This window comes from Xanthomonas sp. PPL134 (assembly GCF_040595915.1).
GTDB lineage: Bacteria > Pseudomonadota > Gammaproteobacteria > Xanthomonadales > Xanthomonadaceae > Xanthomonas_A > Xanthomonas_A indica.
Genome location: NZ_JAMDLL010000003.1, coordinates 57,395 through 115,065, shown reverse-complemented (window position 1 = coordinate 115,065; position 57,671 = coordinate 57,395). Strand labels below are relative to the sequence as shown.

The window sequence follows — 57,671 nt, the reverse complement described above, 5'->3', positions numbered from 1 at the left end:
ACGACACCCTGACCCCGCTGGAACAGTTCTCGCTGGGCGGGCCGACCAGCGTGCGCGCCTTCCCGCTCGGCGCCGCGCTCGGCGACCGCGGCTTCGATTCCGGCCTGGAATACCAGGTGGACGCACCCGGCTTCGCCACCGCCGCCTCGCCGTTCGGCGGTCGCGCCTGGGGCCAGTTGCTGACCGCCAGCGTGTTCTACGACTACGGCCGGGTCTACCCCAACGGCGCCAACCGCGCCGTGTACGACAGCGTCACCACCTTCGAGGGTGCCGGTGTCGGCCTCAGCTTCCGGCTGCCCGACTGGCACGGGCTCTCGTTCGATCTGGCCGCGGCCAAGCCCACCGGCACCACCCAGCCGGGCGACGGCAAGGATGTGCGCTACTGGGCCCGCTTCGGCCTGACCTTCTGACCTGGGGATCCCCATGAACCGCATCTACCGCCTCGTCTTCAACCGCAGTCTCGGCGTGCTCCAGGTCGCCTCCGAAGTCGCCGCCGGCCATGCCGGCAGCGCTGGCGCCGGCGCGGCGCGCCTGGCCGCGCCGCTGCTGCCCTTCGCCCTGGCCTGCGCACTGGCCGCGCCGGCCTACGCCAGCGGCGTGCCGTCGCTGTCCAGCGCCACCGGCGCCACCGTGTCGCAGAACGGCGGCACGCTGCAGATCGACCAGAACGCCGCCAAGGCCGTGCTGAACTGGAACAGCTTCAACGTCGGCAAGGATGCCAGCGTGGTGTTCCTGCAGCCGTCCAGCTCGGCGGTGGCGCTCAACCTGATCGACGCCAGCCGCGGCGCCAGCGTCATCGACGGCAGCCTGCGCGCCAACGGCAACGTGTTCCTGATCAACTCCGCCGGCATCCTGTTCGGCAACCACGCGCAGGTGAACGTCGGCGGCCTGGTCGCCAGTTCGCTGGGCCTGGCCGGCGACGACGCGCACGGCTACCTGCTCGCGCGCGGCGACCATGGCGCTGCCAGCGTGGTCAACCAGGGCAGCATCAACGCCGGCAACGGCGGCTCGGTGAACCTGGTCGGCAACCATGTCGACAACCGCGGCAGCATCACCGCCGACGGCGGCGCCATCCGCCTGCTCTCGGCCGACCAGGTCAAGGTGACCATGGACGCGGCCGGCGCGATCGGCATGCAGATGGTCGCGGCCGCCAGCCAGTCGGTGGACGGCGCGGCGGCGGCTGTGGAGAACAGCGGCAGCCTGCGCGCAAACGGCGGGCAGATCCTGCTGCAGGCCGGCAGCACCGGGTTGTCGCAGTTGCTGGTCAACAATATCGGCACGCTCGAAGCCACCGGCATCGACACGTCCGGCGGCAGCGTGCGTCTGATCGGCAGCGGCGGCGACGTGGCCAGCAGCGGCCGCATCGATGTCTCCGGCACTGAGGGCGGCAGCGTGCAGTTGCTGTCCGATGGTGCGGTGAATGTCGATGGCCGCATCGATGCCCGCGGCAGCGTGGCCGGCGGCAGTATCCGCATCGGCGGCGGCTACCAGGGCGGCGAACAGTTGCAACATGCCAGCGCGGCCACCGTCGCCAGCGGCGCGACACTCGACGCCAGCGCGACCGGCCAGGGCAATGGCGGCTCGATCGTGGTCTGGTCCGATGGCCACACCGCGGTGCACGGCGCGCTGCATGCCGACGCGGCCGGCAGCGGCAACGGCGGCCTGCTCGAAACCAGCGGCCACACCGTCGACTTCTCCGGCATCGACGTCGGTGCCAAGGGCGCCGGACCTGGCAGCGCCGGCACCTGGCTGGTCGACCCGGAAGACCTGACCGTGGACAGCGCGGCGGCCAGCACCATCAGCGGCACGTTGAACGGCGGCACCAACGTCACCCTGCTCGCCAGCCTCACCAACGCCAGCGGTCCGGGCAACGTGAGCAGCGGCGCCGGCGACATCAACGTCAATGCGGCGATCGGCTGGAGCGGCAACTCCACGCTGACCCTGGACGCGTACCACAGCATCCACCTCAATGCCGCCGTCACCGCGACCGGCGACACGGGCGGCCTGGTGCTGAACTACGGCGGCTACACCGACAACGGCACCGTCGGCGGCACGGGCGACTACTACGTCAACACCCCCGTCTCGCTCGGTGGCGCGCATGCCAGCCTGAGCATCAACGGACAGGCGTACCGGCTGATCCACTCGCTGGCCGACGCGGCCACCTACTTCAACAGCCCCGGCTCCTACGCGCTGGCCCAGGACATCGACCTGAGCGGCGTCACCCGCAGCAGCGCCCTGGTGTCCTCCTTCCAGAGCAAGCTGGCCGGCCTGGGCCACAGCATCAACAACCTGACCATCTCCGGCGCCAGCGGCTACGTCGGCCTGTTCGGCACCACCAGCAGCAACAGCCTCATCCGCGACCTGCACCTGGGCAATGTGTCCATCTCCGGCGGCTATTACGTCGGCGGCCTGGTCGGCTACGGCCAGGGCGCGATCAAGAACGTCACCGTCGACGGCAGCGTGACCGGAACCTCGGGCGGCGTTGGCGGAGTGACCGGCTACAACCTGGGCTTGATCGACAACGGCGCGTTCGCCGGCAGCGTCAACGGACAGAGCGCGGTCGGCGGCGTGGCGGGCAACAACGTCAGCGGCACGATCCGCAACACCCACAGCACCGGCAGCGTGACCGGCAGTTCCTCCGACACCGGCGGCCTGGTCGGCTACAACGACGGCGGCAGCCTCAGCAACACGTATTCCACCAGCAACGTGAGCGGCACCAGCTATGTCGGCGGCCTGGCCGGATCGAACCAGAACAGCGGTACGATCAAGAACAGCTACGCCAGCGGCAGCGTCATCGGCACCAGCTACATTGTCGGCGGGCTGGTCGGCATGAACTACCAGAGCACCATCGCCAACGCCTACGCCACCGGCAGCGTCACCGCGCCGACCTCGGTCGGCGGACTGGTGGGCGTCAACAATCCAGGTAGCGCAGCCGTCACCTCCAGCAGCGTCAACAACAGTTACGCCACTGGCGCGGTCAGCGGCACCAACAATGTCGGTGGGCTGATCGGCGCCAATACGGGCAGCGTCAGCAATGCGTCCTGGGACGTCGGCAGCACCGGCCAGGCCAATGCCATCAGCAACGGCGGCAGCGGCAGCGTCACCAACCTGACCAGCTTCGGCAGCGGCAACCGCTACAACCACGCCACGTACGGCAATCTCGGCACCTGGTCGCTGCTCGCCGGCAGCAGCAATGTCTATGTCGCCAGCGACGGCAACGGCAACCCGGCCTGGATCATGATCGAGGGGCAGACGCGCCCGTTCCTGGCCAGCGAGTACAGCACCACCATCGGCAACACGCACCAGTTGCAGTTGATGGCGTACAACCTGGCGGCCAGCTACAGCCTGTCCGCCGACATCGACGCCAGCCAGACCGCCGGCAGCAATGCCAGCGGCATGTGGAGCAGCGCCGGTTTCAGCCCGGTCGGCGACAGCAGCAACGCCTTCACCGGCAGCCTCAACGGCGCAAACCACACCATCGCCGGGCTGACCATCGCACGCGGCGGCGCGTCCTACGTCGGCCTGTTCGGCAATACCGGCCTCGCCAGCCAGATCGGCAACCTGGCCCTGACCGGCGCCACCGTCGTGGGCACCGCCTACGTGGGCGGTGTCGCCGGCTTCAATGCCGGCAGCCTCAGCGACATCCGCGTCAACGGCACCATGAGCGGTACCGGCAACTTCGTCGGTGGCCTCACCGGCTACAACAACGCCGGGACGATCGCCGGCGTGCAGACCAGCGGCAGCGTGGTCGGCAGCGGCGGCGCCTACAGCGGCAACTACGTCGGCGGGCTGATCGGCAGCAACGCCAACGGCACGATCGGCACCTCGTCCTCGTCGAGCACGGTCTCCGGCGGCAGCAGCGTCGGCGGCCTGGTCGGCAACGACTACCAGGGCAGCTATGGCAACGCCTTCGCCACCGGCAACGTCAGCAGCACCAGCACCACCACCGGCAACAACGTGGGCGGACTGATCGGCAATGCCATCCAGAGCACCCTGCAGAACGTGCACGCCACCGGCAACGTCACCGCGACCACCTCGAGTGCCGGCGGCCTGGTCGGCATGGCCGGCGCCGGCAGCATCCAGAACGCGTACGCCAGCGGCAACGTGTCGGGAACCCGGAGCGTGGGCGGCTTGGTCGGACGCAGTTCCGCCGCGATCGACACGGCCTATGCGACCGGCGCGGTGAACGGCTCCTCGTCCGAAATCGGCGGGCTAATCGGGACCATGGACCACGGCAGCGTCACGTCGGTCCATGCCACCGGCACCGTGTCCGGCGGCCGCTTTGTCGGCGGACTGGTCGGCTACAGCAATACCGGAAGCGTCGGCGCGTCCTACGCCACCGGCAACGTGTCCGGGACCGACTATCTCGGCGGACTGGTGGGCTACAACGAGAGCGGCAGCATCGGCAACGCCTACGCCACCGGCAACGTCTCCGGCGGCATGTATGTCGCCGGACTGGCCGGCTACAACGACGAGGGCACCATCGCCAACACCTACGCCAGCGGCGATGCCACCGGCACGGCGTATGTCGGCGGACTGGTCGGCGTCAACTACAACAACACCGTGCGCAACTCCTACGCCACCGGCAACGTTTCCGGCACCGGCGCGGTCGGCGGCCTGGTCGGCTCCAATTCCAATGGCAGCATCGTCGCCAGTTTCTTCGCCACCGACATCGGCGGCAATCCGCGGAACGTGGGCCTGAACACGGTCGGCAACAGCGGCGGCAGCATCGATGCGATCAGCGGCGGCAGGTCCTGGAGTGCGCTGAACACGCTGTCCACCTTCACCGATGCCGGCTGGGCGATCGACGACCGTGGCGGCACCGGCCTGACCTGGCGCCTGTACGAACAGATGGGCACGCCGCTGCTGCGCAGCTTCCTGACCCCGTTGACGATCACCACCGGCGTCTCCGGCCTCGACAAGACCTACGACGGCAATGCCGTCAGCGGCACGCTTGCGTCGTATACGATCGGCGGCGCCTTCGACCCTGGCCTGCTGTTCGGCTCGTCGCTGCGGTACGCGACCACCGGCAATGGGGTCGGCCACTACACCACGGGCAACGGCACCCTGCAGCTCGGCGGCCTGGCGTCCTCGCAGCAGGGCTACGACATCGCCTACGTGGTCTCCGGCGGCATCAGCATCACCCCGGCGACGCTGACGGTGACGGCGACCTCGGGTTCCAAGACCTACGGCGGCACCGCCAACCTCGGCGGCTACAGCGTCTCCGGCCTGGTCGGCAACGACACGGTGTCCGGCGTCGCCCTGGGCAGCGCGGGCGCCGGCAGCGGCGCGACGGTGGGCACCTACGCGATCACCGCCTCCGGTGCCACTGGCGCGGGATTGTCCAACTACGTCGTCAGCTACGTCGATGGCAGCCTGCGCGTCGATCCGGCCACCCTGCGCATCGTCGCCACCGACGCCAACAAGACCTATGGCGGTACCGCCAATCTCAGCGGCTACAGCGTGTCCGGTCTGCTCAACGGCGACACCGTTTCCGGCGTCGCCCTGGGCAGCGCCGGTGCCGGTACCGGCGCCGCGGTGGGCAACTACGCGATCACCGCCTCCGGCGCCACCGGCGCCGGGCTGTCCAACTACGTCGTCAGCTACGTCGATGGCAGCCTGCGTGTCGACCCGGCCACCCTGCGCATCGTTGCCAGCGATGCCAGCAAGACCGTCGGCAGCACCGCCACCCTGAGCGGCTACCGTGTCTCCGGCCTGCTCAACGGCGACACCGTCGCCGGCGTCGCCCTGGACAGCGCCGGTGCCGGCGCCGACGCCGCGGTCGGCAACTACGCGATCACCGCGTCCGGTGCCACCGGCGCGGGGCTGTCCAACTACGCCATCACCTACGTCGACGGCCTGTTGAACGTGGTTCCCGGCAGCGGCGATGGCGGTGGTGCCGGTGCCCAGCTGACCACCACGACCGTGCAGGCGATCAACACCTCGGTCGCCGTCGCAACGACCAGCGATGCCGTCAGCACAGCACCGACGCAGCAGCAAAAGGCCGACGAAGCCGCCAAGGAACTGGCCGCCGCGGCCCAGGCCAGTGGCAGTGGCACCGTCACGGCCGCCACCGACTCGATCCTCATCGTCGATGGCGGCATCCGCGCCCCGAGCGTCGCCTGCACCCCGAGCGGCGCGTCCAACGCATCCGCGGACAGCTGCATCATCCGGCAGTGACCGGGATGGCCTGACGACACCGCGCGACGGTGTCGTCAGGCCATGGCAACGCCATCACGACGGCTCCCGGCGGCAAGCCGGGGCCGCAATGCCATCCAGGAACGCACGATCCGGCGCAACCCGGCGCCATCGCGTTTGCCGACAGCGCAGCCCATACATCGCACCGCGCGCGACCGCATACGATCAGGCATCCGCCGCCGGCGGCAACCGCGGCAAGGCACGCTGCAGCACCGGCCGACGCGGCAGCAGCAACACGAAGCAGACCGATTCGCCCGGTGGCTGCGTGGACAGCTCCACCGAGCCCCCCAGCCGTTCCGCGATCCGCCGCACCAGATACAGGCCCAGCCCCGCGCCCGGCGCATGCCGCGCGTTTTCGCCACGGTAGTACTTCTGGAACAGACGCTCCCGTTCGGCGGGCGCGATGCGTTCGCCCGGATTGGCGACCTCCAGCCACAGGCGTTCGTCACTGCCGCGCACGCGCACGCGGATGGCCATGCCCTCGGGGCAATGGCGGTCTGCGTTGGCGATCAGGTTGCGCAATGCCACGCGCAACAGTCCGAGATCGGTGAGTAGGCCATCGTCGTCGGTGAGGAACTCGCAGAGCACCCGCTGCGACGGAAAATCCAGGCACAGCTCGGCCAGCAGCGCGCGCAGCGCGCACGGCTGCAGCCGCAGTTCCGACGCCGTCTCGCCCATGCGGTCGTCGGCGAGATACTCGTCCACCAGCGCCAGCAGCCGTTGCGCCGCGTCGCGGATGTTGCCGCAACGCGCGCGATTGCGTTCCGCCGGCGCATCCAGCTTGCGCGCCAACTGTTGCGCCGAGGTCATGATCACGGCCAGTGGCGTGCGGAACTCGTGGGACACCATCGCCACGAAGTCGCGTTGTTCCTGCGCGACCTTGCGTTCGGTCTGCAACAAGGCGCGCAGGTCGTCCTCCAGCGCCTGCCGCCGGCCGATCTCGTTGCGCAGCTCGGCGGTACGCAGCGTCACTTCGCGCTCCAGCACCAGGCCGTGCCGGCGTGCCAGTTCCACCGCGGCATCGGCATGCCGCCGTTCGCGCAGCCGGCGCTGCCGCTCGTACCGGGCGATGAGGAAGACGCTCAGCAGCGTCATGTGCAGCATGGTGCCGAACGTGGTGGCGTACTGGGTCCAGGCGTTGACCGGGACGAAGCCGAGGTTGCGCAGGAAACCCAGCATCACCCCCAGGTAGAACGGGAAGAAGGCGAGCACGAAGAACAGCGCCGGCCGATAGCGGCGCCACAGCAGGTGCACCCCCAACCCCACCAGCAGCACGATTTCCAGCAGCCCCAGCGTCTGCACCGGCCGCATGCCCCAGGCGTAGTGGCCCGCGAGCACGGCCACCGCGCCGCCGAACGCGACCGCCCATAGAAAACGCGTGCCCCAACGCACCAGACGCGGATGGAAGGCGCGCAGGTTCAGCTGCCGGCTGGCGACCTGGAACCCCACCGGCAGGCTGCAGGCGATGCTGATGCCCAGCAGGCTGTCGCTCCAGGCCATCGGCATGCCGGTGACCTGCTGCACCAGGCCGATCGACATCGCTTCGTTGAACACGCAGCCGCCGAGGTAGGCCACGAACAGGCCGCTCATGCGCGCACGCGTGGCCAGCCAGAACAGCACATGCAGGCACAGCAGCAGCAGATAGAAGCCGAAGTACAGGCCGAACTGCAGGCCTTCGCGCCGCGACTGGTTGTCGAACGGCAACCGTTGCCACACGTCCAGGCGCGTGACCAGCGCGTTCTTGCTGCGCAACCGCAGCAGCACCTCGTAGTCGCCAGCCTGCGAGGGCGCGAACTGGAACACCGGACTGCGATAGTCCACCGGCCAGTCGCGCCGCGGCACGCGTTCGCCGCTGCGCCCCAGCGCGCGCCAGGCGCCGCCGTCGCTGCGCACGTAGGCCTGCACGTCGTCGAGCAGGGCATTGCTCAATCGCAACATCCAACCGCCGGGCGGTACACTTTCGACATGAACAGGCAGGCGCAGCCACACCGGACCGTCGACGAATCCTGCGTTGAGCCCGGCGGGCAGCCGCGTCCAGCCGCGCGCGGCCGCGGCCTGCGCGGCGTCCAGGCGGCCCTGCGGGTCGTCCAGGCGTTGCAGGTAGCCGCTGGCATCGTGATGCGCCGCGGTCAGCGGCAACGCCGCGACCGGATGCGGTGCCGGTGCCGGTGTCGCGGCCAGGCCGACGCTCATTCCCACCAGCAGCCATGCGCCCGCCAGCCAGCGCCACCATTGCGCCATCATTCGCCATACCGCTCCGTTGCCAGCCGATGACGTTACAGCAAACCGCCAGGCGCGAGGATCCGCCGCCATGTCCGAGGTGATCCTGCTCGAGGACGAGCCGGTGCTGTGCGAGGAACTCGGCGAGTTCCTGCAGGACCTGGGCTACGTCGCCACATGCGTGGACAGCCTCGCCGGCTTCCGGGCGCGGTTCGATCCGGCGCACCACAGCATGGCGGTGATCGACGTGGGCCTGCCCGACGGCAGCGGCCTGGAGCTGGTGCGCGAACTGCGCCGCGCCGGCCATCGGCTGGGCATCGTGGTGTTCAGCGCCCACAACACCCCCAGCGATCGTATTGCGGGGCTGGAATTCGGCGCGGACCACTACCTGGGCAAGGGCATCGATCTGGACGAGCTGGCCGCGACCCTGGCCGCGCTCGGCCGGCGCCTGGCGCTGCCGCCACCGGCCGCGCGCTGGGTGCTGGAGCTCGCCGCCGCACGCCTGAACGTTCCCAACGCACCGCCGGTTCCGCTGTCGCGCCAGGATCTGCTGGTGCTGACCTGCCTGATGCGCCATGCCGGCGAAAGCGTGGGCCACCGCGAGATCGCCGAGGCGCTGGGGGTGAACTTTCTCGAGTACGACCGGCGCCGGCTGGACACGCAGATGTACCGGTTACGGCGCCGCGTCGAAGAGATCAGCGGGCGCGCATTGCCGGTGAAGACCCTGCGCAACAGCGGCTATTGCTTCCACGCCCCGGCCACGTTGGCGCCCTGAGCGCGACGCGGCGCTGCGTGCGTCGCCCACGCTTGCCCTGGGCTTTGGCCTTGGCCACCGCTGCGGGCGCGCCTCCGGCGTCGCCGTCAAGGCACTGCACCACAAACGAAAAACGCCGGCGATGCCGGCGTTCTTCGTTGCGCATCGACAGCGAGGGACTGCTCAGCCCTGCCACTTGCCCAGCGCGGCCAGGCCATTTTCCTTGGCGCGCTCGTACACCACCTGCTGCGCCTTGGCGAAATTGCCCTTCATGTCCTGCGCCCACAGCTTCAGCGCGGCCTGCTGCATGGCGCGGCCGTAGGAGAAGCTCAGCGGCCACGGCAGGTTGCCGAGCTGGTTCATCGCGTTGAGGTGCGCGGTGGACTGCTCGTCGGTCTGGCCGCCGGAGAGGAACACGATGCCCGGCAGGATCGCCGGCACGGTGCTCTTGAGGCACATCACGGTGGACTCGGCCACTTCCTCGACGCTGGCCTGCTCGTCGCAGTCCTTGCCGGCGATGACCATCGACGCCTTGAGGATGGTGCCTTCCAGGACCACGTTCTGCTCGTACAGCGCGCCGAACAGCGAACGCAGCGTGGCTTCGGTGACCTCGTAGCAGGTCTCGATGTCGTGGTCGCCGTCCATCAGCACTTCCGGCTCCACCATCGGCACCAGGCCCTGCTCCTGGCACAGCGCGGCGTAGCGGGCCAGCGCATGCGCGTTGGTCTCGATGCACACGCCGGACGGGATGTCCTCGCCGATGGTGATGACCGCACGCCACTTGGCGAAGCGCGCGCCGAGCTTGTAGTACTCCTCCAGGCGCGCGCGCAGGCCGTCCAGGCCCTCGGTGATCAGTTCGCCCGGCATGCCGGCCAGCGGATGCGTGCCCTTGTCGACCTTGATACCGGGGATGATGCCGTGCTCGGCCATGTACTTGGCGAACGGCACGCCATCCTTGGTCTTCTGGCGGATGGTCTCGTCGTACAGGATCGCGCCGGAGATGTGGTCGCTCAGCTTTGGCGTGGTCAGCAGCAGCTCGCGGTAGGCACGGCGGTTCTCTTCGACATTCTCGATGCCCACGCCGGCGAAGCGCTTGGCGATGGTGCTGGTGGATTCGTCGATCGCGATGATGCCCTTGCCCGGGGCGACCATTGCCTGTGCGGTTTCGGCAAGCTGTTCGATGCTCATACGGTTCCTGATGGCTGCAACGGGGGAACCCCCAGTATACCGGGCCGGCCTGCATGCATTCCGTTACCGGCGGCGTTGCAAGCGGTTACAGGCGTAGACCGCGCGTCTTCCCGGCATGTCAGCCAAGCGCATCCGTCATCGCATCACACGGCGCTGCTGCATCGGCCTGCGCCGCCTGCAGCGGCGCAACGTCCGCGGCCGGCACCTGCACAGGCGCGGCGTACGCCGCCGACGGCAGGGCGATGTCGAGCGCATCGAGCAACGGCCGCCAGTCGTCGGCGCTGCGCGCGCGGCGGTGCGCCAGCAACGCCGCATGGCGGCGCAGCCCCGGCAACTGCCAGCGCAGCTCGCAACAGACGCGATCCACTTCCTCGGCCGCCTCCGGTGCGGCGATCAGCCACGGCAGTTGCTCGACCATCTTGCCGGCGCCGGAATCGTGGATGGCCATGATGTGGCCCACGATCAGCAGCAGCAGGTGCTGCAGGGCCGCGCGCTCGTCCTCGCGCAGGTCGCCGCCGCGCTGCAGGCGCAAGGCTTCGTCGCGCGCCCGCTCCAGGCCGTCGAGCAAGGCCGCCACCACTTCGCGCAGGTGCTGCGGGTCGTGCGCCGACGCCGGCTCCGGCACGCAGTCGCGCAACCGCGCGGTCACCAGATCGACCACGTCGCGTGGGAACTGCCCCGGCACCACGCGCAGCGCGATGCGCATCCGCGCCAGCGCGTGCGCCTGCCCCTGCTCGCGCTCGAACAACGCATCCAGCGCTTCGGCGCAGGAGATCAGCCGCCCCAGGGGCGACAGCACCGGCGTGCCGACCGGATAGCCGGAGCCGTCGATGCGTTCGTGATGCTCGCGCGCGGCGGCGGCCTGCTGCGCCGAATACACGCCGGATTCGCCCAGCAGCGCCGCGCTGATCACCGGGTGCACGCACTGCATGCGCCACTGCGCGAAATCCTGCTGCGCCTCCGGCAGTTCCAGCACCGCCGGATCCACGTACATCTCGCCTAGGTCGTGCAGCAGCCCGACTTCCGCGGCTTCGCGCATCGCCGCGTCCGAGCGCGACAGCAGCGCCGCCAGCCACGCCACCAGCATCGCCACCCGGACCGCATGCGAGAACGCCGCCGGCCGGGTCTGGCCGAGCGTGGTCAGCAAGGTGCCGGGCGCGCCCAGCGTGCGGGCGCGAGCCAGCGCGGTCATGACCGGCTGCACCTCCTCGCTCAGCAACAGGCGCAGATGCGGGTGTTCGTCCAGTTCGCGCTGCGCGGCCAGTTGCACTTCGCTCGGGCGCAGTTCTTCGCAGAACGCCAGCGAGGATTCCAGCGGGCGCAGCAGGCGCCGCGCAATCAGGCGCTCGCGCAGGCCGGCGTTGATGCGCTGGCCCTTGGCGACCAGCAGGATGCCGCGGCGGTCGCGGATGTCCTCCGTGACCACCAGCTCGCGCGTGGCCGAGGCCTGGATCAGGTGTTCAAGGCAGTGCGTGCCGGGGCGCTCGGGCAGTTCCAGCCCGAGCTCGGCGTGCGCGCTCGTGGATGTCATGGGGGGTATCGCGCGATCAGGGAACGGTGGATGACGCGCCGTTCCATGCGCGATCGAACAGGGACTGCCGACGGTGCGGCGGCCTGGGCCGCCGCACCGCGTCCTTCAGAGTTCGCCCAGGCCGCTGGCGCGGCCATCCGGGCCGACCTCGAGCAGGCGCAGGGTGTTGGTGGCGCCGTGGGTTTCCATGTGCTCGCCGCTGGTGAACACCACGCGGTCGCCCGGCGCCAGCAGGCCGGCCTCGACCAGCACGCGGATCGCGCCACGCGCGGCCTCGCGCGGGGTCAGGCCGCGGCTGTCGAAGTTGATCGGGAACACGTCGCGCATCATCGCCATGTGCCGGCGTGCGCCGTCGTGGCGGGTCACCGCGAAGATCGGCGCCTTGGCGCGGAAGCGCGACAGGTAGCGCGGGGTGCCGCCGGATTCGGTCATCGCCACGATCGCCCGCACGCCCACGTGCTGGGACAGGAACATGGTGGCCATGGCGATGGCCTGGTCGGCGCGCTCGAGGTTGCGCGGGGCCATGCCGAAGTCGGTCTCGGTCTCGAACTGGCGCTCGGCACCCAGGCAGATGCGCGCCATCGCCTCGACTGCGCGGATCGGATAGGCGCCGGCCGCGCTCTCGGCCGACAGCATTACCGCGTCGGTGCCGTCGATCACCGAGTTGGCCACGTCCAGCACTTCGGCGCGGGTCGGGATCGGGCTTTCCACCATCGACTGCAGCATCTGCGTGGCGGTGATCACCACTTTGTTCTGCGCCAGCGATTCCTTGATGATCTTCTTCTGCAGGCCGGGCAGCTCGGCGTCGCCGATTTCCACGCCCAGATCGCCGCGCGCGACCATCACCACGTCCGAGGCCTCGACGATCTCGCTCAGGTTCTCGATCGCCTCGGTGCGCTCGATCTTGGACACCAGCGCCGCGTCGCAGCCGTGCGCGCGGGCGATGCGCCGCGCCTCGTTCATGTCCTCGGCGTTGCGGCAGAACGACACCGCGATGAAGTCGACGCCGATCTTGGCGACGATGCCGATCAGTTCCTTGTCGCGCTCGGTCAGCGCGCCCAGCGACAGGCCGCCGCCCTGCTTGTTGAGCCCCTTGCGGTCGGACAGCACGCCGTCGTTGAGCACGCTGGTGACGATGCGCTCGCCCTGCACCTCGACCACCTTCAGCTGCATCAGGCCATCGTCCAGCAGCAGGACGTCGCCCGGGGCCACGTCCTGCGGCAGGCCCAGGTAGCTGACCCCGACCTGGCTGGCGTCGCCCGGCGCGGCATTGGCGTCGGCGATCAGGTCGAAGCGGTCGCCGAGCTTGAGCGACACCTTGCCCTGGGCGAAGCGCTCGATGCGGATCTTCGGACCCGGCAGGTCGGCGAGGATGCCGATCTCGGCGCCGACGCGGGCCGCGGCGGCGCGCACTTCGGCGGCGCGCTTGGCCTGGCCGGACGGATCGCCGTGGCTGAAGTTCAACCGCACCACGTTGACGCCGGCGCGGAACAGATCCTCGAGCACGCCGGGCGGGTCGGTGGCCGGACCGAGGGTGGCGAGAATCTTGGTGCGGCGCTGGCGTTCGATCATGACGGCATCCTTGGAAAAGCGCTCAAAGCTAGCACACGCGCCCATCACACGGCATGGCATTTCGGCATAGACGCGCGCGCGGCCGGGCATAGCGAGCGGACAATGCGGGACAGTATGTGGTCATGCCGGGACCGCAGGCGCCGGCCCGCGGGCGTTGCAAGGGCGCGATCGCGGCGTGCGCCCCCCATGCGTGGTGCCCTCGCGTGCGCCGGACGCGCCGGCGCATGCAGGCCTCAGGCTGCGACGAGTGTCGGCAACTGCGCCGGCGTCTGCGCCAGGACATCGGCGCCGGCCTGGCGCAGTTCCTCGGCATCGCCGAAGCCCCACAACACGCCGATGCTGCGCATGCCGTGGTGGCGGGCGCCGTCGATGTCCATGCGCCGGTCGCCGATCATGCGGCACTGGGCCGGGACGACCGCGAGCCGCCGCAGCGCCTCGGCGATCAGGTCCGGCTTGGCCCGGCGCGCGCCGTCGTCGCTGGCGCCGACGACCTCCTCGAAGCGAGCGCCGAACGGCAACTGCTCGACGATGCGGCGCGCGAAGCGCTCGTTCTTCGAGGTCACCACCGCCAGACGGTGGCCGGCCGCGGCCACCGCCTCCACCGCTTCGCCGATGTCCGGGAACACCGTGTGCTCGCGCCAGCCGTGGCTGTCGTAGCGGCTGCGGTACACGGTCAGCGCCTGTTCCACCAGCGCCGCATCGCCGGCGAAGTGCTGCTGGAAGCTGTCGCGCAGCGGCGGACCGATCCAGGCGCGCAACTGCGCCGGGGTCGGCAGCGGCTGGCCCAGTTCGGCGAAGGCGTGGCGTAGGCTGCCGACGATGCCGGCCTCCGAATCGACCAGGGTGCCGTCCAGGTCGAAGAACAGGACGTCGGCGGCGCTCACGCGCCGCGCGCCTGCAGTGCGGCCACCGCCGGCAGGGTCTTGCCTTCCAGGAACTCCAGGAACGCGCCGCCGCCGGTGGAGATGTAGCTGACCTGCTCGGCGATGCCGTACTTGTCGACCGCGGCCAGGGTGTCGCCGCCGCCGGCGATGGAGAACGCCGGCGACGCGGCGATCGCCCGCGCCAGGGTCTCGGTGCCCTTGCCGAAGGCGTCGAACTCGAACACGCCGACCGGGCCGTTCCAGACCACGGTGCCGGCCTTGGCGATCAGCTCGGCGTAGTGCGCGGCGGTCTGCGGGCCGATGTCCAGGATCAGGTCGTCGTCGGCGACGTCGGTGACCGCCTTCACCGTGGCCTCGGCGTCGGGCATGAACTGCTTGGCCACCACCACGTCGCTGGGCAGCGGGATCGCCGCACCGCGCGCATTGGCATCGGCGACGATCTTGCGCGCGGTCTCGAGCAGGTCCGGCTCGCACAACGACTTGCCCACCGCATGCCCGGCCGCGGCGATGAAGGTGTTGGCGATGCCGCCGCCGACGATCAGCTGGTCGACCTTGTCCACCAGGTTGGACAGCAGCTCCAGCTTGGTCGAGACCTTGCTGCCGGCGACGATCGCCAGCAACGGCTTGGCGGGTTGCTCCAGGGCCTTGGCCAGCGCGTCCAGCTCCGCCATCAGCAGCGGGCCGCCGGCGGCGACCGGGGCGAACTTGATCACGCCATGGGTGGAGGCCTGCGCGCGGTGGGCGGTGCCGAAGGCGTCCATCACGAACACGTCGCACAGCGCCGCGTACTTCTTCGCCAGCGCCTCGTCGTCCTTGCCCTCGCCCGCGTTCATGCGGCAGTTCTCCAGCAGCACGATCTGCCCCGGCTGCACGTCCACACCATCGACCCAATCGCGCAGCAGCGGCACGTCGACGCCGAGCAGCGCGGCCAGGCGGATCGCCACCGGCTCCAGCGAGTCCTCCTGGGTCCACACGCCTTCCTTGGGCCGGCCCAGGTGCGAGGTCACCATCACCGCCGCGCCCTGCGCCAGCGCGTGCTTGAGCGTCGGCACCGAGGCCAGGATGCGCTGTTCGGAGGTGATCAGGCCATTGTCGATCGGCACATTCAGGTCTTGCCGGATCAGCACGCGCTTGCCGGACAGGTCGAGATCGGTCATTCGCAGGATGGACATGTAAGTGCTCGCTTTCGTGGGGTTGCAAAGGGAAAACCGCGCCATCGGTGCAGTATCGGCGTCGGCATCGGAACGCAAGGTGCACGACCGTCGGCCGATCGCCGCGCAGCGGCGAAACCGCCATTGTCCGGCGTCGGCCGCACAGCGGCAAATCGGTGCGGTGCGCTCCCGCGCGCGCGGCACAGCCTGCGCACCGTCGCCGCGGGATCGATCAGCCCGTGCCGTCGGCGGCGCCGGGTGTGCGCAGCAGGCTGAGCGCGAAGCCGACCACCAGCAGCGCACCGCCGACCAGCAGTGCCCACAGCAGCCAGGTCTTCCAGTCGCGCGGCGGCGCCGGCGTCTGCAACGCCGCCGCGCCGGCCAGCGGTTGCGCCGCGCCGAGGCTGGCGGTGGCCGGCGTCCAGTGCGGCCCGCGCTGGGCGTGCAAGGCCTGCAGCGCGGCGGCCAGCGGCGCCGGCGCACGCTGGGTGCGCGCACTGCCGGCGGCCAGCGCATAGGGCGGCGCGCCCTGCACCAGGAACACCAGGGTCTCCGGCTGGTAGCCCAGGCGCAGCGCCGGCCGCTGCCGGCCGGGGTCCTGCGTCGCGAGCAGCTGCCAGTAGCGATCGCGCACCGGCGCGGTCAACGCCTGCGGCGACGAGCGGCTGCCGCCACCGACCTGGTAGGCCAGCCACGCACCGGCGCGGTCCTGCCACGGCGCGTCGGCGCTGTCGCGGCTCTGCACGCGCCATTCGATCGCGTTGTTGCCGGGCAAGGCCACGTCGACGCGCGTCACCGGGTAACGCCCCGGCGAAACGAAGGCGTAACGATGCTGCGCGGGGTCGGTACTCACCGCGTCCAGTTGCTGCCAATGCCAGTCGGCGGCGACCGGCGCCGGCGCCAGTTCGGCCTCCACCCCGGTCAGCGGCGGCGCGCTGGCGCCGGCCAGCGGCAGCAGGCGCAGGTAGCGCACCTCGCGACCGATGGGAATGCGCAACTGCTGCAGCCGGTGTCCCTGGTTGGCCAGGTCGACCAGGGTCGCATCCGCCACCAGCACCTCCCAGTCGCGCAGATCGTCGCTGCCCTCGACCCGGTAGCGCGCCTGCTGCGGCTGCGCGGCGGCGGCCCATTGCAGCGCCAGCGCGCGCAGCGGCGCATGCAGCGCGCTGGCGTCCACCAGCCAGCCCGCGCCGGCATCGGCGTCACCACTGGCCACGCGGGTCTGGATACGGCGCACGCTGCCGTCGCGATCGCGTTCGGCGATCAGTTCCAGGTCCGCTGCGCGCCCGTCGCGCGAGGCCGGCAGCGCAAACCAAGGCAAGGGCTGCCGGCGCGGCGCGGTCTCGGCCTGCTCGGCGGCGAACAGCGCGGCCGGCAGCGGATCGCCCGCCGCGTTGAACACCTCCACGTCGCCCAGCGAGGCGCGCTGCGCGCTGCGGTACACCGCATCGTCGAGTTGCACGCGATAGGCACCGGCATCGGCGTCCTGCAGGGTCAGCGGCCACTGCTGGGCGTAGTCGTCGCGCTGGCTGGCGGCGAATGCGCACAGCGGCAACCAGGCCAGCCACAACGGGAACAGCACGCGTCGGATCATGGGAGGGCCTCCTCGGCCGGTTCGGCGGCGCGCGGCGGCGCCGGCGCCAGATAGCCGACGACGGTACACAACAGCCCGTAAGCGATGAACGAGGCGATACCGGCGACATTGCCGAGATTGCCGCGATCCACCAGCAACAGCTTGCCCAGCACCACCGCCATCAACACCGCGCCGGCCAGCCACAGGCCGCGTTGGCCGCGCCGCGAACCCAGCACCCAGCCCAGCACGCCCAGCACGCTCCAGACCACGGTCAGGCTGGTCTGCGCCACGCCATCGCCGAGCACGCCGTGCCACGGCACCGCCGCCCAGTGGTGCACCGCATGCAGGGTGACGCTGGTGATCCACAGGAAGCCGGCGCCGGCCAGCAGCTGCGTGCGCCAGGGACGCAGCAGCGCCGGCAGTTCCGGGCTGCGGGTCCAGCGCACGCCCAGCACCAGCAGCGCCAGTTGGGTCAGTTCCAGCGGGTTGAGCACCGGCACCCATGGCAAAGGGGCGCTGCCGCCGGGCTGGCCCAGGCTGTACAGCCAGGCCAGCGCGAGCAGGCCGAAGTAGGTGCTCTGCAGCGTACTGCGGCAGGGCGCGAACGCCGCCCCCAGCGGCGCCGCCAGCCAGGTCCAGCGCCACAGCGACAGCGCCGCGACCAGCAGCCAGGGCGCGATCAGCAGCATCCAGCGCCAGCCGGCGGCGAGGCCGCTGTGCAGCGCCAGCCAGCCGCACAGCAAGGTGGCCACGATCGGCCACACCAGCCACCACACGAACTGCGCCGCGCGCGCCACGCCGCCGCCACTGTCGCGCAGGCACAACAGGCTGCGCACGCCGAGCACGGCGTACAGCGCCCAGGCCCAGGCGCCATGCCCGGCGAAGGGTTGCCCATGCGCATCGGCCTGCCAGGCCGCCAGCGGCACCGCCAGCGCCAGGCCACCCAGCGTGGTCGCGGCCAACGCCGGTGCCGGCCAGCGCCGCTGCGCTTCGGCGGCAAGCCAGCCGCTGACCGCGACCCAGGCCAGCAACACGTCGGCACGCGCATCGGCGTCGACGAAGCGCAGGATCTCGGCGACGCCGATCCCGCACCACCAGGCCAGTCCCCACAGGTAGTAGCCCAACGCCGGCATGCCGACGCGCTCACGGCGGTAGCACCAGGCGCTGACGAAGCCGGCCAGGGCCAGCAGCAGCGCGCTCATGCAGGTGGCATTGACCACCGCCTGGGTGTCATGCGCCACAGCGTCCAAACCCACGGTGAAGCCGGACGCGGCCGCCAGCTGCAGCCCGGCGCCACTGAGCTGCGGCAGCCAGCGCCGCTGGCGCAGGCCCAGCCACACCAGCGCCGCGCCCTCCAGTGCGAACACGCTGGCGGTGGCCCGTGCGGACAGCGCCAACGGCACCGCCAGCGTCGCGAAACCCACCGCCAGTACCGCATACGCCTGCCCCAGCAGCGCGAAGCGCGCACGCCGGATCAGCGCCGCCGCCAGCAGCGCATAGAGTGCCGCCAGGCCCAGCGCGCACAAGGCCAGCGCCAGGCGGTCGCCACGCAGCAGCCCGGCCTGCAGCGAGAACGCGATCAGCGGCGTGCCGAACAACAGGCTGCCGTCGATCAGCGTGCTGCGCACAGCCGTCTGCCGTCGCGCGTAGAGGATCGGGATCAACAGATAGAAGGCGAAGAACAGCAGCAGGAACGGCTCGGTGCTGGCGAACTGCTCCGGTCGATACTGCAGCACGCCCCACAGCGTGCCGATGCCGAAGGTGAAGCCGAACCCGAGCAGGTTCAGCACCCGCCAGGGCCGGTACCAGGCGATCGCGAACACCGCCGCGTTGAGCAGCGCGTAGTAGGAGAACAGCGCGACGTGGTTGCCGCTGCCGGTGGACAGCCACAGCGGCGCCAGGAAGCCGGCCAGCGTGCCCAGCACCGCCAGCGTGCGCGTGTCCTGCGCCACCGCCAGCACGCACATGCCGGCGACCAGGGCGATGCTCAACGCCAGCGCCGCGCCGGCGGGGATCAGCCCGGACACCTTGAACGCGGCGAACACGGTCAGCAGCAACACGCCGATCGCCCCGCCCTGCAGGGCCAGGGCGAAGCTGCGCTTGCGTGAGCGCTGGCGCCAGCCGAAGGCGAGGCCGGCCAGCGACCCGGCGGCGATGCCGGCGTAGCGCAGCTCGATCGGCATGCGCAACCAGCCCTGGTCGCCGGCGTACTTGAGCAGCGCGGCGACACCGGCCAGCAGCACCAGCATGCCGATCTTGACCGGTACATTGCCCTCGGTGAACCAGCGTTTGATGCCGCCCAGCAACCGCTCGATCGGGTCCGGCCGGCGAGGCACGGCGGGCTGGGCCGGCGCGGCGGCGCGCGCCTGCGCCTGCTGCCGCTCGGCATGCTCGGCCGCGGCGGCCAGCGTGGCGAAATCGTCGGCTTGCGGCGGCAGCGGCAAGGGCGGCGGCAGTGGCGGCGGCGCGCCCGCGTCCTCCATCGCCTGATGCGGACGCGCGAGGTCGCGTGACACCTCGCTCGGCCAGGACTCGGCGGCAGCGTCGGGCTCGGCGGCGGCATCGGCTTGCCCGGTTGCGGCCGCGGCACCGGCCCAGGCCGTCGCAGGCGCCGCCGGGGCGGCCGCCATCCGTGCGACCTGCGCCTCCAGCGCAGCCAGCCGCTGGCGCAGGCGTGACTGCCCGACCAGCACCACGATCAACAGCACCGGCACCGCCAGCACCGCCAACACCACCAGCACGATCACCATCTCCATTCGACTCGCCTCTCCATCGCGGTGGCGCGGCGCCGGCGGCCGCATCCGGTGCCCGGCGGTGCCGGACCTGGCGCAGATGGTAGACGAGTTCGGCACCCGCATCGGCCCACGCGCGAGGCCGCAACCCAGGCAGGGCAAGCCTCGACGTTCCGACGAACGGTCTTCACATCACCCTCAAGTCAATGAATCGCCAGCCGCTACACCCCTTACCGCGTCGTCCGTCTGCTGTTCCCTCCCACCCCACCGGCAGCATGAATGAACCTACCCGCCCACCCCGCCGAAGCGGGGATCGATGACCATATCCGTGCCGTGGTCGGCCTGTCCGACCAGTTGCTCGGCCAATTGCGGCGCTCCTTGCAGGGCATCGACGCGATCAACCGCACCACCCACATGATCTCGATGAACGCGCGCATCGAATCGGCGCGGATCGGCGCCGCCGGACGCGGCTTCAGCGTCATCGCGCAGGAAATGGACGGGCTGTCGCGGCGAGTGGCCGAGGCCACCCAGGACCTGGACAAGGTCGCCGCGCGCACCAGCGCCGAGATGCGGCAGACACTGGGCCGGCTGCAGGACGACGTGCGCCGCACCCGGCTCAGCGAATTGGCGCTGAGCAACATCGACCTGATCGACCGCAACCTCTACGAGCGCAGTTGCGACGTGCGCTGGTGGGCCACCGACGCCGCGGTGGTGGCGGCAGCGCGCGCCGACAGCGATGCCGAAGCACTGGCCTACGCATCGCGCCGCATGGGTCAGATCCTGGATTCGTACACGGTCTACTTCGACCTGATCCTGGCCGGCAGCGATGGCCGCATCCGCGCCAACGGCCGGCCGCGGCAGTTCGCCTCGGTCGGCAGCGACGTTTCCGCACAGCCATGGTTCGAGCAGGCCATGCGCACCCGCAGCGGCGAGGACTTCAGCTTCCAGGGCGTGCATGCCAGTGCGCTGGCCGATGGCGAGCGGGTTCTGGTGTACGCGTGCACGGTCCGCGAGGGCGGCCGCGTCGATGGCCGCGTGCTCGGCGTGCTGGGCATCGTGTTCCGCTGGGATGCGCTGGCGCAGACCATCGTGCAGCGCACGCCGCTGTCCGAATCCGAATGGGGTCGCAGCCGGGTCTGCATCGTCGACGCACACGGCGAGGTGCTGGCCGACTCGGCCGGACGCATGCTGCAGGACCGGATCGACTTCGATGGCCGCGACGCCTTGTTCAAGCAGCCGCGTGGCGCCGTGCTGCTCGACCTCGACGGCCAGCCGCACTGCATCGCGCATGCCGCCTCGCCCGGCTACGAAACCTACCGCACCGGCTGGCATTCGCTGATCCTGCAGGCGCTGTAGACCGCAGGCGCCCCACCGCGTCTCGCGCAAAAGCGGCAGCGGATCACAGCGCACCGCGTGGCGTGTCGGCGCGGCTGTACGCGTAGCGGCGTGGCGCATCGTGCTGGTAACCGGCCAGCGGCATTGCAGGCAGGGCACGGGCGCTGCCTGAATGCCCCTACCCGCTGTATTGACGGCGTCATTTCGCCATGCCTAAGCTCGGTGCGCCGCGCTGAAGCCGTACCGACGCATCCTCGACGCGACCGGTGCCCTCTGGATTGCAGACGCCACTCCCCAGGTAAACGGACATGACCATGAAACCCTTTCGCACCCTGCTGATCTCGGCCATGCTGGCCGCGTCCTTCGCTGCTCCCGCCCTGGCCGAAAAGGTCGACAATCCGGAGCTCTACACCCCCGATGCGGTGAAGAAGAACATCGTGATCGGCAAGACCACCAAGGAGCAGGTGCGCGCGATCTATGGCGAGCCCACCTACGTCTCCAGGACGTCCGGAAAGGAAGGCGGCTACGAGAAGTCGTGGAGCTATCGCCCCAGCGAATCCCACGGCGAAAAGGCGCGCAAAACCGCCACCGGCCTGCTGAAGCGGATGCTGCCCGGTTACTACACCGGCCCGGCGATCAACGAGGCGCAGGAGCATGGTGTCGGCGCGCGCAACGTCAAGTCCTACGACCTGGAAGTGGAATTCGACGCCAAGGGCGTGGTCACCGATTACCAGCAGAGCGAAAGCAACGTCTCCAAGGACGCGCTGTAACGGCGAGCGGATGGCGGCGGCGCGGATCGTGCCACTTCCATCCCGCAGCATTCGCGCCGCCGTCGCGGCGGGCAAGTCCCTCGCAGCACAGCTGCACAACAAAAAGGAGCGCCGAGGCGCTCCTTTTTGTTTGCATGCGTTCGCGATGGCGTGTGCAGCGTGCCAACGGCGGCGGCTGCAGCGGTCGCTGCCGCACAAGGCCGCGTCGCCCGCCACGGCGGACGACGCGCGGCGGCTTACTTCGCCACCACCTTGACCATCTCCAGACACTTGTTGGAATAGCCCCACTCGTTGTCGTACCAGGACACCAGCTTGACGAAGGTGCCGTCCAGGGCGATGCCGGCATCGGCATCGAAGATCGAGGTACGTGCATCGCCGCGGAAATCGGTGGCCACCACCTTGTCCTCGGTGTAGCCGAGGATGCCCTTCAGCGCGCCTTCGCTCTGCGCCTTCACTTCGGCGCAGATCTCGGCGTAGGTGGCCGGCTTTTCCAGTTCCACGGTCAGGTCGACCACCGACACGTCCGAGGTCGGCACGCGGAAGCTCATGCCGGTGAGCTTCTTGTTCAACTCCGGAATCACCACGCCAACCGCCTTGGCCGCGCCGGTGCTGGACGGAATGATGTTCTCCAGGATGCCGCGGCCGCCGCGCCAGTCCTTGTTGCTCGGGCCGTCCACGGTCTTCTGGGTGGCGGTGGCCGCGTGCACGGTGGTCATCAGGCCGCGCTTGATACCCCACTTGTCGTTGATCACCTTGGCCAGCGGCGCCAGGCAGTTGGTGGTGCAGCTGGCGTTGGAGACGATGGCCTGGCCGGCATAGGTGCTGTCGTTGACGCCGTAGACGAACATCGGCGTGTCGTCCTTCGACGGCGCCGACAGGATCACCTTCTTGGCGCCGGCGTCCAGATGCTTCTGCGCGGTGTCCTTGGTCAGGAACAGGCCGGTGGACTCGATCACCACGTCCACACCGACCTCGCCCCACTTCAGCGCCGCCGGATCGCGCTCCTGGGTCAGGCGGATCTTCTTGCCGTTGACCAGCAGGTGGCCGCCGTCGACCGCCACCTCGCCCTCGAAGCGGCCGTGCACGGAGTCGTACTGCAGCAGGTAGGCCAGATAATCCGGCTCCAGCAGGTCGTTGATGGCGACGATCTCGATGTCGCTGCCGAAATTCTGCACCGCCGAGCGCAACACGTTGCGCCCGATGCGACCGAAACCGTTGATGCCGACCTTGATTGCCATTTCAGTAGCTCCTGCGGCCGCGCCTGGCGCGGCGGATGGAAGGGGAACCGCATTCTAGCAGGCCGGCCGCGCCACGCCGGACACACCGGTTTGATCAGGATCAAGGCGGCACGGGGCCGCGCGCCGGACACTGCGCCCACACCCAACCGAGACTCCACCATGCGCACCACCTCCCCCCTCCTGCTCACCGGCCTGGCCGCCGCCCTGACCCTGTGCGCCCTGCCGGCGCTGGCGCAGTCGCAAGGCGACTGGACCCTCGGCATCGGCGCCCACCAGGTCAACCCGAAGTCCGACAACGGCACGCTGGCCGGCGGCACCCTGCCGCTGCGCATCGACAGCAACATCCGCCCGACGGTGACCTTCGAGTACTTCGTGCACCAGAACCTGGGCGTGGAAGTGCTGGCCGCGCTGCCGTTCGAGCACGACATCAGCGTCAAGGGCGTGGGCAAGGTCGGCAGCACCAAGCACCTGCCGCCGGTGGTGTCGCTGCAGTACCACTTCAACAGCGCCGGCAAGGTCTCGCCGTTCGTCGGCGCCGGCCTCAACTACACCACCTTCTTCAGCGAGAAGACCACCGGCGCGCTGGCCGGCAGCAAGCTGAAGCTGGACGACTCCTGGGGCCTGGCCGCGCACGCCGGCGTGGACATCGCGCTCACGGAGAAATCGGCGCTGCGCGTGGACCTGCGCTGGATCGACATCGACAGCAAGGTCAAGGTCAACGGCAGCGACCTGGGCACCGCGCACATCGATCCGCTGGCGTACGGCCTGGCCTACGTGATGAAGTTCTGAAGCGTGCGCCGCCGCGACATGCGGCGGCGGCAGGACGGGCGCCGTTCGCCGCAGCGGCGCCATCCTGGGCACGGACGCGCCGCATCGACGCTGCCGATCGCAGCGCGTCGGCGCCGCTTCTCTGGCAGACTACGCGCCACACGGATGTGGATCGGCGCCCACCGGGCCAACATGGGTTCGCATCCGCCACTCGTCGTCCACCGGGGTCTTCCATGCCGCCACGCCTGTTCCGTCGCCTTGCCGTCGCCGCCCTCGCCAGCATCGCCCTGCCCGCCGCAGCGCAATCGGCCGGCCACTTCACCACCAGCTACGGCCTGCACGGCATGGTGCCGGGCGGCTCCAACGGCACGCTGCGCGGCAGCGACCAGCGCTTCGACGCCGATACCGCACCGGCCGTGTCGTTCACCTACGAATACTTCTTCCGCGGCAACCTCGGCGTGGAGATCCAGGGCCTGGTCGGCCAGCAGAAGATCGGCGTGGACCGCGGCGGCGACATCGGCAGCGCCTGGATGCTGTCGCCCACCATCTCGCTGCAGTACCACTTCAACGGCAACGGCGACATCTCCCCGTTCGTCGGCGCCGGCCTCAACTACACCGCCTTCCTCGGCAGCGACGGCAAAGGCGCGTTCTCGTCCAACGACGTCAAGTTCAAGGACAGCGTCGGCCCGGCACTGCATGCCGGCGTGGACTTCGCCGTCGGCGAACGCAGCGCGATCCGCGTAGACGCGCGCTGGACCGGCATGCGCAGCGACGTGGAGGTGGAGGGCACCAAGCTCGGCAAGGCCAAGCTCGATCCGGTCACCTACGGCGTCGCCTACCTGATGTACTTCTGAGCCAGCGCGCCAGGCCGCGTCCACCGGCATGGCCTGGCGCGTTCGGTCAACGGCAATGCGGCACGGCCCATCACGCTGAGCGGCAGCGCAACGCGGCCGCCGCGCGTCATGGTCGCGTCGCCCTCGCGGGCTAGAATCCGCGCATGAAAACCTCTTCCCTCGTTTGCACCGCGCTCGCCGCGACCCTTGCCGCCGCACCGTCCGCCGCCTTCGCCTGGGGCCCGCTGGGCCACCGCCTGGTCGCCGATCTCGCCGCCACCCAGCTCACCCCGCAAGCCCGCGCGCAGGTCCAGACCCTGCTGCAGGGCGAACCCGACCCGACCCTGGCCGGCGTCGCCAACTGGGCCGACCAGCTCCGCGAACACGATCCCGACCTGGGCAAGCGCAGCGCGCGCTGGCACTACGTCAATCTGGCCGAAAACGATTGCCACTACGAGCAGACCCGCGACTGCCCGGACGGCAACTGCGCGGTCGAGGCGCTGCGCCGCCAGGCCGCCATCCTTGCCGACCGCAGCCAGCCGCAGGCTGCGCGCGCGCAGGCGCTGAAGTTCGTCGTGCATTTCGCCGGCGACGTGCAGCAGCCGCTGCATGCCGGCTACGCCCGCGACAAGGGCGCCAACACCGTGCAGATCCAGTTCGAGGGCAAGGGCACCAACCTGCATTCGCTGTGGGACAGCGGCCTGCTGCGCAGCCGCGGGCTGGACGAGCAGGCCTACCTGGCCGAGCTGGAAAAGCAGCCGTTGCCGGCGCCATCGCCGGCCGGCAGCGCGCTGCCGCCGCCGGCGGCCGCCTGGGCCGAAGCCTCCTGCAGGATCATGATGCGCCCTGGCTTCTATCCGCCTGGCGCGAAGCTGCCGGCCGATTACGTGACGACCTGGCGGCCGGTGGCCGAAGCGCAGTTGCGCCAGGCCGGCGCCGACCTCGCAGCAACCTTGAACGCAGCGCTGGGCAAGTAAGCGCGGTCCACCGTGCAGGAGCGGCTTCAGCCGCTCCTGCAAGAGCACTTACGCCACACCCAACTGCGCCCGCGCCCAGCGCACGATCTCGGCCGTGCCGATGGCGCCGCTGTGCCGGGCGAGTTCGCGGCCCTGGCGCAGCAGGAGCAGGGTCGGAATGCTGCGAATGCCGAAGCGCCCGGCCAGCGCCGGCTGCGCGTCGCTGTCCAGCTTGCCCAGTCGCAGCCGCGGCTCCAGCTGCGCGGCGGCGGCCGCGAAGTGCGGCGCCATGGTCCGGCACGGACCGCACCACGGCGCCCACACGTCCACCAGCAGTGGCACATCGCTGCGTTCGGCATGCACGGCGAAGCTGTCGGCGGTCAGCGTCACCGGCGTGGCCTCGAACAAGGCACGATGGCAGCGCCCGCACTGCGGCGCATCCGCCAGCTTCGCCTCCGGCACGCGGTTGAGCGCGGCGCAATGCGGGCAGGCGACATGCAGCGGCTCGCTCATGCCCCGGCCTCGATGCTCTTGTCGCCGAGCAGCACCGTGCCCTGCGCATCCTTGACCGTGACCTGCACGTCGATACCCTGGCGCACGCTCTGGGTGACCACGCAGAACTGCTCGAACTGGGCCAGGATCCGCTCCAGTTGCGCGTAGTCCTGGTTGGCGCCGGGCAACTGCAGTTCCACCGACGCCTGCGGGATGCGCCAGAATCCTTCCGGATTACGCATCGGCGTGGCCGTGATGTGCGCGACCACGCCGGCCGGATCGTTCTTGTACTTGCGCATCGCGAACAACAGGCTGGCGGCCAGGCAGTTGGCGATGCCGGCGAGTAGGATGCGCGTCGGGTTCGGACCGCGCTCCTGGCCCAGCGGCGCGGTTTCATCGCTCAGCCACGGCTCCAGCGCGGTTTCGTCGAAGCGGATGCGGAACGCGAAGTCCGTGTCCTGCTCCAGGGTGACGCGGATCGGATCGCCGATGGGCATGGCGGAGGCTCCAGGTGCGAAGAAGGGATCTGCGACTCTACGCCGGCGCCGGCAACGGCATGTGGACGTTCTGTCGCGCTCATGCCGATGCGTCGCGTCGCGCCAGTGGGTAGTACAGCAACGGGATGACCAGCAGGGTCAGTGCGGTGCTGACCAGGATGCCGAACAGCAGCGCCACCGCCAGACCGTTGAAGATCGGATCGTCGAGGATGAACAGCGCGCCCAGCATCGCGGCCAGGCCGGTCAGCGCGATCGGCGGCGCGCGCACCGCGCAGGCCTCGATCACCGCCTGCTCGGCACTGCGCCCCTGCGCCAGCGCATGGCGGACGAAGTCCACCAGCAGGATCGAATTGCGCACGATGATGCCGGCCAGGGCGATCATGCCGATCATGCTGGTGGCGGTGAACTGCGCGCCGAGCAAGGCATGGCCCGGCATCACCCCGATCACGGTCAGCGGAATCGGTGCCATGATCACCAGCGGCAGCAGATAGCTGCGGAACTGCGCCACCACCAGCAGGTAGATCAGCAACAGGCCCACCGCGTAGGCGATGCCCATGTCGCGGAAGGTCTCGTAGGTGATCTGCCATTCGCCGTCCCATTTCACTGCGAAGTCGCCGGTATCGGCCGGCGGCGCGATGAAGTGCTGCTGCAGCGCCTGGCCATCGAGCGCGTGCCGGCGCAGCTGCCCGACCAAGTCGAACATGCCGTACAGCGGGCTGTCCAGGCGCCCGGCTTCGTCGCCGGTCACGTACACCACCGGCCGCAGGTCCTTGTGCGCGATGCTGTCGTCCCAGGGCAGGCGCTGCACGGTCACCAGCGCCGACAGCGGGACCAGTTGGCCATCGCCGCCGCGCACATGCAGCGCCAGCACGCGTGCGCTGGCGGCCTGCGCGGCGGCCGGCAGGCGCAACCGCACCGGCTGTGCCACCTTGGACGTGCCATCGTGCAGCCAGGTGACGTCCAGCCCCTGCACCGCCGTGGTCAGGGCATCCGCAATGGCCGCCTGGCTCACGCCCAGGCGGGCGGCGCGCACCCGGTCGACCACCAGCGTTTCGCGGGTGGCGGCACTCTCCACGCTGGTGTCGACATCGACCACGTTCGGTGTACGCAGGAAGCGCTGCTCCAGCAGCAACGCCAGGTGCTGGCTGCGCGCATAGTCCGGCCCATAGACCTCGGCCACCAAGGGCGCCAGCACCGGCGGCCCCGGCGGCACTTCCACAACCTTCAGCGAGGCGCCATACCGGCGCGCGATCGCCGCCAGCGGAGGGCGCAGCGCGCGGGCGATGGCATGGCTATGACGCGTGCGCTGGTGTTTGTCGACCAGGTTCACCTGCAGGTCGCCGACGTTGTTGCCGCTGCGCAGGAAGTACTGCCGCACCAGGCCATTGAAGTTGACCGGCGCCGAGGTGCCGGCATAGCCCTGGTAGTCGTGCACCTCGGGCGTGCGGTCGAGCACCCCGGCCAGTTCCACCAACAGCGCGTCGGTGTCCTGCAGGGTGCTGCCTTCGGGCAGGTCGACCACGATCTGCAGTTCGGACTTGTCGTCGAACGGCAGCATCTTCAGCACCACCCATTGCAGCCCGACCAGGCCGACCGCGGCCAGCAGCAGCGCCGCGATGCCGGCGAACAGCCAACCACGGCGGCGTGCGCCGCGGACCGGATCCAGGAACGGGCGCAGCAATCGCGCGAACAGCCGCTGCAGGCGCGGCGGCGCATCGCCACCGGCATGTGCCTGCGCAGGCTGCGCCGGCACATGCCGCTTCAACAGCGTCAGCGCCAGCCAGGGCGTCACCACCAGTGCGATCGCCAGCGACAGCAGCATGCCGACCGAGGCATTGATCGGGATCGGTCGCATGTACGGTCCCATCAGGCCGCTGACGAAGGCCATCGGCATCAGCGCCGCGATCACGGTGAAGGTGGCGAGGATGGTCGGGCCACCGACCTCGTCCACCGCCGCCGGAATCGCCTCGCGCAAGGTCTTGCCGCCGGCGCGCAGATGGCGGTGGATGTTCTCCACCAACACGATGGCGTCGTCGACCAGGATGCCGATCGAGAAGATCAGCGCGAACAGCGACACGCGGTTGAGGGTGAACCCCATCGCCCACGAGGCGAACAGGGTGAGCGCCAGGGTCAGCACCACCGCGCTGCCGACCACCATGGCCTCGCGCCAACCCAGCGCGAACAGCACCAGCAGCACCACCGAGGCAGTGGCGAACACCAGCTTGTGGATCAGCTTGTCGGCCTTGGCCGCCGCGCTGGCGCCGTAGTCGCGGGTGATCTCCGCATGCACGCCCTGTGGCAGCAACTCCCCACGCAGTGCCTGCAGGCGCGCGCCCACCGCGCGGGTGAGCGCCGCGGCGTCGCTGCCCGGCTTCTTGGCAATGGCCAGGGTCACCGCCGGCGCACGCCCCTGCGCCGGGCCGCCGCGCGTGGGTGGCGTGCCGTACCACACGTAGGCCGTGGGCAGGTCGGCGCCGGCCTGCACCTGGGCCACGTCGCGCAACCGCAGTGGCTGGCCGTCGTGCATGCCGATCACCAGTTCGCGCACGGTGTCGGCGTCGGCCAGGAACCGGCCGGCACTGAGCGGCACCGCGCGGCCGTCGCCGATCCGGTCGCCGAGCGGGCGTACCACGTTCGCGCCCTGCAGCGCCTGGCCGAGGTCGGCCACGGTGAGGTCGTAGGCGGCCAGCCGCGCCGGATCCAAAGTCACCGTCAGCACCCGTGGCGGCGCACCGATGCTGTAGATGTCGCGCGTGCCGGGAATGCGCTTGAGTTCGGTTTCCAGCGTGCGCGCGATCGCGCCCAGATCGGCGGCGCTGCGCTGCGGATCGTCGCTCCACAGGGTCACGCTCATCACCGGCACGTCGTCGATGCCCTTGGGCTTGACCAGCGGCGCGCTGGCACCCATCTGCGTCGGCAGCACGTCCAGATTGGAATACACCTGGTTGTACAGGCGCACCAGTGCGACCTGCCGCGGCACCCCGACCTGGAATTCGACGGTCAGCACCGCCTGACCCGGGCGGCTCACCGAGTACACGTGCTTGATGCCTTCGATCTCGTCGAGCTTCTGTTCCAGTGGCGTGCTCAGCAATTGCTCGACCTCGCGCGCATCGGCACCGGGCAAGGCGACGAACACATTGGCCATGGTCACATCGATCTGCGGCTCTTCCTCGCGGGGGGTGACCGCCACCGCCGCCAGGCCGAGCAGCAGACCGAGCAGGGCCAGCAACGGCGTCAGCGGGTTGGCCTGAAAGAAAGCCGCCAGGCGGCCGGACAGTCCCATCTCAGTGCTCCGCCAGCGCGCGCCGCTGCGCGACCAGGGCCTGTCCGGCGGCGACCGGGTCGCGCGCCACGCGTTCGCCTGCGCGCAGCCCGGCCAGCACTTCCACCCGCTGCGCATCGCGCCGCCCGATCCGCAGCTGACGCAGCACCAAGCGCCCATCGGCCAGGACATAGGCGGCGCTGAGTTCGCCCCGCTGCAGCAACGCCGAACGCGGGATGCTCAACGGTGTCGCCTCCGCGGCATCGCCGGCCGCCAGCGGAAAGTCGACCTTGGCCGTGGTGCCCGGCGCCGGGGCCGGCTGCAGCGCCGGCAGCGGCACCCGCACCGTCACGCTGTGGCTGCGCGGATCGGCCGTGGGAAACACCGTGACCTGGGGAACCTGCAGGGTACGGCCATCGTCCAACAGCACCCGCGCGCGCGGCGCGGCGCGGACGCCAGCGGCGTCGGACTGCGGCACCTGCACCTCGATACGCTGCGAACCGGGCACGTACAGCGACAGCAACGCCTGTCCAGCCGCCACCGCCTCGCCCGGCTGCACCTGGCGGGCGCTGATCACCCCGGCAAACGGCGCACGCACCACCGTGTACGCGGCCGGCTGTTGCGCCTGCGCCAGTTGCGCCTCCGCCGCGGCGCGCGCCGCGCGTGCCGCATCGCGGGTGGCGCGCGCCTGATCCAGTTGCGCGCGCGACACGTACTGCGCGTCGGCCAGGGCGGCATAGCGGCGGTAGCTGGCCTCGGCCTCGCCGGCGCCGGCCATGGCAGCGCGCAACTGTGCCCGGGCGCTGTCGACCCCGGCCCGCTGTTCCACTGCGCTCATTGCAGCAGCACCTGGCCGGCGACGACGCGGTCGCCCACGTCCACCGCCACACGGCGGACGCGGCCGTCGGTTTGCGCGCTCAGATCGGCATGTTCCACCGCGGCGACCACGCCGTCCCAGGAGCGGGAGGCCAGCGCCGCAGACGCCACCGGAGCCGTCGCCAGCGCCGGCAACGGCGGCGGCGCAACCGCGGCGGCGTCATGGCGGCAGCCGGCGAGCGCCAGCATGGCCAGCGACACGAGCACGCCAGCCACGGTGACACGGCCGTTCGCGCCTGATGGCGTGGCCGCGGCCGCACCCGGCCGGCGCAGCCGCTCGGCGCTCCCGGCGCTCCAGATTGGCCAACGACGCACATGCATGATCGAACTCCACAAGGAACGGCACGGTTGCGCCCGCGGCGGGCAAGCCACGCGGCGGCAGCGGTCGCGACCACGAGGCTGGCCGCGAGATAAATTAGAATTTTCTTATATTAGAGTCAACTGATATGATGGGCACACTTTCCCGCCGAGCACCCCCAATGCCCGCCTCCTCCGCCCAAGCCCTGGTCGATCGCGCACGCGCGCAGATCCACGAAACCCCCATCCACCCCGATTTCGCTGCCACACCATTACCCGGCGAATGGATCATCGACGTGCGCGAACCCGGCGAGTTCGCCATGGGCCACCTGCCCAACGCCATCAACATCCCGCGCGGCATCCTCGAATTCCGCCTCGACGCCGATCCGGCGCTGGCCCGGCGCGATCAGCCGATCCTGCTGTACTGCGCCAGCGGCGGCCGCTCCACGCTGGCGGCGCTGAGCCTGCAGCACCTGGGCTACACCGCGGTGCGCTCGCTGACCGGCGGCTTCCTGGGCTGGACCGCAGCCGGTGGCCCGGTCGATTTCTGAGCCGATGACGCGCCGCGCCGCGCCCGCCCTGGATCCTGCCGCAATGCGTGCGCACGCCAGCGAGGCCGCACGCCTGCTGAAGGCGCTCGGCAACGAGAAGCGCCTGTTGCTGCTGTGCCTGCTGGTGGACCACGAGCAATCGGTCGGCGAACTCAACGCACGCGTGGAGCTGAGCCAGTCGGCGCTGTCGCAACATCTGGCGCTGCTGCGCGAGGATGGGCTGGTGCAGACCCGCCGCGACGGCCAGACCATCTATTATTCGCTGGTGCCCGGCCCGGTGCAGCGCATCCTCGAGGTGCTGCACGGCATCTACTGCAGCGCCGCGCCGCCCGCCGCCAGCAGGAGCGATCGATGAACCAGCATCCGCACGTCCACGCCTTCCACCACGCCGGTTCCGGCACCTGGAGCTATGTGGTGGAGGACGGCCACGACGCCGCGGTGATCGATCCGGTGGTGGGCTTCGATCCGCAGACCGGCGCGCTGGACGCGGCGCCGGCGCAGGCGTTGGCCGCGTGCCTGGACGAACGCGGGCTGCACCTGCGCTGGATCCTGGAGACCCACGCCCACGCCGACCATGTCTCCGCCGCGCAATGGTTCAAGCAGCGCTGGCCACAGGCGACGCTGGCGATCGGCGACGGCATCCGCCAGGTCCGCGCCCGCTTCGCGCCACAGTTCGGCCTGGACGCGGATGCGCAGGCGCGCTGCGGCTTCGACCACCTGTTCGCCGATGGCGAGCGTTTCACGATCGGAGGGTTGCAGGCGCAGGTGATCGCCGTGCCCGGCCACACCGGCGACAGCGTCGCCTACCTGATCGGCGATGCCCTGTTCCCGGGCGATTCGCTGTTCATGCCCGACAGCGGCACCGCGCGCTGCGATTTCCCCGGCGGCGATGCGGCCACGCTGTACCGCTCGATCCAGCGGCTGTACGCGCTGCCGGACGCCACCCGCGTGTTCGTGTGCCACGACTACGGCGCAGGCGGCCGCGCGGTCGCCTGCCAGACCAGCATCGGCGAACAGCGCCGCGCCAACATCCACGTGCGCGACGGCATCGACGAAGCGGCCTTCGTGGCCTTGCGCCAGGCACGCGATGCGACGCTGGCCGAGCCGCGGCTGATGCAGCCGTCGGTGCGCGCCAACATCCAGGCCGGGCGCACCGACGATCTGGTGCCGCCGGCGGCGTGAGCAGGCAGCGCGCCGCGGGCGCGCTAGGATGCGGGTCTGCGCCAGCGCTGCGCGACTGCGGTCGCGCGCGCCGCCGCATCGCCTGCCCCGCCCCCCGCTGGAGTGACCCATGACCCGACCGTTGCGCCGCCTGTTGTGCCTGTGCACGCTGCTCGTCGCCAGCGCGATCGCGCCGGTTTCGGCGCAGACGCCGCTGACCGTGTTCGCCGCCGCCAGCCTCAAGGAATCGCTGGACGAGGCCGCCAGCGCCTACCAGCGCGCCCGCGGCACGCCCGTGCAGGTGTCCTACGCCGCCAGCTCGACGCTGGCGCGGCAGGTGGAACAGGGCGCGCCGGCGGACGTGTTCGTGTCCGCCGACCAGGAATGGATGGACTACCTGCAGCAGCGCAAGCTGATCGACCCGGCGCAGCGCCATGACCTGCTCGGCAACACCCTGGTGCTGGTGGCGCCAGCCGCCAGCACCGCCCAGGTCGATCTGCGCAAGCCCGGCGCACTGCTCGCCGCACTCGGCGCACAGGGACGCCTGGCGGTCGGCCAGACCGCCAGCGTGCCGGCCGGCAAATACGCGCGCGCCGCACTGCAGGCGCTCGGCCAGTGGGCCAGCGTGCAGCCGCGCCTGGCCGAAAGCGAGAGCGTGCGCAGCGCGCTGATGCTGGTGGCGCGCGGCGAGGCGCCGCTGGGCATCGTCTACGGCTCCGACGCCCAAGCCGAGCCGAAGGTGCGGGTGGTGGCGACCTTCCCCGCCGACAGCCACGCGCCGATCGTGTATCCGGTGGCGCCGCTGCGCGCGAGCGCACAGGCGAAGAGCGCCGCCGATTTCGTGCGCTGGCTGGGCACGCCACCGGCACAGGCGATCTTCCGTCGCCACGGTTTCTCGCTCGCCCGCTGAGGCCTGGCATTGTTCGACTTCACCGCGCAGGAACTGACCGCGATCGTGCTGAGCGTTAAGGTGGCGCTGGTCGCGGCGCTGGCCAGCCTGCCCTTTGCGGTGGCCTGCGGCTGGCTGCTCGCGCGCCGCCGCTTTTTCGGCAAGGCCTTGCTGGACGCGTTGCTGCACCTGCCGCTGGTGATGCCGCCGATCGTCACCGGCTACGCGCTGTTGCAACTGTTCGGTCTGCAGGGCCCGATCGGCGGATGGCTGTTCGAGCACCTCGGCGTGCAGTTCGCGTTCCGTTGGACCGGCGCGGCGCTGGCCAGCGCGGTGATGGGCTTCCCGCTGATGGTGCGGGCGATCCGCCTGGCCCTGGAAGCCACCGACCGGCGTCTGGAAGCGGCCGCCGCCACCCTCGGCGCCGGCCCGTGGCGGGTGTTCTTCACCATCACCCTGCCGCTGGCATGGCCGGGCGTGGTGGCTGGCGGCGTGCTCGGCTTCGCCAAGGCGCTGGGCGAGTTCGGCGCCACCATCACCTTCGTCTCCAACATCCCGGGACAGACGCAGACCCTGGCTTCGGCGATCTACAGCCTGCTGCAGGTGCCCGGGGCCGAGGCCGGCATCTGGCGGTTGGCGGCGGTGGCGCTGGCGATCTCACTGGGCGCCCTGCTGGCCTCCGAGTGGCTGGTGCGGCGCCAGCGCGGCGCGGAGGCGGACGCATGAGCCGCACGTGCGCCCGGAGCCGGCGCCGATGCTGAGCATCGACCTGCACCTGCAGCGCGGGCGTTTCGCCCGCCACGTACGGATCGAGGAACAGGCGCGCGTGGTCGCCCTGGTCGGTCCGTCCGGCGCCGGCAAGACCAGCCTGCTCAACGCCATCGCCGGCGTGCTGCCGCCGCGCAGTGGGCGCATCGCCATCGATGGTCGGGTGCTGTACGACAGCGCCACCGGCATCGACCTGCCGGCGCACCGCCGCGGTATCGGCTACGTGTTCCAGGATGCGCGGCTGTTCCCGCACATGGACGTGCGCCGCAACCTCGGCTACGGCCGCCATGGCCGCGGCCAGCCGGCGCGCTTCGCATTGGACGCGGTGGTCGAGCTGCTGGGCATCGGCGCCCTGCTGGGTCGGCACCCCGACACGCTCTCCGGCGGCGAAGCGCAGCGCGTGGCGATCGGCCGGGCGCTGTTGTCGCAGCCCGCGCTGCTGCTGTTCGACGAACCGCTGTCGGCGCTGGACGCGGACCGCCGCAGCGACCTGATCCCCTACCTGCAGCGGGTACGCGACGAAGTGCGCCTGCCCATGCTCTACGTCAGCCACCAGGCCGAGGAAGTGGCGCGCATCGCCGACGCGGTGCATCGGCTGGATTGACGCCGACACCGCGTTCACCGCCGCTGGCGAGACTGGGGTCCCACGTTCCCGGTCCGCCGCATGCGCCGCTACCGCAAGCTCGACTTCCCCACGCAGGACGTCCGCCGCTTCCTCGAGCCGGGCCCGGTGGTGCTGGTCAGTTCGGCCTGGAAGCAGCAGCGCGACGTCATGACCCTGGGCTGGCACATGGTGCTGGAGTTCTCGCCATCGCTGCTGGCTTGCTGCATCTCCAGCGCCAACCACAGCTTCGCGCTGATCCGGCGCAGCAAGCAATGCGTGATCAACCTGCCCACCGCCGACCTGGTCGACACCGTGGTCGGCATCGGCAATACCAGCGGTGCTGACCTGGACAAGTTCGCGCACTTCGGCCTCACCGCGGTGCCCGCCACGCACGTGGCGGCGCCGCTGATCGCCGAGTGCTACGCCAGCTTCGAGTGCCGCCTGCACGACGGCAGCCAGATCGGCAAGCACGGCCTGTTCGTGTGGGAGGTGGTCAAGGCGCACGTCGCCGCCTCGCCCAAGCGGCCGCGCACCCTGCACTACCGGGGCGACGGCCGCTTCATGCTGTCCGGCCCGGAGATCTCGCGGCGGCGCCTGTTCAAGCCGGAGATGCTGTAGGCCGAGACGGAGGGCGACGGATGCCGGATGCGCCGGTCGCCACGCTCAGCGTGCGCCGCTCACGCGCCCCGACTGCACGCTGGCCTTGCCCTGCCGGACCTCGAAAGTGAACGCATAGGCCAGCGTCACCGGCACCTCCTGCACCGACTGTGCATCGTCGCAACGCCCTTCATGGGCCGGCCGCTGCGCCGGATCGGCGTAGGTGCAGATCGCCGCCGGTACGAAGCGCCACTGCACGACCGCGGCCTGCACTGCCTGCAGCAGATCGGCCATCTCCGGCTGCGCACCCGCGCTGCAGTCCGGGCGATCGTTCAACAGGGCGCTGCGCTCCACCGTGCCTTGCGCGGAGAGGATCACCCGCACGCAGACCGTGGTCGGGGCGAGCGTGCGGCGTGGCGACTCGGCCGGCAACTGCGGCGTCGGCGCCTGCAGCGGTTGCGGCATGCGGAACACTTCCTGCGGCTGCATCCGATACGACTGCACCGCCGCCGCCCCCGGCGCCGCGCCGAACCCGGTTTCCAGCATGCGCTGATCCACCGAGTCGATGCGCTTGGTCGGTTGTGGCGCCTCTTTCGGCACGTGGCTGGCGCAGCCGGAAAGGACCAGCGCCAGCAGCATGCCCGCCCGCCAGTGCGGACTCATTGCACGGTCCGCGCCATGCCGCACAGCGGCGCGGCGCCGCCCTTGCCGGAGAGCACCTTGTCGCACAGGCTCGCCGAGGTATCGCCGGCCTCCTCGCCCAGGCGAAACCAGCGGTAGTTCGCGGCATCGGCGACGCCAGCCGGCGCATCCTCGGGGTACATTTCCACATCGAACGCGACCGGAATCTTCAAGCGGCTGGCCACAGCGCGTCCGTGCGCAATCGCGGGCGAGAAGCGCCACTTCCAGGCGGCGGTGACCGCGGCGGCATCCAGCGCAGCGCTCCCGCTGCCATGGTCCAGCACGCGCACGCCGCTCGGCGTCCCGTGCACATCCACGTCGACCAACAGGACCAGCTTGCCGGAGACGCCCGCACGCACCGCTTCATCCGGGTATTTCGGGGGCGGCATGTCGATCACCTTGGCAGGCCGCGCTCCGGTCCGCGCGGCGCCCACCGACACCTGCTGCGCCGGTCGTGCCGACGTGCCATCCACCTCACTCCCGACCAGATCGCGTGCCACGCCCGTGGCACCTGTTCCAATTGGCAACGCCAGTGCCATCGCACTCCCGCTCAACGCGGCCAGCGTCACCGCCGCGATCCCCAAATGACGCCGCCAACCATGCACCGCCGGACGCCGCAGCAGGGCAATGCGCTGACACAACACGCTGCCCGCCTGCCAGTGGCAGCCGACCGGCAGGGCCAGCGCATCCAGCTGCGTCTGCAGCATCGCCTCGGCATAGTGCCGGCGCGCACCCGGATGGCGTGCCAGCACCGCCGCATCGCAGGCCAGTTCCTGATCCAGGCGGAAGCGCGTGGCGGCCCAGTGCAGCAGCGGATTGAACCAGTACACGCAGCGCAGCACCGCGAGCAGCAGATTGCTGCGGGTGTCGCCGCGGGCGATGTGCAGGCGTTCGTGCGCCAGCACCAGTTGCGCCTGCGGCGGCGGGTAGCGCGCGGCGAAGTCCATCGGCACCACCACCTGCGGCCGCCACGCGCCCAGCACCAGCGGCCCATGCAGCGCATGCTCGGCGACCAGTACGCCGCCCTCGCCCGCCCGCAAGCGGCCGAGGCTGCGCCGGTAGCGGCGCTGCTGCCGCCACAGCACGGCCGCCGAGGCCACGGCGCCCGCGAGCCACACCGCCAGCCACCAGACCGCGGCGTGGCCACTCGCCGGCAAGCCGCCGCTGCCTGCGGACAGTTGCGCCTGTGGTGCGCCGACCAGCACTGACGGCATGTCCAGCACCAACCCCGCCGGTAACGCTGGACGCCAGCCGCTCGGCAACAGTGCCGCCAGCAGCGCCAACGGCACCGCCATCCACACGGCATAGGCGATGCTCGCGCCGAAGGCGCGCCGCATCGGCACGCGCAACACCAGCACCGCCGCGATGGCCACGCTGACGACCAGCGCGGTGCTTCCGAGGTTCCTCACGATCCCGTCAATGCTCATCGTCCAGCTCCTGGATCAGTCGTTTGAGTTCGGCGATATCGGCGTCGCTGAGCTTGCCGCGTTCGCTGAAGTGCGCCACCAGCGGCGCGATGCGGCCGCCGAACAGGCGGTCGAGCAGGCCTTCGCTCTGTTGCTGCACCCACTGCGCGCGCTGCAGCAGGGGCGTGTACAGATAGCGGCGGCCTTGTTTGTCGGCGCGGATCGCGCCCTTGTTGAGCAAGCGGTTGAGCAGGGTCTTGACCGTGGGTTCGGCCCAGCCGCCATGGCCGGACAAGGCAGCGAACACCTCCTCGGCACTGAGCGGGTGCCGCTCCCACAGCACCTCCATGACCACCGCTTCCGCATCGCTGATCGACATTACGTTTACACCCGTAAATTTTTATCGATTACACGCGTAGACGAACTCGCTGTCAAGCGCTTTTCCCGGCTCCTGCATCGCCACCTCGACACGGACCGAACGGCGGTACCGCGCCGCGACTGCCGTGGCATCCGGACGCTTCCGCGACGACGGATCGCTCGACCGTGACCAACACCGAGCCGTCGCTGGTGCTCGACACATCCCGCCGGCCCCTGCGCCGACACAACGGCGCCACCTCCGAACGCACTGCAATCGGCCGCACACGCTCTAAGCTATGCCGATGACCGATCATCTCGACGACCTCGACGCTGCTGCCGACCTGATCCTGCAGCGCATCGCCGGCCCGCTGCGCGTGGGCGCGCCGCTGGGCCTGGGCAAACCGCACCGCCTGCTCAACGCGCTGTACGACCGCATCGAGCACGATCCAACGCGGCCGCTGCAGATCTACACCGCGCTGTCGCTGCATCCGCCGGCGCCCGGCGGCGGCTTGCAGGGCCGGTTCGCGCGCCCGTTCGTGCAGCGCCATTTCGGCGAGGACTTCCCGCGCCTGCGCTATGTGCAGGCGATGCAGCGCGATGCGCTGCCGGCGCACATCCAGGTCGAAGAGTTCTACATGCAATCCGGCGCGCTGCTGCGCTCGACCCAGGCGCAGCGCAGCTACACCAGCCTCAACTACACCCATGCCGCCGACGCGGTGGCGCAGCGCGCGCCGAACCTGATCGTGCAGAAAGTGGCACGCGAACCCGACGGCACCCGGCTGTCGTTCTCGTGCAACAACGACATCACCCAGGACACCCTGGCGGCGGTGCAGCGGCGCGGCCTGCCGCGGCCGCTGCTGGTGGCCGAAGTCGATCCCCAGTTGCCGTGGATCGGCGGGGCTGCGGCGGTGGAACCGGGCTTCTTCGACGTGGTGGTGACCCCGCCCGGGCCGTATCCGCGCCTGTTCGGGCTGCCGCGGCAGCCGGTCGCCGATGCCGATTACGCCATCGGCCTGTACGCCAGCACCCTGGTGCGCGACGGCGGCACCCTGCAGATCGGCATCGGCACCCTGGCCGATGCGCTGTGCCACGCGCTGGTACTGCGGCACACCGACAACGCGCGCTACCGGCAGGTGCTGGCGGCGCTGGATCCGGAGCTGGAGCGGCATCCGGCGGTGCGCGAATGTGGCGGCCTGGAGCCGTTTGCGGTCGGCCTGTTCGGCTGCAGCGAGATGCTCAACGAAGGCTTCCGGCAACTGGTCCAGTGCGGGGTGATCCGGCGCAAGGTGCTCGACGACGCGCCGCTGCTGCAGCGCGTGGCCGACGGCAGCGCCGATGCGCAGGACCTGCAGCGTCTGGAGCGCGACGGCGAATACCTGCAAGGCGCGTTCTACCTGGGGTCGCCGGAGTTCTACGCCTGGTTGCGCGAGATGGATCCGCAGGCGCGCAAGGCGATCGGCATGCACCGCATCAGCGAGATCAACCAGCTCTACGGCGGCGAGGCGCTGCGCCGGCTGCAGCGGCGCGAGGCGCGTTTCTTCAACTCCTGCATGATGGCCACCGCGCTCGGCGCGGCGGTGTCCGATGCGCTGGACGACGGTCGCGTGGTGTCCGGCGTCGGCGGCCAGTACAACTTCGTGGCCATGGCGCACGCGCTGGACGACGCGCGCAGCGTGCTGATGTTCCGCGCCGTGCGCAGCGACGGCGGCGCGGCGCAGTCCAACGTGCGCTGGAACTACGGCCACACCACCATCCCGCGGCACCTGCGCGATCTCTACGTCAACGAGTACGGCATTGCCGACCTGCGCGGCCTGACCGACGAGGATTGCATCGCGGCGATGACCGGGATCGCCGACGTGCAGGCGCAACCCGCACTGCTGGAAACGGCGAAGACCAACGGCAAGCTGGCCGCCGGCTTCATTGCGCCGGCGCACTGGCAGCGCAACCACGCCGCGCGGGTGCGCGACGCACTGGCGCCGTTCCGCCGCGACGGCAGCCTGCCCGACTATCCGCTGGGCAGCGATTTTACCGAGGTCGAGCAGCGCCTGTTGCGCGCGCTGGCCTGGCTGCAGCGACACACCGCCAGTACGGGCGCCAAGCTGAAGACGATCGCCACGGCTTTGCTGGCGCGTCCCACCGGCGACGCCGCCTGCATGCAGCGCATGGGACTGGACGCACCACGCAGCGTCGGCGAGCGCCTGGAGGCGACGTTGCTGGCGTTCGCCCTGCAGCGCACGCGCACACCACCGTGACACGCCACCGCGCCTGACACTGCAACGCGCTGGCGCACCGATCGCAGGCGCGATGCGATAAGTGACCGCGCGTCGCACGCGAATGCGATGTGCCGCACGAATGTCGCACATCGGCGGCGATGACACGATTCGGCAACATGCCGGCAGGAAGGGCGTCAACTGCGCTCGGGATGCTGTCGGGATATCGTTACCAAGCGTGGCCGCGATGCACTCCCAACGCCCTGTCCCGATGCCGTCGTCGTTCTCTCGCCGCACCGCGCTGCGCGTGCTGTTGGCGGTACTGGTGCTGTTGCCGTCCGCCCTGCTCGCCGAACCCAAGCTCAACGACCTGCAGTACCTCGGCAGCCACAACAGCTACCACGCCGGCTTCGCGCCCAGCGAAGCGGCGCTGTGGAAACGCCTGGACCCGGCGACGTTCGCCGTGCTGGACTACCGGCACCCGCCGTTGACGCAGCAACTGGACGACGGCGTGCGCCAGATCGAACTGGACATCTACGCCGACGCCAAGGGCGGACGCTATGCGCATCCGGCGATGATCGAGCAACTCGCCAAGGCCGGGCTGCCGCCGGCCCCGCCGATCGCCGCGCCGGGGGTGATGCAGCAACCGGGCTTCAAGGTCATGCACATCCAGGACCTCGACCAACGCAGCACCTGCCAGCCGCTGCTGGCCTGCCTGCGCGAGGTGCGGGCGTGGTCGCAACGGCATCCCGGACATCTGCCACTCTTCATCCTGCTGGAAACCAAGCAATCGACCGTGCCGGCGGCCTTCCCCACGGTGCAGCCGGAACCGTTCGACGGCAAGGCGCTGGATGCACTGGACGCCGAACTGCGCACGGTGTTCGCCGCCAACGAATACATCAGCCCCGACCAGGTGCGTGGCAGCGCGGCCACGCTCAACGCCGCCGTGCTCGCGCATGGCTGGCCGGCGCTCTCGGCGGCGCGCGGCAAGGTGGTGTTCCTGCTCGACCAGCGTGCCGTCGGCCCGGCCTACCTGGCCGGCCATCCGTCCTTGCGCGGCCGCGTGTGTTTCACCAATGCCGATCCCGGCACCGACGATGCCGCCTTCGTCGAGCGCAACGACGGCAGCGCCGACGCGATCGCAACGTTGGTGAAGGCCGGCTACCTGGTGCGCACCCGCACCGATGCCGACCTCAAGGAAGCCCTGCGCAACGACACCGCGCGGCGCGACGCCATGCTCGCCAGCGGCGCGCAACTGCTCAGCACCGACTTTCCCGATCACGAGCCGGCCGCCTCCGGCTACGTAGTGCGCTTTCCCGGCGACACCGTCGCCCGCTGCAATCCGCAACGCCCGCAAGCCGACTGCCCCGACGTGGACCTGCGCCACTAATCGCCAGTGGCCGCGCTGCGTCGCGGCCACGCCCTGCACACACGCAATGGAAGGCCTTGGCGATCCGCGCGCCGGCATCGGCGTGTCCGGACTTCGGATCGCAACCGCTGTTTCCCCCAACGAGTCGTGCCCATGCCCGTGTTCCATCGCCCCCGTCCCTTGTGCTGTGCCATCGCCCTTGCGCTGGCGCTCTCGCCAGCCGCCCACGCCAGCGATGCCAACGACCCCGCTGACGCCAGTGCGCGCACCACCACCCTGGACTCGGTCAACGTGCAGGCGGCGCAGGCCAGCGCGCCGGGTTCGCTGGACGAACAGCGCCTGTCCAGCGGCGTCAACAGCGTGATGAGCAAGCAGCAGATCGACGCGATCCCCTCCGCCGGCATCGCCGACGTGGTCGCGCACCTGCCCGGCCTGTCGGCCTACAGCGACATGCATCTGGGCCAGGCCACCACCGGCGAGAACGCCTACGTCAGCATCCGCGGCCTGGATGCCAGCTACAACAGCTACAGCCTCAACGGCTTCGGCATGCCCGAGACCGATTCGTCCACGCGTGCGATCTCGCTGAACATGCTGGCGCCGTTCGGCATCCAGTCGGTCAAGGTCTCCAAGTCGCCGACCCCGGACCTGCCGGGCGACGCGATCGGCGGCGCGATCGACATGCGCACGCCCAGCGCGTTCGATTTCGACGGCGACTTCTACGGCAAGACCACCGCGCAAGGCCAGTTCAACGCGCTCGCCTCCGACCTCGGCGGCAAGCACACCGGCGGCACGGTGCAACAGGAGCTGGCCTGGAAGTTCGGCGACGACCACGCGTTCGGCATCTACGCCTCGGCCTACTACGGCAAGAACAACAACATGGCGCAGGCGCCAGCGCCCAACAGCGCGTACTTCCCGGCGGACCCGGCGCAGGCCAAGGCGGTGGACCTGCGCGACGTCGGCCCGCTGCTCAGCGCCCGCTACAAGTACAGCGTCTACACCAGCCAGAGCGAGCGCTACGGCGGCAATCTCGCCTTCGACTGGCAGGGCGACCACACCTCCCTCTTCGCCCGCGCCATCTACGGCAGCTACAACGTCACCGGCCAGCAGGACCAGTCCAGCGCACGCCTGGAAACCGTCAACAACCAGCCGACCGCGGTGCGTGGCGGCTACTTCAACACCCACGACATCAAGGAAACCCTGGCCACGCTGCAACTGGGCGGGCAGACCACGCTGGACCGCCTGCGCTTCGACTACGGCGGCTCGTTCGGACGCGGTACGCGCGCCCGACCGGACTATGTCGCGGCCAGCCTGTACGGCTTCACCCCGGGCAGCTTCGCGTTCGACCTCAGCGACCCCACCTATCCGGGCATCGGCCCGAGCTCGCCGGCCCTGAAGAACTTCTTCTACAGCCTGGATTCGGCGCTGTTCTGGAAGACCCAGGGCCACGACGCCGGCAGCCATGACAACCGCGCCAGCGCGCATGCCGACATCAGCTACCGCGTAGACGGCGACCTGCTCGACGAGGTCAAGACCGGCCTGTCGCTGGACCATGCCGACCGCGGCTCCTACGATCACCCGTTCTTCCACAAGGACGGCAACTTCATCTACAACGGCCCCTACTTCGGCGGCAGCAACTACGTGTTCCCCAACGCCGGCGGCCCGCCGCTGAGCGCGCTGCCCGGCCGTCTCACCTACGCCGCCTTCGATGGCCACTATGCTGGCCCGTTCAAGATCCTCGACCGCGACTGGGTGCGTGCGCAGGCTGTGCCGTACAAGTACGTCAACGATCCCAATGGGGCCGGCGTCTATACCGCCAACGACTACAACGCCAACACCACCTCCAGCACCGAGGCGATCTACGCCGGCTACGCGATGGCCACGCTGCATGTCGGCGCTGTGACGATGCTGCCCGGGGTGCGCTACGAACTGACCCGCTACTCGGCCGACGCCTGGCAATCCAACGGCGACGGCATCAACGGCCGCTTCGTCGGCAGCGGCCGCAGCTATGGCGAGGTGCTGCCCGACATCAGCCTCAACTACCGCCCGGACGAGCTGACCGTCTACCGCGCCTCGCTGCGGCGCAGCTTCAGCCGCCCGGCGTTCGGCCTTATCTCCGGCGAGACCGTGTACACCGTCGACCCCACCCAGAAGGTCATTGGCATTTCCAAACCCAATCCCGACCTGCAGCCGAGCAAGGCCGACAACGCCGACCTGTCCGCGGAGTTCTACGACCGCAACGGCGGCGTGCTCAGCGCCTCGACCTACTACAAGCGCATCACCGGCTTCATCTACACCTCGCAGTCGGCGACCAGCAACGACAACACGCTCGGCGGCCTGGTCCCGACCGGCACCACCTTCGAGGACGGCGTGCCGGTGACCATGCCGCAGAACGGCGGCACCGCCACGCTGTACGGCGTGGAGCTGGCCGGCAGCAAGCGCCTGCAGGACCTGCCCGGGTTCTGGGGCAATCTCGGCATCGCCGCCAACCTGACCCTGCAGCACAGCTCCGCCGACAGCAAGCGCGCCGACCAACCTGAAAAGACCTGGCTGCCGCGTGCGCCCGAGCGCATCTACAACCTGGACCTGTTCTACGACGACAGCCGCCTGCGCGCCGACCTGACCTACAACTACACCGGCCTGCAACTGCTCGGCCTGACCAGCGACCGGCTCAACTACTACCTGCAGCCGGTCAAGTCGCTGGACTTCACCGCCACCTACCACCTGCCGCACGGCATCGATGTCGGGATCGCCGCCAAGAACCTGCTGAACGCGGCCACGTTCTACGAAACCCAGGGCAAGTCCACGCGCTACATGGCCTACGACCCCGGTGCCGATGGCGCCTACGTGGAAACCGGGCGCGTGTACATGCTCACGCTGAGCTACACCTACTGACGCCGCGCCTGCCTCCGGCGTGCCGCGCCGGAGGCCTTGCGGCGCATCGGGCGGCCTGGACGCGCCCCGAGGGCGCGGTCGGCCCTGCGGCCGCGCCAGCGAGCGCCCCGCATCCCCGGGCGCCTGCGCCGCCAGCCCCACCTGGACGCCGCCAGGACCGCGTGGTGCCTGCCACGCAACGGTTTCCGTTCCCCCGCGGCCAAGTGCCGGCGGGGGATGTCATTCGCGTGTAAAATTGCGGGTTTTTGACCCCTCACATGGCGAAAGCCCCTTCACGGGCGCCCGTCCCGGGCCCGGCCTTCATTCGCCTGCTGGCGCGCCTGAGCGATGCGCCGATGCCCGCGTCCAGCCCCGCGCTGGCCGATCGGCTCGGCCAATGGATCGACTGGAACCGCGCGGTGGCGGTGTCGCGGGCGCTGGACGGCAAACTGCCCGAGCCCGCCGAAGACGCGCCCGAAGCGCCGGAACCGTCGGCGCTGGAGGCCGAATGCCTGCGCGTGCGCGCCGCGCTGGAAGAAGGCATCGCCCTGGACATCGCCAAGGAGACCGGCAAGCCCGTGGGCAAGCGCCAGCACGCCCCCGACGCGCCGATCGAGTACGCGCCGTTCCGCCAGCGCTACCTGGCGCTGCAACGCGCGATGCTCACCGCGACCGGGCGCCTGCGTGGCCTGCTGCGCGATGCCCTGATCCCGCTCTCGCCGGACATGGCGCGGCTGGCCGAGGTCGATGCGGTCATGGAACTGACCCTCAGCCCGCGCGAGCAGACCTTGCTGGCGACGGTGCCCAACCTGCTGGAGGCGCATTTCCAGCGCCTGCGCGCGACGGCGGCGGCACCCACTCCCGATCCAACGCCCACCGACCCTCTCCCGGCGCCGTCCGACGTGGCCTGGCTGGACCTGTTCCGCCGGGACCTGCACAGCGTCCTGCGCGCCGAACTGGACGTCCGCTTCCATCCCATCGAAGCGCTGCTCGCCGCGCTTCGCAGCCGTTGATTTGACCCTCATGCCCAAGACCCTGCTCCATTCCGCCCTGTTCCTCGCCGGCCTCGCCGTGGTCTGCTGGATCGGCGTCGGCTATCTCGGCTCCAACCCGCTGGGCGCCGGCTTCGCCGCGCTGATCGGCCTCTGCTACCTGGCCGGCATCGCCGAGCTGTACCGCTACCGCCAGGCCACGCAGACCCTGCACGGCGCGCTGGCGCAAGCCGACGCCGCAAGCAGCGACCTGGGCGGCTGGCTGCAGCGCCTGCACCCCAGCCTGCGCAACGCGGTGCGCCTGCGCATCGAGGGCGAGCGCGCGGCCCTGCCGGTGCCGGCCTTGACCCCGTACCTGGTCGGCCTGCTGGTGCTGCTGGGCATGCTCGGCACCTTCCTGGGCATGATGGCCACCCTGCGCGGCACCGGCCTGGCGCTGGACAGCGCCACCGACCTGCAGGCCATCCGCGCCTCGCTGGCGGCGCCGCTGAAGGGCCTGGGCTTCGCCTTCGGCACCTCCATCGCCGGCGTGGCCACCTCGGCGATGCTCGGCCTGCTCGCCGCGCTGTGCCGGCGCGAGCGCCTGCAGGCGGTGCAGCAGTTGGACCTGCATGCGGCCACCGCGTTGCGCACGCATTCGCTGGCCTACCAGCGCAACGAGGCCTTCAAGCTGCTGCAGACCCAGGCCACGCTGATGCCCGGCCTGATCGAGCGCATGCAGACCATGATGGCGGCGCTGGAACAGCACAGCGCGGTCAGCGGCGAACGCCTGGCCAGCAGCCAGGACGCCTTCCACAGCCGGACCGAAGCCGCCTACACGCGCCTGGCCGGGGCCGTGGAACACGCCCTGCAGGCCGGCGTGGCCGCGCACGCGCGTGCGTTCGGCGATGCGCTGGAACCGGTGGTGCAGCGCACCCTCGACGGCGTGGCGCGCGAGACCGCCACGCTGCAGGACAGCGTCGGCCAGGCGGTGCAGCGACAACTGGACGGTCTGTCCAGCGGCTTCGCACAGGCCGCCGAGCAGGCCACCCAGCGCTGGGACAAGGCGCTGGCCGAGCAGCAACGCGCCAACGGCGCGCTGCTGCAGGAACTCGGCAGCGCGCTGCAACGCGCCGGCGACGGCCTGGAACAGCGCACCACCAGCCTGGTGGAGGCGACCGCGGCACGCCTGCAGGCCGCCAGCGACGACGCCAGGCAGGCCTGGGCCGAGGCCCTGACGCAGCAGCGCGCGGCCAACGACGGTCTCGCCGCGCGCCATGCGCAGGCGCTGGACACGGTGGCGACCCGCCTGGATGCCACCGCCGAGGCCGCACAACAGGCCTGGGGCGCGGCACTGACGCAGCAGCGTGAGGTCAACGAGACGCTCGCCACGCGCCACGCGCAGGCGCTGGACACCGTGGCGACCCGTCTGGACGCCACCGCCGAAGCCGCGCAGCAGGCCTGGAGCGCCGCGCTGGCGCAGCAACGCGACGTCAACGAGGCCCTCGCCGTGCGCAATGCGCAGGCGCTGGAGACCGTGGCGACGCGCCTGGACAGCACTGCCGAGGCCGCGCAACAGGCCTGGAGCGCGGCGCTGGCGCAGCAACGCGACGTCAACGAGGCCCTCGCCACGCGCAATGCGCAGGCGCTGGACACGGCCGCGGCCACCCTGGAACAGCGCGCCGCCGCGCTGGCCGAGACGCTGCAGCAGGCACACGCCGACCTGCAGCAGGCGCTGGAAGCGCGCGACCAGGCGCGCCTGCGCGCCTGGACCGACAGCTTCGCCAGCATGGCCGCCACCCTCGGCGGGCAGTGGGAGCACCACGGCGAGCGCATCGCGCAGCGCCAGCAGGAGATCTGCAGCACCCTGCAGGAGACCGCCGCGGCGATGTCGGAACAGAGCCAGGCGCAGGCGCGCGACACCATCGCCGAGATCGAGCGGCTGGTGCAGGTCGCCTCGGAAGCGCCGAAGGCGGCGGCCGACGTGGTCGCCGAACTGCGCCAGAAGCTCTCCGACAGCATGGTCCGCGACACCGCGATGCTGGACGAACGCAACCGCCTGCTGGCCACGTTGCAGACCCTGCTGGAGGCGGTCAACCACGCGTCCACCGAACAGCGCAGCGCGGTGGACGCCCTGGTCGCCACCTCGGCCGACCTGCTGGAGCGCGTCGGCAGCCGCTTCACCGACCGGATCGAAGCCGAGACCGGCAAGCTCGGCGACGCCGCCGCACAGGTCGTCGCCGGCGCCACCGAAGTGGCCAGCCTGGGCGACGCCTTCGCCGGTGCGGTGCAGGCCTTCGGCGAATCGAATACGGCGCTGCTGGAACGCCTGCAGGGCATCGAACAGGCGCTGGACAAGTCGCTGGCGCGCAGCGATGAGCAATTGGCGTACTACGTGGCGCAGGCGCGCGAAGTGATCGACCTGAGCATGCTCTCGCAGCAGCAGATCACCGAAGAGCTGCGCCAGCTCGCCGCGCGCCAGGCGCCCGACCAGGCCGACGCGGCATGAGCGACGAGCTGGAACTCGAGGCCGACAGCGGCGCGCCGGTCTGGGCGGTGTTCGGCGACCTGATGTCGGTGCTGCTCGGCGCCTTCGTGCTGATCCTGATCGGGGTGATCGGCGTGCAGCTGCAGTTGGCGAACAAGCTGGACGCGGAAATGCGTGAGCACCAGCGCGAAGCGCAACAGCGCAAGACCCTGGAACAGGCGCTGGCGGTCCCGCTGGCGGCGGGCCGGGTGACTCTGGTCGACGGCCGCATCGGCATCCGCGGCAACGTGCTGTTCGCGTTGAACTCGGATCAGTTGCAGCCGGAGGGCCGCGACCTGCTGAAGAGCCTGGCCGCGCCGCTGGCCGGCTACCTCAAGGCCCGCGACGAGATCCTGATGGTCAGCGGCTTCACCGACGACCGCCAGGTGCGCGAGAGCAACCGCCAGTTCGCCGACAACTGGGAACTGTCGGCCGAGCGTGCGCTGACCGTGACCCGCGCGCTGATCGAGGCCGGCGTACCGGCCGATGCGGTCTTCGCCGCGGCCTTCGGCGCGCAGCAGCCAGTGGCGCCGAACGTGGACGAGGCCGGACGCGCCAGCAACCGCCGCGTGGAGATGGCACCATTGCCGCGCATGCGCAAGCGCCCCGCGACACCGCATGCGCCCTGATCCAATCGCCGCCGCCGACCGTCTTGCCGCCTGGCGCGCACAGCATGCCGAGCGGCTGGACCCGCTGCGTTTCCGCTTCCTTGAGGCGCTGGTACGCCGCACCGAGGCGCAGCAGGGCAAGGCGCGGGAACTGCTGGAGCAGAAGCTGTCCGCTCTGCTCGACGCCTACGCGGCCGCGCTGGCCGCAGCGCCGCCGGACACTGGCGATACCGCCGACGCCGCGGCGCTCTCGGCCCAGCCGAGTCCGCTGGGCGCACTGCTGGCGGAACATCGTTCGGCTGCCAGCACCAGCACCAGCAACGTTGCCACCGAATCCGACGCCGCGCCCGGCCTGGGCGCCGACACCGGCACGGGGACCACCACCACCGAGCCGCTCACAGCGGCAGCGTCGCCAGCTGACGCAGCGCCGTCGTCCGCAACGGCGCCGGCGCGCCTCGTCGCGCCACAGTTGCCCGCGGTCGAAGACGCGCGCCGGCTGTGGACCGAACTGCGCAGCCGCAGCCAGTTGCGGCAGTCGCTGCAACCGGCACCCGCCGACGCCGGTCCGCTGAACTCCGGCGTGCTGGTGCATCGCGCACTGACGCTGATGCGCACGCTCTCGCCCGGCTATCTGCAGCACTTCCTGTCCTATGTCGACGCGCTGTCCTGGCTGCAGCAACTGCAGGAGGCTGGCGCACTGGCGACGCCGCAAAAATCCGGCAGCACCGCCGGCAAACCTGCGACGCCGCGCAGCAGGCCGCGCAAGCGCGGTTGAGCACCTCGCCAATGCACGTAACGCCGACAGCGTCGTGGCAGGAGCGGCTTTAGCTGCGACGGGCGTTACAGGGAACGGCGGTCGCGGCTGAAGCCGCTCCTACGAGATCCACTTTCCCTCATACGTCACATCCGCACAGGCAAGAAAAAGGCCGGCATACGCCGGCCTTTTCCGTCTTCCATCGCGGGATCGGCTTACAGCGCCTTCGCCGCCGCCACCACGTGCTCGGCGGTGATCTGGAAGTGCTTGTACAGCACGTTCGCCGGCGCCGAGGCGCCGAAGCTGTCGATGCCGACCACGGCGCCGTCCAGGCCCACGTAGGCGCGCCAGAAGGCAGTGACACCGGCTTCCACCGCCACGCGCTTGCGCACGGACGACGGCAGCACCGACTCGCGGTAAGCGGCGTCCTGGCGATCGAACACGTCGGTGCACGGCATCGACACCACGCGGGTCTTCAGGCCCGCAGCATCCAGCGCCTGCTTGGCTTCCACCGCCAGGCCGACTTCCGAGCCGGTGCCGATCAGGATCACGTCGGGCGTGCCGCCCTCGGCATCGGCCAGTACGTAGCCGCCGCGCTCGATCTGCTTGATCTGCTCGGCGCTGCGCGGCTGGTGCGGCAGGTTCTGGCGGCTGAACACCAGGCAGCTCGGGCCATCCTTGCGGGTGATCGCGACCTTCCAGCTCACCGCCGACTCCACCGTGTCGCAGGGGCGCCACACGTCGTTGTTGGGGATGTAGCGCAGCGACGCCAGGTGTTCCACCGGCTGATGGGTCGGGCCATCCTCGCCCAGACCGATCGAATCGTGGGTGTAGACGTGGATCGCATGCGCCGGGATCAGCGCGCTCATGCGCACGCCGTTGCGCGCGTAGTCGCTGAACACCAGGAAGGTGGCGTCGAACGGGATGAAGCCGCCGTGCAGCGCCAGGCCGTTGGCGATGGCGGTCATGCCGAACTCGCGCACGCCGTAGTACACGTAGTTGGCGTTCGGATCGTCGGTGGCGACCGACTTGCTGGCCTTCCACAGGGTCAGGTTGGAATGCGCCAGGTCGGCCGAACCGCCGACCAGCTCCGGCAGCAGCGGCGCGAACGCCTCGATCGCCATCTGCGACGCCTTGCGCGAGGCGATGGTCTGGCCTTCGGCGGCCTGCTTGGCGATGTAGGCGTCGGCCTGGGCGAGGAAGTCTTCCGGCAGCTCGCCATGCGAGCGGCGGGTCAGTTCCGCGGCTTCGGCCGGGTACTGCTTGGCGTACTTGTCGAAGGCCTGCTCCCACTCGGCCTGGCGCAGCGTGCCCGCACCACCGGCGCGCCAGCCGTCGTAGATCGCCTGCGGGATCTCGAACGGCGCATACGGCCAGTTCAGCGCCTTGCGCGCGCCTTCCAGCTCTTCCTTGCCCAGCGCGGCGCCGTGCGAGGATTCCTTGCCGGCCTTGGTCGGCGCACCGAAGCCGATGGTGGTGCGGCAGCAGATCAGGGTCGGCTTCTCGCTCTCGGCGATCGCGGCCTCGATCGCGGCCTTGACCGCGTCGGCATCCTGGCCGTCGACATCGCGGATCACGTGCCAGTTATAGGCCTCGAACCGGGCCGGAGTGTTGTCGCTGAACCAGCCGGCGGTGTTGCCGTCGATGGAGATATGGTTGTTGTCCCAGAACGCGACCAGCTTGCCCAGGCCCCAGGTGCCGGCCAGCGACGCGGCTTCATGCGACACGCCTTCCATCATGCAGCCGTCGCCCATGAACACCCAGGTACGGTGGTCGACGATCTGGTGCTCGGGGCGGTTGTAGCGCTGCGCCAGCAACTTCTCGGCCAGCGCGAAACCGACCGCGTTGGCAAAGCCCTGACCCAGCGGACCGGTGGTGGTCTCCACCCCCGGGGTCTCGCTGCGCTCGGGGTGGCCGGCGGTCTTGCTGTGCAGCTGACGGAAGCGCTTGAGCTCCTCGATCGGCAGGTCGTAGCCGGACAGGTGCAACAGCGCGTACTGCAGCATCGAGCCATGGCCGTTGGACAGCACGAAGCGGTCGCGATTGAACCAGTGCGGGTTGTTCGGATTGTGGCTGAGGAAGTCGTTCCACAGCACTTCGGCGATGTCGGCCATGCCCATCGGCATGCCGGGGTGGCCGGAATTGGCGGCCTCGACCGCATCGGCGGCAAGGAAACGGATCGCGTTGGCGAGTTCGCGGCGGGTAGGCGTCGTCATGAGGGATCTGTCGGAAGCGGGCGCGTGGCGTCGGGCCCACTATTGTCCCACAGGCTGGGATTGGGGATTGGGGATTGGGGATTGGGGATTGGGGATTGGGGATTGGGGATTGGGGATTGGGGATTGGGGATTGGGGATTCGGGATTCGGGATTCGTAGCGTCACCGGCTGTAGGCCCCGGATGGCGTAGAAGCGGCTTCAACCGCAACGGGCGTTTTCCGGGATGGTCCATCGCGGCTGAGGCCGCTACAACGCGCGGCCTGTCAGGCCGCGACGCTGCGGCCCTTACCAATCCCGAATCCCTAATTCCCGCCATCCTCGCCCTTGGCCACCAGCGTGGTCAGGGCCAGGTCGCCGGTCACGTTCAGCGCGGTGCGGCACATGTCCAGGAAATGGTTGACGCCCAGGATCATGCCGATGCCGACCGGGTCGACGCCGACCATCGCGCAGATCAGCGCCACCACCGGCAGCGAGCCGGATGGCACGCCGGCAGTGCCGATGCCGCCGAGGATGCACACCAGCATCACCATGCATTGCTGCGCGATGCTCAGTTCCACGCCGAAGAACTGCGCCAGGAAGATCACCGTCACCCCCTCGAACAGCGCGGTGCCGTTCTGGTTGGCGGTGGCGCCGACGGTCAGCACGAAACGCGAGACCTTGTGCGGCAGCCCCATCTGATCGGCCACGCGCAGCGCGGTCGGCAGGGTGGCGTTGCTGGACGCGGTGGAGAACGCCATCACCGTCGCTTCGCGGGTAGAGCGGAAGAACCACAGCGGCGAGCGTCCGGCCAGGCGCACCGCCACGCCGTAGCTCACCACCATGTGCAGGCCCAGCGCCAGCACCACCACGCCCACATAGGCGCCCAGCCGCACCAGCAGCTCGAAGCCGAACAGTGCCGCCAGGTTGAACATGAAGCAGGCCACCGCATACGGCGCCAGGCGGATCACCAGGCCGATCAGGGTCATCGAGATCTCGAACACGCCCTCGATGCCGCGGCGCAGCGTCGCCACCTTGGCGTCGTCGCTGAGCACCATGCCCACGCCGAACATCACCGCGAAGAACATCAGCGACAGGATCGCGCCGTTGCTGGAGGCGGCCGCGACCACGTTGTCGGGCACGATCGACAACAGCATGTCCATGCCGTGCGGCTGGTGCTTGCTCTGGTCGACGATCTGCGCCGTCCGCTCCACGTTCTGCTGCAGCAACTGCTGCGCCAGCTCGCGATCCACGCCGATGCCGGGCTTGAGCACGTTGACCAGCACCAGGCCGAGCAGCACCGCCACCCCGGACAGCACCACCGTATAGCCCAGCGTCTTCCAGCCGATCCGGCCGAGCGCACGGATGTCGCCCATCTCCGAAATGCCCATCACCAGCGCCGAGAACAGCAGCGGCACGATCAGCATGAAGATCAGGTTGAGGAACAGCTTGGAGAACGGCGTGGTGAGGTACTTGGTCAGCGCCTGCACCCACGCCGCATCGCCGCCCACGCTCATATGCACCGCCAGGCCCAGCACCAGCCCGAGGACGAAGCCGATCGCCATTTTCCAGTGCAACGGCATGCCGGTTTCGGCCTTCACGGGAGTGTCGGTCATGGTGTGCGCCTTGCAAGGAGGAACACCCAGCTTAACAAACCATGAGCAAGCGTCGACATCTCGCCGCTGGTGCGAGTCCTATGGCAAGGCGCCGTCGATAGACGTAGTGGCGACAAAAAACTTGATGGACAGGTTGGCCAGCCATGACTGCGTCTGCACCAAGGCGTATGGCCGGGCGTCAACCTCCTGTGCCCTGGGTGAGACACGAATGGCGCGAAGCTGGATCCGCGCCATTCGCTCGATCACGCCATCGGCATCGTGTTGCAGCTATGGCCGCGTCCGCCGCCGGTCTTCCGTTAAGCACCTGAGAAATCGGCGGCAGCACCATCGATCACGCTGCGTCGCTGAGAACGATCAGCGTTACGCGCATAACACCAGGAACTCACGCGTCGCGCGGATACAACGGCGGCAAATCATCCTTGTCTTGCTTGCGCGGCGCAGCGCGCCAACGCGGCCCGGCCCAGAACGCCTGGCGCAACGCGGCGCGCGCACCGCTCACATCGCCGCCACCGCCCCAGCGCGCGTGCTGCATGCGCAGCACCGCCTCGCGCTGTGCCGGATCGTCCAGACGCTGCACGACCGTATCCAGGTCGGCGACGCCCGCCTGTGCGCACAGGATCGCCGCGACCTCGTCCAGTCCGCCGCTGTCCAGGGCCTTGCGCAACGCCGGCAGCGCGGCGCGGGCGCTTGCAGGCGCCGATGGCGTGCCAGGCGCAGCGTTGGGCGCCGTCGACGGCAGCGCGGCCGCGCCGCGCGGGCGGCGCGCGCGACGCCAGGCCCAGACCAGGGTCGCCAGCCATAGCACCGCAAAGCCCGCGGCCAATGCCATCCACAGCGGCAACGAAGCGAGCCGTCCACGCAGCGTGTGCGTCGGCGCCACCGCGTTGTCCGGCGATACCACGCTCAGCGTCGGCGCCGTCGGACTGACCGGCGCCGGCGCCGGCGCAGGCACGCCTTGCCCAGGCTGCACCTGCAGGGTCAGGTCCGGCAGGCTGGCCTCGCGCGCGGCCCCGGCGCCGACATCCCACCAGGGCATGCGCAGGCCGCGCACCAGCAACGGGCCCGCCGCCTGCGGCACGATCGAGTAGCGGCGGGTGACGGTCACCTGCGGGCCGCCGTCGACGAAGCGTTCCTGCACCTGCGGCGGCTCGGCGAACACCTGCGCGCCATCGACGCTGGGCGTGGGCAGTTCGGGGAACTGGGCCTGGGTGGCGCCGCGTGCGGTGGCCTCGACCACGATGTCGGCCGCTTCGCCGGCCTTGGCGCGCTGCGGCGTGGCGGTATAGCGCAGGCGCAATTCGTGCAGCGGCAGCCATGGCTGCGGCGCATTGGCCGGCTGCGCGCGCACCTGCAGGGTCTGCGCGGTACCGCGCGCATTGAGTTCGCCACCGCGGCCGAAGTAGTCGTCAAAGAAACCGGTGGGGCCACGCCCGCTGAAACGCGCGCCCGGCAACAGCAGCGGTCCGCTGCGTTCGGGGACCAGCAGGTAATGCCGCTCGACCACGGTGTACATGCGTCCGTCGATCTGGCGGCGGTTCTGGATATCGTCGCCGACGCGCTGCAACGACGCGCCCGCCGGTGCGTCCAGGTCCAGTTCGCCGGAACTCAGCGGCACGCCGAGATACAGCCGCACCACTACGCCCACGCTCTGCTGCACATAGGGCTGCGCGTCGTCGACGACGGTCTGCACGAACACATCGGCGTTGCCCACCTGCGCCGGCACATCGGCGTTGGCGTTGGCGGTGGCGGGCGCCGCGGCGCTGGCTGCGCCCACCTCCAACCGCAATGGCGCGGTGCGCTCGTTGCCGACCTGCAGCGACGGGATCTCCAGCGTACCGGTGCTGCGCGGGGTCAGGATCACGCCGAACAGGGACTTCGCCGAGACCGCACCGTTGACGATCTGCATCTGCCGGCTCTTGACCTCGTTGCTGAGCGCGAAATCCGCGCGCAGCGGCGTGTAGTCCGGGGTCGCCGTGGCTTGATCGGTCTCGATGTTGAGGGTCACGCCCTCGCCGGCGCCGACGTTGTCGCGATCCAGCCACGCACGCGTGGCGGCGCCTGCCGGCAGCGCCAGCAGCAGCGCGGCCAACGCCATCAGCACCGCGCCGACGCGCCCCCGCTGACCGAATCGCTTGAAGTGGATCATGGTTCCTGTTCCCGCTGCCTGCGTTCGTGTTCCAGCCTGAATTTGGCGCGCAGCAGATTGCCCGGATCGTCCGGTACCCGCCGCAACCACGCCTCCACCGCCTGGCGCTGCTCGCGCTGCTGCGGCGTCTCGTTCGCGGCGGCAGCCGCGCGTTCCGCGGCCTGCTTGTCGGTGCCGCCCTGCTGCGCCATCGCCTGCTGCATCTGCTGGCGCTGCGCCGCATCGGCCTGCTGTTGCGCCTGCGCATCGCCGGGCTTCGGTGGCGCCTGTTGCGCGTCCTTGGCGCCTTCGCGCCCCCGCTGGCCGTCGCGCTGCTTGCCGTTCTGTTGCTGGCCGCCCTGCGCTTGCTGCTGGTCCTTCTGCTGACCATTCTGCTGCTGGCCCGACTGCTGCTGGCCCGACTGCTGCTGTCCGTTCTGTTGCTGTCCGCTCTGTTGCTGACCGTTCTTCTGCTGCTGGCCGTCCTTGCCCTGCTGGCCGGACTTGGAGTTCTGCGACGACTGACGCTTGCGCGCGGCCTCCACCGCGGCGCGGTTCGCGATCGCATCGGCCATCTGCGGATGCAGCTTCAGCGCCTTGTCGTACGCGTCGATCGCCTCGTCGTAACGGCCCTGGCGCGCCAGCGCATTGCCGAGGTTGTACCATCCGGCATCGTTGTCGATGCCTTCGAACTGCTGTTGGGCGGCGGCGAAATCGCCCTTGCGATACGCCTGCACGCCGGCGTCCAGCCGCTGCTGGCGGACCTGGTCGGCACGTTCCCACCATCCACCTGCAACAGGACCGGACGCCTGCGTCTGTGCCTGTGGCGCCTTCGACGCCTGCGCCTGCGCCTGCGCATGGACCGGTAGCGGCATCGCCAGCGGCGCCAGCACCAGCAGCAGCACCGCGGCGCCACCACGGCGGCGGAACGCGAGCAATGCCAGCAGCATCAGTGGCGGCAGCAACCAATAGCCTTGATCGAGCCACACGCGGCCATGGCTTTCGTCGGCGGCCGTGGCGTCCGCTTCCTGCGGCCGCAACACGCCCAGCGCGCGCAGGTCGCTATCGTCGGGCGTCAACGCGGCATAGCGCCCCGCGCCGGCCGTGGCCAGCGCACGCAGCGAGCCGGCATCCAGTCGCGCGTGCGCCAGCCGGCCCTGGTCGTCGCGGTAGGCAGCGCCCTGCGCGGTGCCCAATCCCAGCGCGGACACGTGATAGCCCTGCCCGGCCGCACGCGCCGCCGCCTGCTGCGCCTGCGCATCGGCCTGATCGCTGAGCACCAGGATGTCGCCGCGGGAGAAACCGGCCTGGCGCAGCAACTGCGCTGCCCAGTCGATCGCCAGGTCGGTCCGCTGCCCCGCCACCGGCATCACCTGCGGCGACAGCGCGTCGAGGAACAGGCCCACGTTCGCCGCGTCGTCGGTCAGCGGCGCCACCGTGTACGGCTCGCCGGCATACGCCAGTAGCGCCACTTCGCCGCCGGCGCGCTCGTGCAGCAGCCGCGCCAGCTTGGCCCGCGCCTGCAACAGCCGCGACGGCGGCAGGTCGCGCGCATCGATCCGCGCGGACAGATCCAGCGCGATCACCAACGGCGTGCGCGCCTGCCACAGCGGCTGCTGTTCCTGGCGCCAGCTCGGCCCGGACAGCGCCAGCACGGCGAGCGCATAGCCCAGTGCACCCAGCAACAGGCCGGCGCGGCCCTTGGCATCGCCGCGCGCCAGCAGGTGCGGCAGCAGGTGCGGGTCCACCGTGCGCCGCCAGATGTCGCGGCGCCGGCGCCGACGCCACCAGCTCCAACCCAGCAACGGCAGCAACAGCAACGCCCACAGCCACTCCGGACGCAACAGGTGCAGGGCCTGGAGGAACTCCATCACGCGGGTCATTGCCGCCTCCAGGGCCAGATGAAGGACAGCAACGCCAGGGCCAAGGCCGCGCCCAGCGGCCAGGCGTAGCGTTCGATCCGCGGCCGCACCGCCGGGCCGGCAGACCGTACCGGCTCGAGCCGGTCCAGCTCGGCGTAGATCGAGGCCAGCTCGGCAGTGTCGCGGGCGCGGAAGAAGCGCCCACCGGTGTCCTGCGCGATCTTGCGCAGCGTGTCCTCGTCGACCTGATCGTCGCCGCCGCTCCCGGGGATCGGCAGGCCGAACAGGGACATGCCGCCATCGCCACCGAAGGCGATGGTATAGACGCGCACGTGTTCGGCCTTGGCCAGTTCGGCGGCCTTCAGCGGGTCGAGCACGCCGGCGGTGTTGACGCCGTCGGTGAGCACGATCAGTACGCGCTCGCCC

Annotated in this window: 44 protein-coding genes (2 of these 44 running past the window's edge); 22 read left to right on the top strand and 22 right to left on the bottom strand. The window is 70.3% G+C overall.

Going from position 1 to position 57,671, the window contains the following annotated elements; translation table 11 throughout:
* Together M3U25_RS08425 and M3U25_RS08420 are read left to right on the top strand one after the other, a co-directional pair.
* On the top strand, positions 1-410 hold the 3' portion of the coding sequence (locus tag M3U25_RS08425) for a ShlB/FhaC/HecB family hemolysin secretion/activation protein (protein ID WP_355498458.1). 1,288 nt of this gene lie to the left of the window's left edge; 410 of the gene's 1,698 nt are visible here — the last part of the coding sequence; its start codon lies beyond the left edge, outside the window; the stop codon is at positions 408-410.
* A gap of 13 nt (positions 411-423) precedes the next feature.
* The gene (locus tag M3U25_RS08420; protein ID WP_355498461.1) at positions 424-6,180 is read left to right on the top strand and encodes a GLUG motif-containing protein; all 5,757 of its coding nucleotides are present in this window, start codon (positions 424-426) and stop codon (positions 6,178-6,180) included.
* Between the two features lie 183 nt (positions 6,181-6,363).
* Here the strand turns inward: M3U25_RS08420 and M3U25_RS08415 are convergent, their stop codons facing one another.
* Positions 6,364-8,442: a sensor histidine kinase gene (locus M3U25_RS08415; RefSeq protein WP_355498463.1), complete on the bottom strand. Its 2,079-nt coding sequence runs from the start codon at positions 8,440-8,442 to the stop codon at positions 6,364-6,366.
* 67 nt (positions 8,443-8,509) lie between these two features.
* Between M3U25_RS08415 and M3U25_RS08410 the strand changes: the two genes are divergently transcribed.
* Entirely contained in the window at positions 8,510-9,193 is a 684-nt protein-coding gene (locus tag M3U25_RS08410) for a response regulator transcription factor (protein ID WP_355498466.1), read from the top strand.
* 162 nt (positions 9,194-9,355) lie between these two features.
* Here M3U25_RS08410 and M3U25_RS08405 read toward each other — a convergent pair whose 3' ends face one another.
* The 7 genes from M3U25_RS08405 to M3U25_RS08375 all read right to left on the bottom strand — a co-directional run bounded on the left by M3U25_RS08405 (position 9,356) and on the right by M3U25_RS08375 (position 19,827).
* The gene (locus M3U25_RS08405) at positions 9,356-10,360 is read right to left on the bottom strand and encodes a class I fructose-bisphosphate aldolase (RefSeq protein ID WP_010341500.1); all 1,005 of its coding nucleotides are present in this window, start codon (positions 10,358-10,360) and stop codon (positions 9,356-9,358) included.
* Between the two features lie 118 nt (positions 10,361-10,478).
* On the bottom strand, positions 10,479-11,891 hold the full coding sequence (locus M3U25_RS08400; RefSeq protein WP_355498469.1) for an HD domain-containing phosphohydrolase: 1,413 nt from the start codon (positions 11,889-11,891) through the stop codon (positions 10,479-10,481).
* Positions 11,892-11,996: 105 nt separating this feature from the next.
* The gene (gene pyk / locus M3U25_RS08395) at positions 11,997-13,463 is read right to left on the bottom strand and encodes a pyruvate kinase (RefSeq protein ID WP_026144035.1); all 1,467 of its coding nucleotides are present in this window, start codon (positions 13,461-13,463) and stop codon (positions 11,997-11,999) included.
* A 233-nt stretch (positions 13,464-13,696) separates the two neighbouring features.
* Positions 13,697-14,347, bottom strand: coding sequence for an HAD-IA family hydrolase (locus M3U25_RS08390; protein WP_355498472.1), 651 nt, complete (start codon positions 14,345-14,347; stop codon positions 13,697-13,699).
* Entirely contained in the window at positions 14,344-15,519 is a 1,176-nt protein-coding gene (locus M3U25_RS08385) for a phosphoglycerate kinase (RefSeq protein WP_355498475.1), read from the bottom strand. Before M3U25_RS08385 ends, M3U25_RS08390 begins: the two co-directional genes overlap by 4 nt.
* Before the next feature lie 211 nt (positions 15,520-15,730).
* On the bottom strand, positions 15,731-17,089 hold the full coding sequence (locus M3U25_RS08380) for a DUF3999 domain-containing protein (protein ID WP_355498595.1): 1,359 nt from the start codon (positions 17,087-17,089) through the stop codon (positions 15,731-15,733).
* Positions 17,089-19,827: a DUF2339 domain-containing protein gene (locus M3U25_RS08375; RefSeq protein WP_355498478.1), complete on the bottom strand. Its 2,739-nt coding sequence runs from the start codon at positions 19,825-19,827 to the stop codon at positions 17,089-17,091. Before M3U25_RS08375 ends, M3U25_RS08380 begins: the two co-directional genes overlap by 1 nt.
* A gap of 255 nt (positions 19,828-20,082) precedes the next feature.
* Between M3U25_RS08375 and M3U25_RS08370 the strand changes: the two genes are divergently transcribed.
* Positions 20,083-21,159 (top strand): methyl-accepting chemotaxis protein, encoded by a 1,077-nt coding sequence (locus tag M3U25_RS08370; RefSeq protein WP_355498481.1) that lies wholly within the window; start codon positions 20,083-20,085, stop codon positions 21,157-21,159.
* Between the two features lie 293 nt (positions 21,160-21,452).
* Entirely contained in the window at positions 21,453-21,908 is a 456-nt protein-coding gene (locus M3U25_RS08365) for a hypothetical protein (protein ID WP_234006595.1), read from the top strand.
* 236 nt (positions 21,909-22,144) lie between these two features.
* Here M3U25_RS08365 and gap read toward each other — a convergent pair whose 3' ends face one another.
* Entirely contained in the window at positions 22,145-23,146 is a 1,002-nt protein-coding gene (gene gap, locus M3U25_RS08360) for a type I glyceraldehyde-3-phosphate dehydrogenase (protein ID WP_355498484.1), read from the bottom strand.
* Between the two features lie 159 nt (positions 23,147-23,305).
* Between gap and M3U25_RS08355 the strand changes: the two genes are divergently transcribed.
* From M3U25_RS08355 to M3U25_RS08345, 3 genes are all read left to right on the top strand, one after another.
* A complete protein-coding gene (locus M3U25_RS08355) occupies positions 23,306-23,935 on the top strand; it encodes an OmpW family outer membrane protein (protein WP_355498487.1) in 630 nt (209 codons plus the stop codon).
* A 212-nt stretch (positions 23,936-24,147) separates the two neighbouring features.
* On the top strand, positions 24,148-24,768 hold the full coding sequence (locus tag M3U25_RS08350; protein WP_242160607.1) for an OmpW family outer membrane protein: 621 nt from the start codon (positions 24,148-24,150) through the stop codon (positions 24,766-24,768).
* 143 nt (positions 24,769-24,911) lie between these two features.
* Positions 24,912-25,724: a S1/P1 nuclease gene (locus tag M3U25_RS08345; RefSeq protein ID WP_355498491.1), complete on the top strand. Its 813-nt coding sequence runs from the start codon at positions 24,912-24,914 to the stop codon at positions 25,722-25,724.
* A 48-nt stretch (positions 25,725-25,772) separates the two neighbouring features.
* On the opposite strand, the gene trxC is transcribed toward M3U25_RS08345, so the two are convergent.
* From trxC to M3U25_RS08320, 5 genes are all read right to left on the bottom strand, one after another.
* Positions 25,773-26,216, bottom strand: coding sequence for a thioredoxin TrxC (gene trxC / locus M3U25_RS08340; protein ID WP_355498494.1), 444 nt, complete (start codon positions 26,214-26,216; stop codon positions 25,773-25,775).
* Positions 26,213-26,692, bottom strand: a complete 480-nt coding sequence (locus M3U25_RS08335) for an OsmC family protein (RefSeq protein ID WP_019801935.1) — start codon at positions 26,690-26,692, stop codon at positions 26,213-26,215. The genes trxC and M3U25_RS08335 overlap by 4 nt, the downstream gene beginning before the upstream one ends.
* Positions 26,693-26,771: 79 nt before the next feature.
* Entirely contained in the window at positions 26,772-29,975 is a 3,204-nt protein-coding gene (locus M3U25_RS08330) for an efflux RND transporter permease subunit (protein ID WP_355498497.1), read from the bottom strand.
* Between the two features lies 1 nt (position 29,976).
* Positions 29,977-30,792: an efflux RND transporter periplasmic adaptor subunit gene (locus tag M3U25_RS08325; RefSeq protein ID WP_355498500.1), complete on the bottom strand. Its 816-nt coding sequence runs from the start codon at positions 30,790-30,792 to the stop codon at positions 29,977-29,979.
* Positions 30,789-31,151 carry a hypothetical protein gene (locus M3U25_RS08320; protein ID WP_355498503.1) on the bottom strand — a complete coding sequence of 121 codons (363 nt, stop codon included), beginning with the start codon at positions 31,149-31,151 and terminating at the stop codon, positions 30,789-30,791. The genes M3U25_RS08325 and M3U25_RS08320 overlap by 4 nt, the downstream gene beginning before the upstream one ends.
* Positions 31,152-31,309: 158 nt before the next feature.
* Between M3U25_RS08320 and M3U25_RS08315 the strand changes: the two genes are divergently transcribed.
* From M3U25_RS08315 to M3U25_RS08285, 7 genes are all read left to right on the top strand, one after another.
* Complete coding sequence (locus M3U25_RS08315; RefSeq protein WP_242160601.1) at positions 31,310-31,678, top strand: rhodanese-like domain-containing protein; 369 nt, start codon at positions 31,310-31,312, stop codon at positions 31,676-31,678.
* A 4-nt stretch (positions 31,679-31,682) separates the two neighbouring features.
* Positions 31,683-32,033 (top strand): metalloregulator ArsR/SmtB family transcription factor, encoded by a 351-nt coding sequence (locus M3U25_RS08310; RefSeq protein WP_242160600.1) that lies wholly within the window; start codon positions 31,683-31,685, stop codon positions 32,031-32,033.
* Entirely contained in the window at positions 32,030-32,860 is an 831-nt protein-coding gene (locus M3U25_RS08305; RefSeq protein ID WP_355498508.1) for an MBL fold metallo-hydrolase, read from the top strand. Before M3U25_RS08310 ends, M3U25_RS08305 begins: the two co-directional genes overlap by 4 nt.
* A 109-nt stretch (positions 32,861-32,969) precedes the next feature.
* Complete coding sequence (gene modA / locus M3U25_RS08300; RefSeq protein ID WP_355498511.1) at positions 32,970-33,749, top strand: molybdate ABC transporter substrate-binding protein; 780 nt, start codon at positions 32,970-32,972, stop codon at positions 33,747-33,749.
* Positions 33,750-33,758: 9 nt separating this feature from the next.
* Complete coding sequence (modB, locus tag M3U25_RS08295) at positions 33,759-34,454, top strand: molybdate ABC transporter permease subunit (protein ID WP_160947519.1); 696 nt, start codon at positions 33,759-33,761, stop codon at positions 34,452-34,454.
* 28 nt (positions 34,455-34,482) lie between these two features.
* Positions 34,483-35,100, top strand: coding sequence for an ATP-binding cassette domain-containing protein (locus tag M3U25_RS08290; protein WP_355498515.1), 618 nt, complete (start codon positions 34,483-34,485; stop codon positions 35,098-35,100).
* A 60-nt stretch (positions 35,101-35,160) separates the two neighbouring features.
* Complete coding sequence (locus tag M3U25_RS08285; RefSeq protein WP_242160596.1) at positions 35,161-35,718, top strand: flavin reductase family protein; 558 nt, start codon at positions 35,161-35,163, stop codon at positions 35,716-35,718.
* Between the two features lie 45 nt (positions 35,719-35,763).
* Here the strand turns inward: M3U25_RS08285 and M3U25_RS08280 are convergent, their stop codons facing one another.
* From M3U25_RS08280 to M3U25_RS08270, 3 genes are read right to left on the bottom strand one after another with little or no spacing between them, the layout of a single operon-like run.
* On the bottom strand, positions 35,764-36,360 hold the full coding sequence (locus M3U25_RS08280) for a hypothetical protein (protein ID WP_355498519.1): 597 nt from the start codon (positions 36,358-36,360) through the stop codon (positions 35,764-35,766).
* Positions 36,357-37,805 carry a TonB family protein gene (locus M3U25_RS08275; protein WP_355498522.1) on the bottom strand — a complete coding sequence of 483 codons (1,449 nt, stop codon included), beginning with the start codon at positions 37,803-37,805 and terminating at the stop codon, positions 36,357-36,359. Before M3U25_RS08275 ends, M3U25_RS08280 begins: the two co-directional genes overlap by 4 nt.
* On the bottom strand, positions 37,795-38,163 hold the full coding sequence (locus tag M3U25_RS08270; protein WP_010340889.1) for a BlaI/MecI/CopY family transcriptional regulator: 369 nt from the start codon (positions 38,161-38,163) through the stop codon (positions 37,795-37,797). The genes M3U25_RS08275 and M3U25_RS08270 overlap by 11 nt, the downstream gene beginning before the upstream one ends.
* A gap of 274 nt (positions 38,164-38,437) precedes the next feature.
* Here M3U25_RS08270 and M3U25_RS08265 point away from each other — a divergent pair, with 274 nt between their 5' ends.
* The 7 genes from M3U25_RS08265 (at position 38,438) to M3U25_RS08235 (ending at position 49,472) form a co-directional block, all read left to right on the top strand.
* Positions 38,438-40,393, top strand: coding sequence for an acetyl-CoA hydrolase/transferase C-terminal domain-containing protein (locus tag M3U25_RS08265; protein WP_355498526.1), 1,956 nt, complete (start codon positions 38,438-38,440; stop codon positions 40,391-40,393).
* 229 nt (positions 40,394-40,622) lie between these two features.
* Positions 40,623-41,741 carry a phosphatidylinositol-specific phospholipase C1-like protein gene (locus M3U25_RS08260; RefSeq protein ID WP_355498529.1) on the top strand — a complete coding sequence of 373 codons (1,119 nt, stop codon included), beginning with the start codon at positions 40,623-40,625 and terminating at the stop codon, positions 41,739-41,741.
* Positions 41,742-41,873: 132 nt separating this feature from the next.
* A complete protein-coding gene (locus M3U25_RS08255) occupies positions 41,874-44,612 on the top strand; it encodes a TonB-dependent receptor (RefSeq protein WP_355498532.1) in 2,739 nt (912 codons plus the stop codon).
* Positions 44,613-44,869: 257 nt separating this feature from the next.
* A complete protein-coding gene (locus M3U25_RS08250) occupies positions 44,870-45,604 on the top strand; it encodes a DUF3348 domain-containing protein (protein WP_355498535.1) in 735 nt (244 codons plus the stop codon).
* 10 nt (positions 45,605-45,614) lie between these two features.
* Positions 45,615-48,071, top strand: coding sequence for a DUF802 domain-containing protein (locus M3U25_RS08245; RefSeq protein WP_355498538.1), 2,457 nt, complete (start codon positions 45,615-45,617; stop codon positions 48,069-48,071).
* Positions 48,068-48,718: an OmpA family protein gene (locus M3U25_RS08240; protein WP_355498541.1), complete on the top strand. Its 651-nt coding sequence runs from the start codon at positions 48,068-48,070 to the stop codon at positions 48,716-48,718. Before M3U25_RS08245 ends, M3U25_RS08240 begins: the two co-directional genes overlap by 4 nt.
* Positions 48,708-49,472, top strand: coding sequence for a DUF2894 domain-containing protein (locus tag M3U25_RS08235; protein ID WP_355498544.1), 765 nt, complete (start codon positions 48,708-48,710; stop codon positions 49,470-49,472). Before M3U25_RS08240 ends, M3U25_RS08235 begins: the two co-directional genes overlap by 11 nt.
* Before the next feature lie 194 nt (positions 49,473-49,666).
* Here the strand turns inward: M3U25_RS08235 and tkt are convergent, their stop codons facing one another.
* The 5 genes from tkt to M3U25_RS08210 all read right to left on the bottom strand — a co-directional run.
* A complete protein-coding gene (tkt, locus tag M3U25_RS08230; RefSeq protein WP_355498546.1) occupies positions 49,667-51,667 on the bottom strand; it encodes a transketolase in 2,001 nt (666 codons plus the stop codon).
* Between the two features lie 301 nt (positions 51,668-51,968).
* The gene (locus M3U25_RS08225; protein WP_160947509.1) at positions 51,969-53,258 is read right to left on the bottom strand and encodes a dicarboxylate/amino acid:cation symporter; all 1,290 of its coding nucleotides are present in this window, start codon (positions 53,256-53,258) and stop codon (positions 51,969-51,971) included.
* A 382-nt stretch (positions 53,259-53,640) separates the two neighbouring features.
* Positions 53,641-55,404, bottom strand: coding sequence for a BatD family protein (locus tag M3U25_RS08220; RefSeq protein WP_355503713.1), 1,764 nt, complete (start codon positions 55,402-55,404; stop codon positions 53,641-53,643).
* On the bottom strand, positions 55,401-57,266 hold the full coding sequence (locus M3U25_RS08215; protein WP_355503715.1) for a tetratricopeptide repeat protein: 1,866 nt from the start codon (positions 57,264-57,266) through the stop codon (positions 55,401-55,403). Before M3U25_RS08215 ends, M3U25_RS08220 begins: the two co-directional genes overlap by 4 nt.
* Positions 57,263-57,671 carry the 3' portion of a VWA domain-containing protein gene (locus M3U25_RS08210; protein WP_242160581.1) on the bottom strand. It continues 614 nt past the right edge of the window, so 409 of the gene's 1,023 nt are visible here — the last part of the coding sequence; its start codon lies beyond the right edge, outside the window; its stop codon occupies positions 57,263-57,265. The genes M3U25_RS08215 and M3U25_RS08210 overlap by 4 nt, the downstream gene beginning before the upstream one ends.

Excerpts from the sequence above, each read along its gene's own strand:
- M3U25_RS08420 (WP_355498461.1), top strand. The coding sequence starts at position 424 with ATGAACCGCATCTACCGCCTCGTCTTCAACCGCAGTCTCGGCGTGCTC.
- M3U25_RS08415 (WP_355498463.1), bottom strand. The coding sequence starts at position 8,442 with ATGATGGCGCAATGGTGGCGCTGGCTGGCGGGCGCATGGCTGCTGGTG.
- M3U25_RS08410 (WP_355498466.1), top strand. The coding sequence starts at position 8,510 with ATGTCCGAGGTGATCCTGCTCGAGGACGAGCCGGTGCTGTGCGAGGAA.
- M3U25_RS08405 (WP_010341500.1), bottom strand. The coding sequence starts at position 10,360 with ATGAGCATCGAACAGCTTGCCGAAACCGCACAGGCAATGGTCGCCCCG.
- M3U25_RS08400 (WP_355498469.1), bottom strand. The coding sequence starts at position 11,891 with ATGACATCCACGAGCGCGCACGCCGAGCTCGGGCTGGAACTGCCCGAG.
- pyk (WP_026144035.1), bottom strand. The coding sequence starts at position 13,463 with ATGATCGAACGCCAGCGCCGCACCAAGATTCTCGCCACCCTCGGTCCG.
- M3U25_RS08385 (WP_355498475.1), bottom strand. The coding sequence starts at position 15,519 with ATGTCCATCCTGCGAATGACCGATCTCGACCTGTCCGGCAAGCGCGTG.
- M3U25_RS08375 (WP_355498478.1), bottom strand. The coding sequence starts at position 19,827 with ATGGAGATGGTGATCGTGCTGGTGGTGTTGGCGGTGCTGGCGGTGCCG.
- M3U25_RS08370 (WP_355498481.1), top strand. The coding sequence starts at position 20,083 with ATGAACCTACCCGCCCACCCCGCCGAAGCGGGGATCGATGACCATATC.
- M3U25_RS08365 (WP_234006595.1), top strand. The coding sequence starts at position 21,453 with ATGAAACCCTTTCGCACCCTGCTGATCTCGGCCATGCTGGCCGCGTCC.
- gap (WP_355498484.1), bottom strand. The coding sequence starts at position 23,146 with ATGGCAATCAAGGTCGGCATCAACGGTTTCGGTCGCATCGGGCGCAAC.
- M3U25_RS08355 (WP_355498487.1), top strand. The coding sequence starts at position 23,306 with ATGCGCACCACCTCCCCCCTCCTGCTCACCGGCCTGGCCGCCGCCCTG.
- M3U25_RS08350 (WP_242160607.1), top strand. The coding sequence starts at position 24,148 with ATGCCGCCACGCCTGTTCCGTCGCCTTGCCGTCGCCGCCCTCGCCAGC.
- M3U25_RS08345 (WP_355498491.1), top strand. The coding sequence starts at position 24,912 with ATGAAAACCTCTTCCCTCGTTTGCACCGCGCTCGCCGCGACCCTTGCC.
- trxC (WP_355498494.1), bottom strand. The coding sequence starts at position 26,216 with ATGAGCGAGCCGCTGCATGTCGCCTGCCCGCATTGCGCCGCGCTCAAC.
- M3U25_RS08335 (WP_019801935.1), bottom strand. The coding sequence starts at position 26,692 with ATGCCCATCGGCGATCCGATCCGCGTCACCCTGGAGCAGGACACGGAC.
- M3U25_RS08330 (WP_355498497.1), bottom strand. The coding sequence starts at position 29,975 with ATGGGACTGTCCGGCCGCCTGGCGGCTTTCTTTCAGGCCAACCCGCTG.
- M3U25_RS08325 (WP_355498500.1), bottom strand. The coding sequence starts at position 30,792 with ATGAGCGCAGTGGAACAGCGGGCCGGGGTCGACAGCGCCCGGGCACAG.
- M3U25_RS08320 (WP_355498503.1), bottom strand. The coding sequence starts at position 31,151 with ATGCATGTGCGTCGTTGGCCAATCTGGAGCGCCGGGAGCGCCGAGCGG.
- M3U25_RS08315 (WP_242160601.1), top strand. The coding sequence starts at position 31,310 with ATGCCCGCCTCCTCCGCCCAAGCCCTGGTCGATCGCGCACGCGCGCAG.
- M3U25_RS08310 (WP_242160600.1), top strand. The coding sequence starts at position 31,683 with ATGACGCGCCGCGCCGCGCCCGCCCTGGATCCTGCCGCAATGCGTGCG.
- M3U25_RS08305 (WP_355498508.1), top strand. The coding sequence starts at position 32,030 with ATGAACCAGCATCCGCACGTCCACGCCTTCCACCACGCCGGTTCCGGC.
- modA (WP_355498511.1), top strand. The coding sequence starts at position 32,970 with ATGACCCGACCGTTGCGCCGCCTGTTGTGCCTGTGCACGCTGCTCGTC.
- M3U25_RS08290 (WP_355498515.1), top strand. The coding sequence starts at position 34,483 with ATGCTGAGCATCGACCTGCACCTGCAGCGCGGGCGTTTCGCCCGCCAC.
- M3U25_RS08285 (WP_242160596.1), top strand. The coding sequence starts at position 35,161 with ATGCGCCGCTACCGCAAGCTCGACTTCCCCACGCAGGACGTCCGCCGC.
- M3U25_RS08280 (WP_355498519.1), bottom strand. The coding sequence starts at position 36,360 with ATGAGTCCGCACTGGCGGGCGGGCATGCTGCTGGCGCTGGTCCTTTCC.
- M3U25_RS08275 (WP_355498522.1), bottom strand. The coding sequence starts at position 37,805 with ATGAGCATTGACGGGATCGTGAGGAACCTCGGAAGCACCGCGCTGGTC.
- M3U25_RS08270 (WP_010340889.1), bottom strand. The coding sequence starts at position 38,163 with ATGTCGATCAGCGATGCGGAAGCGGTGGTCATGGAGGTGCTGTGGGAG.
- M3U25_RS08265 (WP_355498526.1), top strand. The coding sequence starts at position 38,438 with ATGCCGATGACCGATCATCTCGACGACCTCGACGCTGCTGCCGACCTG.
- M3U25_RS08260 (WP_355498529.1), top strand. The coding sequence starts at position 40,623 with ATGCCGTCGTCGTTCTCTCGCCGCACCGCGCTGCGCGTGCTGTTGGCG.
- M3U25_RS08255 (WP_355498532.1), top strand. The coding sequence starts at position 41,874 with ATGCCCGTGTTCCATCGCCCCCGTCCCTTGTGCTGTGCCATCGCCCTT.
- M3U25_RS08250 (WP_355498535.1), top strand. The coding sequence starts at position 44,870 with ATGGCGAAAGCCCCTTCACGGGCGCCCGTCCCGGGCCCGGCCTTCATT.
- M3U25_RS08245 (WP_355498538.1), top strand. The coding sequence starts at position 45,615 with ATGCCCAAGACCCTGCTCCATTCCGCCCTGTTCCTCGCCGGCCTCGCC.
- M3U25_RS08240 (WP_355498541.1), top strand. The coding sequence starts at position 48,068 with ATGAGCGACGAGCTGGAACTCGAGGCCGACAGCGGCGCGCCGGTCTGG.
- M3U25_RS08235 (WP_355498544.1), top strand. The coding sequence starts at position 48,708 with ATGCGCCCTGATCCAATCGCCGCCGCCGACCGTCTTGCCGCCTGGCGC.
- tkt (WP_355498546.1), bottom strand. The coding sequence starts at position 51,667 with ATGACGACGCCTACCCGCCGCGAACTCGCCAACGCGATCCGTTTCCTT.
- M3U25_RS08225 (WP_160947509.1), bottom strand. The coding sequence starts at position 53,258 with ATGACCGACACTCCCGTGAAGGCCGAAACCGGCATGCCGTTGCACTGG.
- M3U25_RS08220 (WP_355503713.1), bottom strand. The coding sequence starts at position 55,404 with ATGATCCACTTCAAGCGATTCGGTCAGCGGGGGCGCGTCGGCGCGGTG.
- M3U25_RS08215 (WP_355503715.1), bottom strand. The coding sequence starts at position 57,266 with ATGACCCGCGTGATGGAGTTCCTCCAGGCCCTGCACCTGTTGCGTCCG.